Source organism: Peribacillus cavernae, from assembly GCF_003989135.1.
In the GTDB taxonomy this organism is placed as follows: Bacteria; Bacillota; Bacilli; order Bacillales; family DSM-1321; genus Peribacillus; species Peribacillus cavernae.
Genome location: NZ_RYZZ01000027.1, coordinates 1 through 55,587, shown reverse-complemented (window position 1 = coordinate 55,587; position 55,587 = coordinate 1). Strand labels below are relative to the sequence as shown.

General features: G+C 41.8%; 71 protein-coding genes, 1 pseudogene and 1 other annotated feature (1 of these 73 only partly in view). Of the genes and pseudogenes, 67 read left to right on the top strand and 5 right to left on the bottom strand.

All coding sequences use genetic code 11. The annotated features are described in order from the left end of the window. The 56 genes and pseudogenes from cysS to rpsI form a co-directional block, all read left to right on the top strand. Positions 1-1,291 carry the 3' portion of a cysteine--tRNA ligase gene (gene cysS, locus ELQ35_RS16185; RefSeq protein ID WP_126866015.1) on the top strand. Its footprint begins 107 nt before the window's first position, so only the last 1,291 of its 1,398 coding nucleotides appear in the window; its start codon lies beyond the left edge, outside the window; it ends in the stop codon at positions 1,289-1,291. Positions 1,292-1,294: 3 nt separating this feature from the next. Continuing rightward, a complete protein-coding gene (locus ELQ35_RS16180) occupies positions 1,295-1,708 on the top strand; it encodes a Mini-ribonuclease 3 (protein WP_126866013.1) in 414 nt (137 codons plus the stop codon). Between the two features lie 4 nt (positions 1,709-1,712). Continuing rightward, positions 1,713-2,456, top strand: a complete 744-nt coding sequence (gene rlmB / locus ELQ35_RS16175) for a 23S rRNA (guanosine(2251)-2'-O)-methyltransferase RlmB (protein WP_126866011.1) — start codon at positions 1,713-1,715, stop codon at positions 2,454-2,456. Positions 2,457-2,459: 3 nt separating this feature from the next. Further along, positions 2,460-2,969, top strand: a complete 510-nt coding sequence (locus ELQ35_RS16170; RefSeq protein ID WP_126866009.1) for an NYN domain-containing protein — start codon at positions 2,460-2,462, stop codon at positions 2,967-2,969. A 70-nt stretch (positions 2,970-3,039) separates the two neighbouring features. Then, entirely contained in the window at positions 3,040-3,690 is a 651-nt protein-coding gene (gene sigH / locus ELQ35_RS16165; RefSeq protein WP_126866007.1) for an RNA polymerase sporulation sigma factor SigH, read from the top strand. A 171-nt stretch (positions 3,691-3,861) separates the two neighbouring features. After that, positions 3,862-4,011 carry a 50S ribosomal protein L33 gene (rpmG, locus tag ELQ35_RS16160; RefSeq protein ID WP_126866005.1) on the top strand — a complete coding sequence of 50 codons (150 nt, stop codon included), beginning with the start codon at positions 3,862-3,864 and terminating at the stop codon, positions 4,009-4,011. A gap of 53 nt (positions 4,012-4,064) precedes the next feature. After that, positions 4,065-4,238, top strand: coding sequence for a preprotein translocase subunit SecE (secE, locus tag ELQ35_RS16155; RefSeq protein ID WP_126866003.1), 174 nt, complete (start codon positions 4,065-4,067; stop codon positions 4,236-4,238). A 219-nt stretch (positions 4,239-4,457) separates the two neighbouring features. Further along, on the top strand, positions 4,458-4,991 hold the full coding sequence (gene nusG / locus ELQ35_RS16150) for a transcription termination/antitermination protein NusG (RefSeq protein WP_126866001.1): 534 nt from the start codon (positions 4,458-4,460) through the stop codon (positions 4,989-4,991). A 173-nt stretch (positions 4,992-5,164) separates the two neighbouring features. After that, positions 5,165-5,590, top strand: a complete 426-nt coding sequence (rplK, locus tag ELQ35_RS16145) for a 50S ribosomal protein L11 (RefSeq protein WP_143253473.1) — start codon at positions 5,165-5,167, stop codon at positions 5,588-5,590. A 339-nt stretch (positions 5,591-5,929) separates the two neighbouring features. Further along, positions 5,930-6,619: a 50S ribosomal protein L1 gene (gene rplA, locus ELQ35_RS16140; RefSeq protein WP_126865999.1), complete on the top strand. Its 690-nt coding sequence runs from the start codon at positions 5,930-5,932 to the stop codon at positions 6,617-6,619. Positions 6,620-6,675: 56 nt separating this feature from the next. Next, positions 6,676-6,829 (top strand) — a sequence feature (ribosomal protein L10 leader region). 39 nt (positions 6,830-6,868) lie between these two features. Continuing rightward, positions 6,869-7,369: a 50S ribosomal protein L10 gene (rplJ, locus tag ELQ35_RS16135; protein ID WP_126865998.1), complete on the top strand. Its 501-nt coding sequence runs from the start codon at positions 6,869-6,871 to the stop codon at positions 7,367-7,369. Positions 7,370-7,433: 64 nt separating this feature from the next. Further along, positions 7,434-7,799 carry a 50S ribosomal protein L7/L12 gene (gene rplL, locus ELQ35_RS16130; RefSeq protein ID WP_126865997.1) on the top strand — a complete coding sequence of 122 codons (366 nt, stop codon included), beginning with the start codon at positions 7,434-7,436 and terminating at the stop codon, positions 7,797-7,799. A 205-nt stretch (positions 7,800-8,004) separates the two neighbouring features. Then, positions 8,005-8,610, top strand: a complete 606-nt coding sequence (locus tag ELQ35_RS16125; RefSeq protein ID WP_126865995.1) for a class I SAM-dependent methyltransferase — start codon at positions 8,005-8,007, stop codon at positions 8,608-8,610. Between the two features lie 238 nt (positions 8,611-8,848). Continuing rightward, positions 8,849-12,430 carry a DNA-directed RNA polymerase subunit beta gene (gene rpoB, locus ELQ35_RS16120; protein ID WP_126865993.1) on the top strand — a complete coding sequence of 1,194 codons (3,582 nt, stop codon included), beginning with the start codon at positions 8,849-8,851 and terminating at the stop codon, positions 12,428-12,430. Between the two features lie 98 nt (positions 12,431-12,528). After that, positions 12,529-16,128, top strand: coding sequence for a DNA-directed RNA polymerase subunit beta' (gene rpoC / locus ELQ35_RS16115; RefSeq protein ID WP_126865991.1), 3,600 nt, complete (start codon positions 12,529-12,531; stop codon positions 16,126-16,128). Between the two features lie 159 nt (positions 16,129-16,287). Further along, positions 16,288-16,536, top strand: coding sequence for a 50S ribosomal protein L7ae-like protein (locus ELQ35_RS16110; protein ID WP_126865989.1), 249 nt, complete (start codon positions 16,288-16,290; stop codon positions 16,534-16,536). 101 nt (positions 16,537-16,637) lie between these two features. After that, positions 16,638-17,060, top strand: a complete 423-nt coding sequence (gene rpsL / locus ELQ35_RS16105) for a 30S ribosomal protein S12 (RefSeq protein ID WP_126865987.1) — start codon at positions 16,638-16,640, stop codon at positions 17,058-17,060. Between the two features lie 41 nt (positions 17,061-17,101). Continuing rightward, entirely contained in the window at positions 17,102-17,572 is a 471-nt protein-coding gene (gene rpsG, locus ELQ35_RS16100) for a 30S ribosomal protein S7 (RefSeq protein WP_126865985.1), read from the top strand. Between the two features lie 54 nt (positions 17,573-17,626). Further along, entirely contained in the window at positions 17,627-19,705 is a 2,079-nt protein-coding gene (gene fusA / locus ELQ35_RS16095; RefSeq protein ID WP_126865983.1) for an elongation factor G, read from the top strand. Between the two features lie 119 nt (positions 19,706-19,824). Continuing rightward, complete coding sequence (gene tuf / locus ELQ35_RS16090) at positions 19,825-21,012, top strand: elongation factor Tu (protein WP_126865981.1); 1,188 nt, start codon at positions 19,825-19,827, stop codon at positions 21,010-21,012. Between the two features lie 448 nt (positions 21,013-21,460). Further along, on the top strand, positions 21,461-21,769 hold the full coding sequence (gene rpsJ / locus ELQ35_RS16085; protein WP_019244375.1) for a 30S ribosomal protein S10: 309 nt from the start codon (positions 21,461-21,463) through the stop codon (positions 21,767-21,769). A gap of 43 nt (positions 21,770-21,812) precedes the next feature. Next, positions 21,813-22,442 carry a 50S ribosomal protein L3 gene (gene rplC / locus ELQ35_RS16080; RefSeq protein WP_126865980.1) on the top strand — a complete coding sequence of 210 codons (630 nt, stop codon included), beginning with the start codon at positions 21,813-21,815 and terminating at the stop codon, positions 22,440-22,442. 25 nt (positions 22,443-22,467) lie between these two features. Further along, a complete protein-coding gene (gene rplD / locus ELQ35_RS16075) occupies positions 22,468-23,091 on the top strand; it encodes a 50S ribosomal protein L4 (RefSeq protein ID WP_126865979.1) in 624 nt (207 codons plus the stop codon). Beyond that, a complete protein-coding gene (rplW, locus tag ELQ35_RS16070; RefSeq protein ID WP_126865978.1) occupies positions 23,091-23,375 on the top strand; it encodes a 50S ribosomal protein L23 in 285 nt (94 codons plus the stop codon). The genes rplD and rplW overlap by 1 nt, the downstream gene beginning before the upstream one ends. A gap of 26 nt (positions 23,376-23,401) precedes the next feature. Further along, positions 23,402-24,232 (top strand): 50S ribosomal protein L2, encoded by an 831-nt coding sequence (rplB, locus tag ELQ35_RS16065; protein WP_126865977.1) that lies wholly within the window; start codon positions 23,402-23,404, stop codon positions 24,230-24,232. A gap of 60 nt (positions 24,233-24,292) precedes the next feature. Beyond that, complete coding sequence (gene rpsS, locus ELQ35_RS16060) at positions 24,293-24,571, top strand: 30S ribosomal protein S19 (RefSeq protein ID WP_126865976.1); 279 nt, start codon at positions 24,293-24,295, stop codon at positions 24,569-24,571. 17 nt (positions 24,572-24,588) lie between these two features. Next, positions 24,589-24,930 (top strand): 50S ribosomal protein L22, encoded by a 342-nt coding sequence (rplV, locus tag ELQ35_RS16055; protein WP_126865975.1) that lies wholly within the window; start codon positions 24,589-24,591, stop codon positions 24,928-24,930. A 3-nt stretch (positions 24,931-24,933) separates the two neighbouring features. Continuing rightward, positions 24,934-25,590 carry a 30S ribosomal protein S3 gene (gene rpsC, locus ELQ35_RS16050; RefSeq protein ID WP_126865974.1) on the top strand — a complete coding sequence of 219 codons (657 nt, stop codon included), beginning with the start codon at positions 24,934-24,936 and terminating at the stop codon, positions 25,588-25,590. A 1-nt stretch (position 25,591) separates the two neighbouring features. Then, the gene (gene rplP, locus ELQ35_RS16045) at positions 25,592-26,026 is read left to right on the top strand and encodes a 50S ribosomal protein L16 (protein ID WP_126865973.1); all 435 of its coding nucleotides are present in this window, start codon (positions 25,592-25,594) and stop codon (positions 26,024-26,026) included. Next, a complete protein-coding gene (rpmC, locus tag ELQ35_RS16040; RefSeq protein WP_117303864.1) occupies positions 26,016-26,219 on the top strand; it encodes a 50S ribosomal protein L29 in 204 nt (67 codons plus the stop codon). Before rplP ends, rpmC begins: the two co-directional genes overlap by 11 nt. Before the next feature lie 19 nt (positions 26,220-26,238). Continuing rightward, complete coding sequence (rpsQ, locus tag ELQ35_RS16035) at positions 26,239-26,502, top strand: 30S ribosomal protein S17 (protein ID WP_126865972.1); 264 nt, start codon at positions 26,239-26,241, stop codon at positions 26,500-26,502. A gap of 42 nt (positions 26,503-26,544) precedes the next feature. Continuing rightward, on the top strand, positions 26,545-26,913 hold the full coding sequence (gene rplN, locus ELQ35_RS16030) for a 50S ribosomal protein L14 (protein WP_126865971.1): 369 nt from the start codon (positions 26,545-26,547) through the stop codon (positions 26,911-26,913). A 42-nt stretch (positions 26,914-26,955) separates the two neighbouring features. Continuing rightward, positions 26,956-27,267: a 50S ribosomal protein L24 gene (gene rplX, locus ELQ35_RS16025; RefSeq protein ID WP_126866038.1), complete on the top strand. Its 312-nt coding sequence runs from the start codon at positions 26,956-26,958 to the stop codon at positions 27,265-27,267. A 26-nt stretch (positions 27,268-27,293) separates the two neighbouring features. Beyond that, on the top strand, positions 27,294-27,833 hold the full coding sequence (gene rplE, locus ELQ35_RS16020; protein WP_126865970.1) for a 50S ribosomal protein L5: 540 nt from the start codon (positions 27,294-27,296) through the stop codon (positions 27,831-27,833). 24 nt (positions 27,834-27,857) lie between these two features. Then, entirely contained in the window at positions 27,858-28,043 is a 186-nt protein-coding gene (locus ELQ35_RS16015; protein WP_126865969.1) for a type Z 30S ribosomal protein S14, read from the top strand. A gap of 29 nt (positions 28,044-28,072) precedes the next feature. Further along, positions 28,073-28,471: a 30S ribosomal protein S8 gene (rpsH, locus tag ELQ35_RS16010; protein WP_126865968.1), complete on the top strand. Its 399-nt coding sequence runs from the start codon at positions 28,073-28,075 to the stop codon at positions 28,469-28,471. A gap of 31 nt (positions 28,472-28,502) precedes the next feature. Further along, the gene (rplF, locus tag ELQ35_RS16005; protein ID WP_126865967.1) at positions 28,503-29,039 is read left to right on the top strand and encodes a 50S ribosomal protein L6; all 537 of its coding nucleotides are present in this window, start codon (positions 28,503-28,505) and stop codon (positions 29,037-29,039) included. 32 nt (positions 29,040-29,071) lie between these two features. After that, positions 29,072-29,434, top strand: a complete 363-nt coding sequence (gene rplR / locus ELQ35_RS16000) for a 50S ribosomal protein L18 (RefSeq protein WP_126865966.1) — start codon at positions 29,072-29,074, stop codon at positions 29,432-29,434. 23 nt (positions 29,435-29,457) lie between these two features. Next, positions 29,458-29,961: a 30S ribosomal protein S5 gene (gene rpsE / locus ELQ35_RS15995; RefSeq protein ID WP_126865964.1), complete on the top strand. Its 504-nt coding sequence runs from the start codon at positions 29,458-29,460 to the stop codon at positions 29,959-29,961. Positions 29,962-29,974: 13 nt separating this feature from the next. Beyond that, a complete protein-coding gene (gene rpmD / locus ELQ35_RS15990) occupies positions 29,975-30,157 on the top strand; it encodes a 50S ribosomal protein L30 (protein ID WP_126865962.1) in 183 nt (60 codons plus the stop codon). A 32-nt stretch (positions 30,158-30,189) separates the two neighbouring features. Next, complete coding sequence (gene rplO / locus ELQ35_RS15985; RefSeq protein ID WP_126865960.1) at positions 30,190-30,630, top strand: 50S ribosomal protein L15; 441 nt, start codon at positions 30,190-30,192, stop codon at positions 30,628-30,630. After that, positions 30,630-31,913, top strand: coding sequence for a preprotein translocase subunit SecY (secY, locus tag ELQ35_RS15980; protein WP_126865958.1), 1,284 nt, complete (start codon positions 30,630-30,632; stop codon positions 31,911-31,913). The genes rplO and secY overlap by 1 nt, the downstream gene beginning before the upstream one ends. Positions 31,914-31,973: 60 nt before the next feature. Beyond that, positions 31,974-32,624 (top strand): adenylate kinase, encoded by a 651-nt coding sequence (locus tag ELQ35_RS15975; RefSeq protein WP_126865956.1) that lies wholly within the window; start codon positions 31,974-31,976, stop codon positions 32,622-32,624. A gap of 24 nt (positions 32,625-32,648) precedes the next feature. Beyond that, positions 32,649-32,951: pseudogene (locus tag ELQ35_RS23170) on the top strand (M24 family metallopeptidase); the annotation flags it as partial. 31 nt (positions 32,952-32,982) lie between these two features. Further along, positions 32,983-33,201 carry a translation initiation factor IF-1 gene (gene infA, locus ELQ35_RS15965; protein ID WP_101631925.1) on the top strand — a complete coding sequence of 73 codons (219 nt, stop codon included), beginning with the start codon at positions 32,983-32,985 and terminating at the stop codon, positions 33,199-33,201. Positions 33,202-33,241: 40 nt separating this feature from the next. Then, on the top strand, positions 33,242-33,355 hold the full coding sequence (rpmJ, locus tag ELQ35_RS15960; RefSeq protein ID WP_003156543.1) for a 50S ribosomal protein L36: 114 nt from the start codon (positions 33,242-33,244) through the stop codon (positions 33,353-33,355). A 22-nt stretch (positions 33,356-33,377) separates the two neighbouring features. Next, the gene (rpsM, locus tag ELQ35_RS15955) at positions 33,378-33,743 is read left to right on the top strand and encodes a 30S ribosomal protein S13 (RefSeq protein ID WP_126865954.1); all 366 of its coding nucleotides are present in this window, start codon (positions 33,378-33,380) and stop codon (positions 33,741-33,743) included. 22 nt (positions 33,744-33,765) lie between these two features. Continuing rightward, on the top strand, positions 33,766-34,155 hold the full coding sequence (rpsK, locus tag ELQ35_RS15950) for a 30S ribosomal protein S11 (protein WP_028390438.1): 390 nt from the start codon (positions 33,766-33,768) through the stop codon (positions 34,153-34,155). A gap of 183 nt (positions 34,156-34,338) precedes the next feature. Then, positions 34,339-35,283 (top strand): DNA-directed RNA polymerase subunit alpha, encoded by a 945-nt coding sequence (locus ELQ35_RS15945; RefSeq protein WP_126865953.1) that lies wholly within the window; start codon positions 34,339-34,341, stop codon positions 35,281-35,283. Between the two features lie 87 nt (positions 35,284-35,370). Continuing rightward, positions 35,371-35,733 carry a 50S ribosomal protein L17 gene (gene rplQ / locus ELQ35_RS15940; RefSeq protein ID WP_126865951.1) on the top strand — a complete coding sequence of 121 codons (363 nt, stop codon included), beginning with the start codon at positions 35,371-35,373 and terminating at the stop codon, positions 35,731-35,733. A 428-nt stretch (positions 35,734-36,161) separates the two neighbouring features. Continuing rightward, positions 36,162-37,001, top strand: a complete 840-nt coding sequence (locus ELQ35_RS15935; protein ID WP_126865949.1) for an energy-coupling factor ABC transporter ATP-binding protein — start codon at positions 36,162-36,164, stop codon at positions 36,999-37,001. Further along, positions 36,977-37,843: an energy-coupling factor ABC transporter ATP-binding protein gene (locus tag ELQ35_RS15930; RefSeq protein WP_126865947.1), complete on the top strand. Its 867-nt coding sequence runs from the start codon at positions 36,977-36,979 to the stop codon at positions 37,841-37,843. The genes ELQ35_RS15935 and ELQ35_RS15930 overlap by 25 nt, the downstream gene beginning before the upstream one ends. Continuing rightward, positions 37,843-38,643, top strand: coding sequence for an energy-coupling factor transporter transmembrane component T family protein (locus ELQ35_RS15925; protein ID WP_126865945.1), 801 nt, complete (start codon positions 37,843-37,845; stop codon positions 38,641-38,643). Before ELQ35_RS15930 ends, ELQ35_RS15925 begins: the two co-directional genes overlap by 1 nt. Positions 38,644-38,652: 9 nt before the next feature. Further along, complete coding sequence (truA, locus tag ELQ35_RS15920; RefSeq protein ID WP_126865943.1) at positions 38,653-39,402, top strand: tRNA pseudouridine(38-40) synthase TruA; 750 nt, start codon at positions 38,653-38,655, stop codon at positions 39,400-39,402. A 165-nt stretch (positions 39,403-39,567) separates the two neighbouring features. Next, on the top strand, positions 39,568-40,005 hold the full coding sequence (rplM, locus tag ELQ35_RS15915; protein WP_126865941.1) for a 50S ribosomal protein L13: 438 nt from the start codon (positions 39,568-39,570) through the stop codon (positions 40,003-40,005). A 20-nt stretch (positions 40,006-40,025) separates the two neighbouring features. Then, positions 40,026-40,418 (top strand): 30S ribosomal protein S9, encoded by a 393-nt coding sequence (gene rpsI / locus ELQ35_RS15910; RefSeq protein WP_126865939.1) that lies wholly within the window; start codon positions 40,026-40,028, stop codon positions 40,416-40,418. A gap of 367 nt (positions 40,419-40,785) precedes the next feature. Here the strand turns inward: rpsI and ELQ35_RS15905 are convergent, their stop codons facing one another. Beyond that, complete coding sequence (locus tag ELQ35_RS15905; RefSeq protein WP_246026099.1) at positions 40,786-41,373, bottom strand: site-specific integrase; 588 nt, start codon at positions 41,371-41,373, stop codon at positions 40,786-40,788. Positions 41,374-41,442: 69 nt separating this feature from the next. On the opposite strand from ELQ35_RS15905, the gene ELQ35_RS15900 reads away from it, so the two are divergent. The 3 genes from ELQ35_RS15900 (at position 41,443) to ELQ35_RS15890 (ending at position 42,788) form a co-directional block, all read left to right on the top strand. Then, positions 41,443-41,835, top strand: coding sequence for a hypothetical protein (locus tag ELQ35_RS15900; protein WP_126865937.1), 393 nt, complete (start codon positions 41,443-41,445; stop codon positions 41,833-41,835). Between the two features lie 4 nt (positions 41,836-41,839). Continuing rightward, positions 41,840-42,205 (top strand): TIGR02328 family protein, encoded by a 366-nt coding sequence (locus ELQ35_RS15895; RefSeq protein WP_126865935.1) that lies wholly within the window; start codon positions 41,840-41,842, stop codon positions 42,203-42,205. Between the two features lie 97 nt (positions 42,206-42,302). After that, positions 42,303-42,788 carry an SRPBCC family protein gene (locus tag ELQ35_RS15890; protein WP_246026100.1) on the top strand — a complete coding sequence of 162 codons (486 nt, stop codon included), beginning with the start codon at positions 42,303-42,305 and terminating at the stop codon, positions 42,786-42,788. 82 nt (positions 42,789-42,870) lie between these two features. Here ELQ35_RS15890 and splB read toward each other — a convergent pair whose 3' ends face one another. The 3 genes from splB to ELQ35_RS15875 form a co-directional block, all read right to left on the bottom strand. After that, positions 42,871-43,899: a spore photoproduct lyase gene (splB, locus tag ELQ35_RS15885; protein WP_126865933.1), complete on the bottom strand. Its 1,029-nt coding sequence runs from the start codon at positions 43,897-43,899 to the stop codon at positions 42,871-42,873. Next, complete coding sequence (locus ELQ35_RS15880) at positions 43,892-44,149, bottom strand: transcriptional regulator SplA domain-containing protein (protein ID WP_126865931.1); 258 nt, start codon at positions 44,147-44,149, stop codon at positions 43,892-43,894. Before ELQ35_RS15880 ends, splB begins: the two co-directional genes overlap by 8 nt. Before the next feature lie 214 nt (positions 44,150-44,363). Beyond that, entirely contained in the window at positions 44,364-45,260 is an 897-nt protein-coding gene (locus ELQ35_RS15875) for a MerR family transcriptional regulator (protein WP_185861800.1), read from the bottom strand. 263 nt (positions 45,261-45,523) lie between these two features. Here ELQ35_RS15875 and ELQ35_RS15870 point away from each other — a divergent pair, with 263 nt between their 5' ends. The 7 genes from ELQ35_RS15870 (at position 45,524) to ELQ35_RS15840 (ending at position 54,170) form a co-directional block, all read left to right on the top strand. Continuing rightward, the gene (locus ELQ35_RS15870) at positions 45,524-47,044 is read left to right on the top strand and encodes a phytoene desaturase family protein (protein ID WP_126865927.1); all 1,521 of its coding nucleotides are present in this window, start codon (positions 45,524-45,526) and stop codon (positions 47,042-47,044) included. Positions 47,045-47,060: 16 nt separating this feature from the next. Then, positions 47,061-47,921, top strand: a complete 861-nt coding sequence (locus ELQ35_RS15865) for a phytoene/squalene synthase family protein (protein WP_126865925.1) — start codon at positions 47,061-47,063, stop codon at positions 47,919-47,921. A gap of 22 nt (positions 47,922-47,943) precedes the next feature. Next, positions 47,944-49,443: a phytoene desaturase family protein gene (locus ELQ35_RS15860; protein ID WP_126865923.1), complete on the top strand. Its 1,500-nt coding sequence runs from the start codon at positions 47,944-47,946 to the stop codon at positions 49,441-49,443. Further along, positions 49,436-50,833 carry an aldehyde dehydrogenase family protein gene (locus tag ELQ35_RS15855; protein WP_126865921.1) on the top strand — a complete coding sequence of 466 codons (1,398 nt, stop codon included), beginning with the start codon at positions 49,436-49,438 and terminating at the stop codon, positions 50,831-50,833. Before ELQ35_RS15860 ends, ELQ35_RS15855 begins: the two co-directional genes overlap by 8 nt. A gap of 46 nt (positions 50,834-50,879) precedes the next feature. Then, positions 50,880-51,362, top strand: coding sequence for a glycosyl-4,4'-diaponeurosporenoate acyltransferase CrtO family protein (locus tag ELQ35_RS15850; RefSeq protein ID WP_126865920.1), 483 nt, complete (start codon positions 50,880-50,882; stop codon positions 51,360-51,362). A 70-nt stretch (positions 51,363-51,432) separates the two neighbouring features. After that, complete coding sequence (locus ELQ35_RS15845) at positions 51,433-52,950, top strand: phytoene desaturase family protein (protein WP_126865918.1); 1,518 nt, start codon at positions 51,433-51,435, stop codon at positions 52,948-52,950. A gap of 98 nt (positions 52,951-53,048) precedes the next feature. Beyond that, entirely contained in the window at positions 53,049-54,170 is a 1,122-nt protein-coding gene (locus tag ELQ35_RS15840; protein ID WP_126865916.1) for a glycosyltransferase family 2 protein, read from the top strand. A 262-nt stretch (positions 54,171-54,432) separates the two neighbouring features. Here the strand turns inward: ELQ35_RS15840 and ELQ35_RS15835 are convergent, their stop codons facing one another. Further along, positions 54,433-54,852: a pyridoxamine 5'-phosphate oxidase family protein gene (locus ELQ35_RS15835; RefSeq protein WP_126865914.1), complete on the bottom strand. Its 420-nt coding sequence runs from the start codon at positions 54,850-54,852 to the stop codon at positions 54,433-54,435. A gap of 317 nt (positions 54,853-55,169) precedes the next feature. Between ELQ35_RS15835 and ELQ35_RS15830 the strand changes: the two genes are divergently transcribed. Next, positions 55,170-55,587 (top strand): transposase family protein (locus ELQ35_RS15830; RefSeq protein WP_185861799.1); only part of this gene is annotated, 418 nt, incomplete at its 3' end.

Genomic DNA, 55,587 nt, shown 5'->3' with positions numbered 1-55,587 from the left:
TATCCATATCGGGAATGCAAGACCGGCCATCGTATTTGATACCGTTCGCAGATACTTCGGCTACCGCGGCTACGATATTCAGTTTGTTTCCAACTTTACTGATGTCGACGACAAGCTAATCCGTGCAGCCAAAGAGATGGGTGAGGATGTGCCGACAATTTCCGATCGTTTTATTAATGCTTATTATGAAGACGTGTCTGCGCTTGGCTGCAAGAAAGCGGATGCCCATCCGCGTGTGATGGAAAACATGGGTATCATTATCGAGTTCATTGAAACGTTGATTGAAAAGGGCTATGCCTACGAATCAGAAGGAGACGTATATTACCGTACCCGCAAGTTCGATACGTACGGAAAGCTATCCCATCAATCAATCGATGAATTGCGGGTTGGCGCCCGGATTGAAGTCGGTGAAAAGAAACAGGACGCTCTTGATTTTGCCTTATGGAAAGCGGCAAAGATAGGCGAAATATCCTGGGACAGTCCATGGGGAAAAGGCCGTCCTGGCTGGCATATCGAATGCTCAGCGATGGTGAAGAAATATCTCGGTGATACCATCGACATTCACGCAGGCGGACAGGACTTGGCGTTCCCGCATCACGAAAATGAAATTGCCCAATCGGAGGCACTGACTGGCAAGCCGTTTGCAAACTATTGGATGCACAATGGGTATATCAATATTGATAATGAAAAGATGTCCAAATCATTGGGTAACTTCGTTCTGGTACATGATATCATTCAAAAGCATGACCCGCAGGTGCTGCGCTTTTTCATGTTATCCGTCCATTACCGTCACCCGATTAACTATAGTGAAGAGCTTCTGGTTAATATGAAAGCCTCGTTGGACCGTTTAAAAACATCTTATCAGAACCTGAAGCACCGCAAGAGCTCGAGCGACGGCTTAACGGAAAATAATCAGGAATGGCTTCAAAAAATCAATCGTATCCATGAAGAATTCATTCAAGAAATGGATGACGATTTTAATACAGCGAATGCAATCTCTGTGTTGTTCGAGCTTTCCAGGCAGGCAAACTATTATTTGATGGAAAAGAATACCGATAAAGAAGTCATTCAAGCTTTCATCGATGAATTCAAAGACTTGTTTCATGTACTCGGGCTGTCAATAGAAGAGGAAACACTTGTTGATGAAGAAATTGAAAAGCTGATTCAACAGCGGATCCAAGCTCGTAAGGACCGCAACTTCCAGCTTTCTGATGAAATTCGCGACCGTCTAAAGAGCATGAATATCATCCTCGAAGATACACCGCAGGGTACAAGATGGAAAAGAGGATGAGGCATGCTTCCTTATGAAGACAAAATTGATGAGAAAATTCTCAACAGCCTTGCGCTCGCATACATGGGCGATGCCGTATTTGAAACGTATATCCGGCATCACCTTATTCAAAAAGGAGCCGTCAAGCCGCACCTTTTGCATAGAGAAGCAACACATTTTGTGTCTGCGAAGGCCCAGAGCAGGATGGTTCACTTCCTCCTCGAAAGGGAAAAGCTAACAGAAGAGGAATTGGCGGTCGTACGAAGAGGAAGGAATGCAAAGTCCGGGACGGTCCCTAAGAACACGGATGTGCAAACATACCGGTATGGTACCGCTTTTGAGGCGCTAATCGGTTACCTTTATTTGGAAGAACGAAACGAGCGGCTCGAAGAAATCATTATTCAATCGATTCAATTCATTGAAGAGGAAAGGAGATGAACAAATGAGCGAAGAATTCATTATTGGAAGAAACCCGGTTTTGGAAGCGTTACGGTCTGAGCGGGAAATCAATAAAATCTGGATTGCTGAAGGTTCTCAAAAAGGGCAAATGCAGCAAATCATCGGCATTGCTAAGGAAAGACAGGTCCTGCTGCAATTCGTTCCAAAGAAAAAAGTCGACCAAATGTCTGACGGAAACCATCAAGGTGTCATTGCACAGGTGGCAGCTTACTCTTATGCTGAATTGGATGACCTGTTCGCACGGGCCGAGGAACGAAACGAAGCGCCCTTTTTCCTTTTACTGGATGAAATTGAAGATCCGCATAACCTGGGATCGATTATGAGAACAGCGGATGCCGTCGGGGCACATGGCATCATAATCCCGAAGCGGAGAGCTGTTGGTTTGACGGCAACGGTGGCGAAATTATCTACCGGGGCAATCGAGTACATTCCGGTTGTGCGTGTAACGAATATGGCAAGGGCAATAGATGAAATGAAGGAACGAGGTGTCTGGATCGTCGGTACGGATGCAAAAGGAAGCGATGATTACCGCAGCATGGATGGCAGCATGCCGATTGGCCTCGTTATTGGAAGTGAGGGCAAAGGCATGGGCAGGCTGATAAAAGATAAATGCGATTTTCTGATTCGCTTGCCAATGGCAGGAATGATAAGTTCATTGAATGCGTCCGTCGCCGCGGGATTATTGATGTATGAGGTTTATCGTAAAAGGCACCCTTTAGGGGAATAAACGATGAACATTCTGTTGGTGGACGGTTACAATATTATTGGGGCATGGCCGGAACTAAAAGAATTAAAGGAACGGGATTTTTCAGCTGCCAGAGATCGTTTAATTGAAAGGATGGCTGAATACCAGGCGTTTACCGGTTTTCGTGTCATCATTGTTTTTGATGCCCATTTTGTCCAGGGAACCCAGCGCAAATATGAAAATTATAAAATAGAGGTAATTTTCACAAAGGAAAATGAAACAGCGGATGAACGGATTGAAAAGCTGGCAAGCGACTTGAATAATATCAAAACACAAATTCACGTAGCCACCTCTGATTTTACGGAACAATGGGTGATTTTTGGACAAGGGGCATTGCGGAAATCTGCCCGCGAGCTTCTCAATGAGATGAATCATATAGATCGGGAAATCGAAAAAAGCGTCAAAAGAACGACGAAAAAAAAGCCAGCTTCCAAGATTGCCCTCAGTGATGAAGTGGCTGAAATTTTTGAAAAATGGCGCCGGGGACAGCTTTGAGTGATTGACGTCTAAAAATTCTCTACTGTATAATATTTCTATCTATTGTGTGCGTTCGGGGGGTTAAAACATGGATGTCAACTTCGGAAGGAAACTAAATGATAAATATTTGCAATTTGAAGATGATGGACTTGTGGAATTAGTGCACAAGGGTGACAGTGAAGCGCTCGATTATCTGATCCATAAATATCGCAATTTCGTAAGAGCGAAAGCCCGTACGTATTTCCTGATAGGCGCTGATAAGGAAGATATCGTTCAAGAGGGTATGATTGGCCTTTACAAAGCGATCCGCGATTTTAAGGGAGACAAGCTTACTTCCTTCAAAGCTTTTGCCGAGCTTTGCATTACCAGGCAATTTATTACGGCTATCAAAACGGCAACCAGACAAAAACATATCCCGCTTAATTCTTATGTTTCCCTGGACAAGCCCATCTATGATGAAGAATCGGACAGGACACTGATGGATGTCATTTCAGGGACAAAAATCCTCGATCCCGAAGCTTTGTTTATCAACAAGGAAGAATTCGATGATATTGAATTGAAGATGGCCGAGCTGTTGAGTGATCTGGAAAGAAAAGTCCTGGCCCTGTACCTTGATGGACAATCCTATCAGGAAATTTCCGGGGAATTGAACCGCCATGTGAAATCGATTGATAATGCCCTCCAGCGTGTAAAAAGAAAACTCGAACATTATTTGGAAGTGAGAGAGATCACCTTATAACAAAAGGAAAGCGATAGCTTTTCGAGGATGTGCTGACGTCGACGTTCGCCACAGGACGTGGCGGGTTTTAGTCGACGTTCCTTTTACAAAAGGTGCTTCCGCTTTTCGTGTTGACAATAAAAGTAAGCCGTGATAAGGTTTTTAAGGATGTATAGATAGGTGGCGTGCGATATGAGAAAGAAGGTAATCCTGGCTTGTACGGACTGCGATTCCAGAAACTACACTTCTGAAAGCAATAGGGAGTCTAGTCCAGAACGCCTTGAAATTAAGAAATTCTGCAGTACTTGCAACGCCCATACGATGCATAAAGAAACAAAGTAACAGTTTAAATAGAAGCGAAAGTGCTATCCATACAGTGGTTGGGGGTTACATTCATGAGCGACTTTTTCAGCGGCGTTGTTCGCGAGATGAAAAAAGTAAGCTGGCCAAAAAGAAAAGAGCTTAGCAGGTATACAGTAATTGTTGTTGCAACTGTTGCAATTATGTCCGTTTTCTTTGCTGTCGTCGATTTAGGTATTTCTGAATTAATTCGTTTAGTTCTTGAATAAGAGATTCGAAAATAAGGTATAATAGTGATAGAATAATAAGGAACACAACTGAAGGCCCGGAAACGGGTTTTTTAATTTGCTTTTTTTATCTATGCAAGGATGGGTGCACAATCTGTGCAACAATGGTGATTGAAACTCTATCAAGCCGTTTGGCATACAGCTGGTGAGGCCTCACAAAAGAAAAGGTGCGGGGAGGGAAGGACTCTAGAGTCCTAGTAAATGGAGAAAAATTGGTATGTCGTTCACACTTACTCCGGTTATGAAAATAAGGTGAAAGCAAATCTGGAAAAACGCGTGGAATCCATGGGGATGCAGGATAAAATTTTCCGGGCCGTGGTCCCGGAAGAAGAAGAAACTGAAATTAAAAATGGTAAGAAGAAGGTTACGAAAAAGAAAGTATTCCCTGGATATGTGCTTGTAGAAATCATCATGACCGATGACTCATGGTATGTTGTCCGCAACACACCAGGTGTAACTGGATTTGTCGGCTCAGCAGGCTCCGGCTCTAAGCCAACTCCGCTTCTTCCTGACGAAGTGGAAATGGTGCTGAAGCGCATGGGCATGGATAAGCAGAAAATCGAAGTTGACTTTATTATCGGGGATACGGTACAGGTCAGGGAAGGTCCATTCGCAAACTTCACTGGATCAATCGAAGAGCTGGATAAAGATAAGAGCAAAATTAAAGTCCTTGTGAATATGTTTGGCCGTGACACACCAGTTGAATTGGACTTTAGCCAGGTGGAAAAAATATAATCTGAAATAACTTGATATTAGATTCGAAAAATGATAATATTTCATAGGTCAGTATGTCTCGAGTGAGACCTGAACTAACTTGCAAAATTCTTTATTTTATATATAAAGAATCAGATGAGTGGGAGGGCTTTGCACCCTATTACCACATCACGGACGATAAGGAGGTGTGTTTCGTGGCTAAAAAAGTAATTAAAATGGTTAAACTTCAAATTCCCGCTGGTAAAGCTAATCCGGCACCGCCTGTTGGACCTGCTTTAGGTCAAGCTGGTGTTAACATTATGGGATTCTGTAAGGAGTTCAACGCTCGTACAGCAGACCAAGCTGGTCTTATCATTCCTGTTGAGATCACGGTTTTTGAAGACCGTTCATTTACATTTATTACAAAAACTCCACCTGCTGCCGTTTTGCTTAAAAAAGCAGCTGGTATTGAGTCTGGTTCTGGTGAACCTAACCGTAAAAAAGTTGCCACAGTCAAGCGTGATAAAGTGCGCGAGATTGCTGAAACTAAAATGCCTGACCTGAACGCAGCAAACGTAGAGTCTGCAATACGTATGGTCGAAGGTACTGCTCGCAGCATGGGTATCGTTATCGAAGACTGACGCTTGCGAAAGCTTGCGCGTTTCTTACGGGGTTGCGATTCATTCGCAACCTTTGTTCTGGTAACTATAGATTGATTTTTATGCAGATAACTTATCTAGGTTATCTGCATCCAGCTCCAGCGCCTAGCCCCTCGAGGTCATAAGTCAATCATCTGATGGGGAGAAAACTGCTCCCCATACAGATGCTTGTCTTATGCTTGTCGGAGGTCCACAGGATGTGGATTAGAACGGCGTTGCCACAGGACGTGGCGATCTTAGCCGTTCATCATTAGTAGGCGCTTGCGCTTTTGTTCGTGGGAGGTTATTCCGCTAAAACCACAATATGGGAGGACTTTAAACATGGCTAAAAAAGGTAAAAAGTATCTAGAAGCTGTTAAGCTTTTAGAACGCACTAAAGCTTACTCTGTAACTGAAGCTATTGATCTTGCTAAAAAAACAAACTCTGCTAAATTCGATGCAACTGTTGAAGCGGCTTTTCGATTGGGCGTAGACCCTAAGAAAGCTGACCAGCAAATCCGCGGGGCTGTCGTGCTTCCGAACGGAACTGGTAAAACGCAGCGCGTATTGGTTTTTGCTAAAGGCGAAAAAGCAAAAGAAGCAGAAGCTGCCGGCGCTGATCATGTAGGGGAAACTGACTATATCAACAAAATCCAAAAAGGGTGGTTTGAATTTGATGTAATCGTTGCTACTCCGGATATGATGGGTGAGGTTGGTAAACTCGGACGTGTATTGGGCCCTAAAGGTTTAATGCCAAATCCTAAGACTGGTACCGTTACATTTGATGTAACAAAAGCAGTTAATGAAATCAAAGCTGGTAAAGTTGAATACCGTGCAGATAAAGCTGGAAACATCCATGTTCCAATTGGAAAAGTTTCTTTCGAAGATAACAAGCTAACCGAAAACTTAGCAACAATCTTTGAAACTTTAATGAAAGTAAAACCAGCGGCTGCAAAAGGTACTTACATGAAAAATATTTCTGTAACGACTACAATGGGCCCGGGTGTGAAAGTCGACCCTTCTTCTTTTTAATATGAAATATGTTGACATTACAAAACGATTGTTGGTATAATCAGCTTTGTTGTTATAAATGAATATCATTTATACCGTAGACAGTAGGTGCTCAAACCCTTGAGCTTAATATCCTGCCGAGGTAATTCGATAAAAAGTAGTCAGCCGACTATGATTTTTGAAATTACTGCCTTCATGTCTGCCAGATATGAAGGCTTTTTGTTTGGGCGGTATGAATGTTTTTAAAGCAAATGTACAGGAGGTGTAAGGATGAACAGTGTTATCGAACAAAAGCAACAAATTGTTGATGAGATTTCTGATAAGTTTAAATCTGCACAAACAGCGGTCATTGTTGATTATCGTGGTTTAACGGTTGCTCAAGTAACGGAACTGCGCAAACAGCTTCGTGACTCAGGCATCGACTTTAAGGTATATAAAAATACTTTAACACGCCGCGCTGTCGAAGCAGCTGAACTTTCTGGCTTAACTGAATCTTTAACTGGGCCAAACGCAATTGCGTTCTCTACAGAAGATGTCGTAGCGCCAGCGAAAATCCTTAACGATTTCGCGAAGAAACATGATGCACTAGAAATTAAAGCTGGAGTTATCGAAGGCAATGTTGCATCAGCAGATGAAATCAAAGCTCTTGCAGAACTTCCATCACGCGAAGGCTTACTATCTATGCTGCTCAGCGTGCTGCAAGCACCTATCCGCAACCTTGCTCTTGCCGCGAAAGCCGTTGCAGACCAAAAAGAAGAACAAGGCGCGTAAGTTAAGATTCAGGATAAAGCTACTATAATTAAAAAAACCTAACCTTTTAAGGAGGAACCATACAATGACTAAAGAACAAATCATTGAAGAAGTTAAATCTATGACTGTTTTAGAACTGAATGACCTTGTAAAAGCAATCGAAGAAGAATTTGGCGTAACTGCTGCTGCTCCTGTAGCAATGGCTGGCGGGGCTGCTGCAGGTGGAGCTGTTGAAGAGCAAACTGAATTTGACGTTATTCTTACAGGCGCTGGCGACCAAAAAATCAAAGTTATCAAAGCAGTGCGTGAAATCACTGGTCTTGGACTTAAAGAAGCAAAGGATCTTGTTGACAACGCACCAAAGCCGCTTAAAGAAGGCGTTTCTAAGGATGAAGCTGAAGAAGTTAAAGCTAAACTTGAAGAAGTTGGCGCAGGCGTTGAAGTTAAATAACCCTGCTGCGTAATAGAGAAAGCTCGCTGTAACTGGCGGGCTTTTTTTCACTGCAAAAAAGCCTGCATCGCCTTTTTGCCAAAAAAGAGTGTATGTCAGTCCTGGTTGCAGGCAAGCTAATATAATTCGGGCGAAATTCCCGATTCTTCAACTATCTTCTCTTTTTAAAACTTCATTTTATCCTTTCTGATAGGAGGAGATGACTATGGCAGAACATTACTACTCTCAAAAACCTGATGTCACAAGCAACCCCATATACTGGGATTTCACACTACGGGGACGAGCATTTCGCTTTAAAAGTGATAATGGTGTATTCTCTAAAAACGAAGTCGATTTTGGATCCCGCCTTCTGATAGAAGCATTTCATATGAATACCGATATAAAAGCGAACTTACTGGATGTAGGCTGTGGATATGGTCCTATCGGCCTTTCGATTGCTGCGTCTTTCCCTGAAACAACAGTCGAAATGATTGATATAAACAGCAGGGCAGTTGAACTTGCAAAGGAAAACGCGAAGACCAATGGCATTTCGAATGTTGTCATTCACGAAAGTGATCGGTTTGAACAAGTTGATTCCTATCGATTTGCCGCTATAGTCACAAACCCTCCAATCCGGTCCGGTAAAAAAGTAGTTCAAGAAATTTTTGAACATAGTTTCAAAAGGTTGATGCCCGGAGGCATACTCTGGGTCGTCATCCAGAAAAAACAGGGAGCGCCTTCAGCGATCGAGAAATTAGATCAGTTGTTTGGGAATGTGGAAGTGGTACAAAAGAAAAAAGGCTATTACATTCTAGTGTCTAAAAAAGTTTGACTCTGTTTTTTTGCTATGTTATTATTAAATAATGCATATATATAATTTCCATTAGTAGGCAGTTTTTATGCAAGGGTTGTTTAGAAGTTGTATAACTTGGAAAAAATATATAAATAATAGGTGGATTTATGGAAATAGTGGTTTTTAAAGCAAAAACCATTTTATTTTTGTCTTTGGAAAACATTGTTTTCTATTGGCACTAGATCTTTTATAACGCTTGATTTGAGGGGTGAATCAGTTGACAGGTCAACTTGTTCAGTATGGACGACACCGCCAGCGCAGAAGTTATGCAAGAATTAGCGAGGTTTTAGAGTTACCGAATCTCATCGAAATCCAAACTGCTTCCTATCAATGGTTTCTTGATGAAGGGTTAAGAGAAATGTTCCAGGACATCTCTCCTATCGAGGATTTCACCGGCAATTTGTCGCTTGAATTTATTGACTACAGCCTTGGAGAACCAAAGTACTCTGTAGAGGAAACAAAAGAGCGTGATGTTACATACTCCGCTCCGCTTCGGGTAAAGGTACGTCTTGTTAATAAAGAAACAGGGGAAGTAAAAGACCAGGATGTTTTCATGGGTGATTTCCCTCTTATGTCTGAAACAGGTACATTTATCATCAACGGTGCAGAACGCGTTATTGTATCTCAGTTAGTACGCTCACCAAGTGTATACTATAATGCAAAGATGGATAAGAACGGAAAACGCGGCTACACAGCAACGGTTATTCCGAACCGTGGAGCGTGGCTCGAATACGAAACAGATGCCAAGGACGTCGTGTATGTAAGGATTGACCGCACGAGAAAACTTCCAGTAACCGTATTGCTTCGTGCGCTTGGATTCGGTTCTGACCAAGAAATTATCGACTTAATTGGCGATAATGAGTACATTCGCAACACGCTTGAAAAGGACAATACCGAAAGCGTAGACAAAGCATTGCTTGAGATTTATGAGCGTCTTCGTCCGGGGGAGCCTCCCACTGTAGAAAATGCCAAAAGTCTTTTAGTATCCCGCTTTTTCGATCCAAAACGTTATGATTTAGCTAACGTTGGACGCTATAAAATAAATAAAAAGCTTCATATTAAGAACCGTTTATTCGGCCAGAAGATTGCTGAAACGCTGGCAGACCCTGAAACAGGGGAAATCATCGTGGAAAAAGGCACCTTGCTGGACCGCCGTACGTTAGATAAAATTACTCCAAATCTTGAAGAAGGCGTTGGATTTAAAACGTATCATCCTGCAGGCGGGGTAGTAGAAGATGAAACACTTCTACAGCCAATTAAGATATATGCCCCTAGTGACGTGGAGGGAGAAAAGGTTATCAATGTAATCGGAAATGCTTATGTTTCAGATCAGGTAAAAAACATTACACCTGCTGATATCATTTCTTCGATCAGTTATTTCTTTAACCTTCTCCATTCTGTAGGCATCACTGATGATATCGACCATCTTGGCAACCGTCGCCTTCGTTCGGTCGGTGAATTGCTGCAAAACCAGTTTAGGATTGGTTTGTCCCGTATGGAACGTGTAGTACGTGAAAGAATGTCCATCCAGGATACAAACACGATTACACCTCAGCAATTAATTAATATCCGCCCGGTTATTGCTTCAATCAAGGAGTTCTTTGGAAGCTCTCAGCTCTCCCAGTTCATGGACCAAACGAACCCGCTCGCAGAACTGACGCATAAACGCCGTCTGTCTGCATTAGGCCCCGGCGGTTTAACCCGAGAGCGCGCAGGCTTCGAGGTACGGGATGTTCACTACTCCCACTATGGCCGGATGTGTCCAATTGAAACGCCTGAGGGACCAAACATTGGTTTGATAAATTCATTATCAAGTTATGCCAAGGTAAATCGTTTTGGATTCATCGAAACTCCATACCGCCGTGTCGATCCTGATACAGGCAAGATCACAAATCGCATCGATTACTTAACTGCCGATGAAGAAGATAACTATGTAGTAGCCCAGGCGAATGCCAGACTTTCAGATGATGGATCTTTCATTGATGAAGATATTGTTGCCCGTTTCCGGGGTGAAAATACAGTCGTTCCGAGAGACCGTGTCGATTACATGGACGTTTCTCCTAAACAGGTTGTATCAGCTGCAACTGCTTGTATCCCTTTCCTGGAGAACGATGACTCTAACCGTGCTCTGATGGGTGCAAACATGCAGCGTCAGGCTGTTCCGTTAATGCAGCCTGAAGCACCGCGTGTCGGTACTGGCATGGAATATGTGTCAGCCAAGGACTCCGGAGCTGCTGTCATCTGTAAACAGGAAGGAATCGTAGAGCATGTGGAAGCACGTGAAGTATGGGTGCGCCGTGTTGCGGAAGTCGATGGCCAGGAAGTCAAAGGCAATCTTGACAAATACCGTATGCAGAAATTTATTCGTTCCAACCAGGGAACTTGCTATAACCAGCGCCCGATTGTAGAAGTCGGGGACAGAGTTGTAAAAGGTGAAATCCTTGCTGATGGCCCATCTATGGAAAAAGGCGAATTAGCACTCGGCCGCAACGTGCTGGTAGCCTTCATGACATGGGATGGTTACAACTATGAAGATGCCATCATCATGAGCGAGCGTCTTGTGAAAGATGATGTGTATACTTCGATTCATATTGAAGAATATGAGTCAGAATCCCGTGATACAAAACTTGGACCTGAAGAAATTACGCGTGATATCCCTAACGTCGGGGAAGATGCACTACGCAACCTCGACGAACGCGGAATCATCCGTATTGGCGCTGAAGTAAAAGACGGTGATTTGCTCGTTGGCAAGGTAACTCCTAAAGGAGTAACTGAACTTACGGCCGAAGAACGCCTTTTACATGCGATTTTTGGAGAAAAAGCTCGTGAAGTCCGTGATACATCGCTTCGTGTTCCTCACGGAGGCGGCGGAATCGTTCACGATGTAAAAGTATTCAACCGCGAAGACGGCGATGAACTTCCACCGGGTGTTAATCAGCTCGTGCGCGTATATATCGTCCAGAAACGTAAAATCCATGAAGGGGATAAAATGGCAGGCCGCCATGGAAACAAGGGTGTTATTTCCCGCATTCTTCCAGAAGAAGATATGCCATACTTACCGGATGGTACACCGGTAGACATCATGTTGAATCCTCTAGGGGTTCCTTCACGGATGAACATCGGCCAGGTATTGGAGCTCCACCTAGGAATGGCTGCGCGTGCGCTGGGCATTCACGTCGCATCACCGGTATTTGACGGTGCGCGTGAAGAAGATGTCTGGTCTACGATTGAGGAAGCGGGAATGGCTCGGGATGCCAAAACGGTCCTTTATGACGGCCGTACAGGTGAACCATTTGACAACCGGGTATCAGTTGGTGTCATGTATATGATCAAGCTTGCCCATATGGTTGATGATAAGCTGCACGCCCGGTCAACTGGCCCTTACTCCCTTGTTACCCAGCAGCCCCTTGGCGGTAAAGCCCAGTTCGGCGGCCAGCGTTTCGGTGAGATGGAGGTTTGGGCACTGGAAGCATACGGTGCTGCTTACACTCTTCAGGAAATTCTTACCGTTAAGTCCGATGACGTCGTTGGACGTGTGAAAACATATGAAGCGATTGTTAAAGGAGAAAATGTTCCGGAACCTGGAGTACCAGAATCATTTAAGGTATTGATCAAGGAACTTCAAAGTCTTGGTATGGATGTTAAAATCCTTTCTGCGGACGATCGTGAGATTGAAATGCGTGACTTAGAAGACGAAGACGACGTAAATCAGCAGGATACATTGACAATTGATTCTGAAGAAAAAGACATGGTTACCTCTGAAGCAGGGGTCAACACAAACGCAATTACAACTGACTAAGGCTGGATCTAACTTTTTAATTGTGTTTTATAAATGATATTCTGTCCCCATATTAAGCAATAAGGGTAAAACCCGAGATTAAAAGGGAGGTAGGCCCCTTGCTAGACGTTAATAATTTTGAGTATATGAAAATTGGTCTTGCTTCGCCGGACAAGATACGTTCTTGGTCGCACGGTGAAGTGAAAAAACCAGAAACAATTAACTATCGTACCTTAAAGCCAGAAAAAGACGGTTTGTTCTGTGAAAGAATTTTCGGACCTCAAAAGGACTGGGAATGTCATTGCGGTAAGTATAAGCGTGTCCGTTATAAAGGTGTAGTCTGTGATCGGTGCGGCGTAGAAGTAACACGTGCTAAAGTACGCCGTGAACGCATGGGACATATCGAATTGGCGGCACCTGTATCACATATTTGGTATTTCAAAGGCATTCCTAGCCGTATGGGACTTGTCCTGGACATGTCACCGCGCGCTTTAGAAGAAGTAATTTACTTTGCATCCTATGTTGTAACGGAAAAAGGTGATACTTCTTTAGAGAAGAAACAACTTTTATCTGAAAAAGAGTATCGTGTATACCGCGAGAAGTACGGGAAGAAGTTCCAGGCTTCAATGGGTGCTGAAGCTATCAAAAAACTTCTTCAGGACATCAAAACGGAAAAAGAAGTAGATACGTTGAAAGAAGAGCTCAAAACAGCTCAAGGACAGCGCAGGACACGTGCTATTAAACGTCTGGAAGTTTTAGAAGCCTTCCGTAACTCTGGAAATGAACCATCCTGGATGATCCTGGATGTATTGCCGGTCATTCCGCCGGAGCTTCGCCCAATGGTACAGCTTGATGGCGGACGCTTTGCTACATCTGACTTGAACGACTTGTATCGTCGTGTAATCAACCGGAATAATCGTTTGAAAAGGCTATTGGATCTTGGCGCTCCAAGCATTATCGTGCAAAATGAAAAGCGGATGCTTCAGGAAGCAGTTGATGCATTAATCGATAATGGCCGTCGCGGCCGACCTGTCACAGGACCCGGTAATCGGCCATTGAAGTCTCTTTCTCATATGCTTAAAGGTAAACAAGGCCGTTTCCGTCAGAACCTTCTTGGTAAGCGTGTTGACTATTCTGGCCGTTCCGTTATAGTTGTAGGACCTAACTTGAAGATGTATCAGTGCGGATTGCCCAAGGAAATGGCTATCGAGCTGTTCAAGCCTTTCGTAATGAAAGAACTGGTCCAAAAAGGGTTAGCGCACAATATCAAATCAGCGAAACGCAAGATTGAAAAGTTACACCCTGAAGTTTGGGACGTTCTTGAATCCGTAATCAAGGAGCATCCAGTGCTGCTTAACCGCGCACCTACACTTCACAGACTGGGCATCCAGGCATTCGAACCTACATTGGTTGAAGGCCGTGCGATCCGTCTGCACCCGCTCGTATGTACTGCCTATAACGCAGATTTCGACGGCGACCAAATGGCTGTGCACGTTCCGTTATCTTCTGAGGCTCAGGCTGAAGCCCGTTTGCTTATGCTAGCGGCGCAAAACATCCTAAACCCGAAAGATGGCAAACCGGTTGTTACTCCATCTCAGGATATGGTATTGGGCAACTATTATCTGACGCTTGAAAGAGAAGAAGCGATCGGTGAGGGGATGTCTTTCAAGGACACAAATGAAGCATTGCTGGCATATCAAAATGGATATGTACACTTGCACACTCGGGTAGCCGTGAATGCTGCTTCGTTAAAAAACGAAACATTTACAGAAGAACAAAATAATCAGCTTCTACTTACAACTGTAGGGAAACTGATTTTTAATGAAATTTTGCCTAAATCGTTCCCATACATCAATGAACCTACAAAAACAAATCTTGAAGAGGAGACTCCCAAGAAGTATTTTGTAGAAAAAGGTGCGAACATTAAAGAACTTATACAGGCTCAGCCAATTATTGATCCATTCAAGAAAAAAATTCTTGGGAATATCATTGCGGAAGTATTCAAACGCTTCAAAATCACTGAAACGTCTAAAATGCTAGACCGCATGAAGGATCTTGGCTTTAAACACTCAACTAAGGCTGGTATCACAGTTGGTGTTGCCGACATCGTAGTATTAAGTGAGAAAAAGCAAATCATTGAAGAAGCACAAACGAAAGTAGATAACGTGTTAAAGCAATTCAGACGAGGGTTAATCACCGAAGATGAACGCTATGACCGGGTAATTTCCATCTGGAGTGCTGCGAAGGATACAATCCAGTCCAAGCTGATGAAGTCCTTGGACCGAAGTAATCCAATCTTCATGATGAGCGACTCCGGGGCCCGTGGTAACGCATCTAACTTTACACAGCTTGCCGGTATGCGTGGATTGATGGCCAACCCGGCCGGACGTATTATCGAACTGCCGATCCGATCAAGTTTCCGCGAAGGTTTAACCGTGTTAGAGTACTTTATCTCCACTCACGGTGCTCGTAAAGGCCTTGCTGATACAGCGCTTAAGACAGCCGACTCCGGTTACCTTACTCGCCGTCTCGTAGACGTTGCCCAGGATGTAATCATCCGTGATGACGATTGTGGAACAGACCGCGGATTGCTGGTTGCTGCACTTAAAGACGGAACTGAAATCATTGAGCATTTAGAAGAACGTTTAGTCGGCCGCTATGCAAGAAAACCGATCAAACATCCGGAAACGAATGAAGTGATTGTGGCCGAAAATGGGTTAATTACTGAAGATCTGGCTAAGTATATTGAGGACAGCGGTGTAGAACAGGTTTGGATCCGCTCAGCCTTTACATGTAACACCAGCCATGGTGTATGTAAGAAATGTTACGGCCGAAACCTTGCCACTGGCGAAGAAGTTGAAGTGGGTGAAGCAGTCGGCATCATAGCTGCACAATCCATCGGAGAACCTGGTACACAGTTAACAATGCGTACCTTCCATACTGGTGGAGTTGCTGGGGATGACATCACTCAAGGTTTGCCTCGTATTCAGGAAATTTTTGAAGCGAGAAACCCTAAAGGTCAAGCAGTTATTACTGAGATTGAAGGAACTGTCGTTGGCATCAATGAAATTAGGGATAAACAGCAGGAAATCGTGATTCAGGGTGCCGTAGAATCACGTACTTATACAGCTCCATACACAGCGCGTCTGAAAGTGGCTGTAGATTCATATGTACAACGCGGCCAGGAATTGACAGAGGGTTCAATTGACCCGAAGGAATTGCTGAAAGTAACAGACGTTGTGCATGTGCAAGAATACTTGCTTCGTGAAGTTCAAAAGGTATACCGTATGCAAGGGGTAGAAATTGGCGATAAACACATCGAGGTAATGGTAAGACAGATGCTTCGTAAAGTACGTGTAATCGATGCAGGGGAGACCAATGTGCTTCCGGGAACATTACTCGATATACACCAGTTTACTCTTGCTAATACCTCAGCTTTATTAGAAGGCAAATTGCCAGCAACAGGCCGTCCGATACTGCTGGGTATCACAAAAGCTTCTCTTGAAACGGATTCATTCTTGTCCGCCGCATCCTTCCAGGAGACTACAAGAGTACTTACAGATGCTGCAATCAAAGGTAAGCGCGATGAACTGCTTGGCCTTAAGGAAAATGTAATCATCGGTAAGCTTATTCCTGCCGGGACTGGCATGCCCCGATACAAAAAGGCGCAGCCTGTTTTTGCGAAAGACCTTAATGAAGAAACTGTAACTGTAGACTGATAACAACGGAGGCTGACTCTCATGAGCCAGCCTCCCCTTTATGATGTAATTTGTTGTTGAAATACTTTTTGAAAGACAGTTGACATTTCTATTCAAGGGATGATATTATAGCAAAGGTGCTCCTATGATACCCTGTAACAGCTTTGGAGGATATGACCGATGTCTTATGAAAAAGTACTACAGGCAAAGTCAGTGATTATAGGAACGAAACAAACAGTGAGAGCTCTTAAAAACGATTTAATTCAAGAGGTAATTATAGCCGAAGATGCAGATATATTTCTGACATCCAGGGTTGTTGAAACTGCCAAGGAATTAAACGTTCAAATCACATACGTTGATTCGACAAAATTGCTGGGAAAAGCATGCGGCATTGATGTCGGAGCAGCAACTGTTGCCATTAAAAAGTAAAACTGTTTTTGCGGCTCATTCCGCAAAAACTTTGTTTTTGCTCTTTTATGAACCACCTGGATGTGTGGGACTAGAACGAAAAAGTGAAAGGAGGAAAAGTAATGCCTACAATTAATCAATTAGTGCGTAAAGGACGCGAGTCTAAAGTAGAGAAATCAAAATCTCCAGCGCTAAACAAGGGCTACAACAGCTTTAAAAAATCACAAACCAATGTATCATCACCGCAAAAGCGTGGTGTTTGTACACGTGTTGGGACAATGACACCGAAGAAGCCAAACTCTGCATTGCGTAAATATGCGCGTGTTCGTTTGACAAACGGTATCGAGGTAACTGCCTATATCCCAGGTATCGGACACAATCTTCAAGAACACAGCGTGGTGCTTATCCGAGGCGGACGTGTAAAGGACTTGCCGGGGGTGCGTTATCACATCGTTCGTGGTGCGCTTGACACATCTGGTGTAAACAATCGTATGCAAGGTCGTTCCAAATACGGTACGAAGCGTCCGAAAGCTGCAAAAAAATAATCTGCTAGAAAATAAGAACTTAATCGAAAGGAGGAATATTTATGCCTCGTAAAGGCCCTGTTTCAAAAAGAGACGTATTACCAGATCCAATTTATAATTCCAAGCTTGTGACTCGTTTGATCAACAAAATGATGGTTGACGGACAAAGAGGTAAATCACAAAAAATTCTTTACTCAGCATTCAATATTATTTCAGAACGTTCTGGCAAAGAGGCGATCGAAGTATTCGATCAAGCTCTTAAAAATATTATGCCAGTATTAGAAGTTAAAGCACGCCGTGTAGGCGGTTCGAACTACCAAGTACCTATTGAGGTGCGCCCGGAACGCCGTACTACTCTTGGACTTCGCTGGTTAGTAAACTACTCTCGCCTTCGCGGTGAAAAAACGATGGAAGAGCGTTTAGCTAACGAAATCCTTGATGCTGCCAACAACACTGGTTCTTCTGTTAAGAAACGTGAAGATACTCATAAGATGGCTGAAGCAAACAAAGCTTTTGCCCACTATCGCTGGTAAAATTAATTCTTTCTATAAAATCATACTACTCATATACGGAAGGAGAAAGACCAAATGGCAAGAGAGTTCTCCTTAGAAAACACCCGTAATATCGGCATCATGGCTCACATCGATGCCGGTAAAACGACGACAACAGAACGTGTTCTTTATTATACCGGGCGTATTCACAAAATCGGTGAAACTCACGAAGGTGCATCTCAGATGGACTGGATGGAGCAAGAACAAGAACGTGGTATCACGATCACATCAGCGGCGACTACCGCACAATGGAAAGGCCACCGCGTAAACATCATCGATACACCGGGACACGTAGACTTTACAGTCGAAGTAGAGCGTTCCCTTCGTGTCCTTGATGGTGCAGTGGCTGTACTTGACGCACAATCAGGCGTTGAGCCTCAAACTGAAACAGTTTGGCGTCAGGCTACAACTTATGGTGTTCCCCGTGTAGTTTTCGTAAACAAAATGGACAAAATTGGTGCTGATTTCTTATATTCAGTAAAAACAATTCATGAACGTCTTCAGGCAAATGCACATCCAATTCAAATACCGATCGGTGCGGAAGATGAATTTGAAGCGATCATTGACCTTGTGGAAATGAAAGCTGTATTTTACGGAAATGACTTAGGAACTGATATTGAAGTTCGTGAAATACCTGATGAGCACAGAGCTCTAGCAGATGAATACCGTGAAAAGTTAATCGAAGCGGTAGCAGAATTAGATGAAGAGTTGATGGAAAAATACCTTGGCGGAGAAGATCTTACTAACGAAGAAATCAAAGCTGCGATTCGTAAAGGTACTGTTAACGTAGAATTCTATCCGGTAATCTGCGGGTCGGCTTTTAAAAACAAAGGTGTTCAATTAATGCTGGATGCTGTCATTGATTATCTTCCATCACCGCTTGATGTACCTGCAATTAAAGGGACTCTTGCGGATTCTGATGAAGAAATAACTCGTCTATCAAGTGACGATGAGCCATTTTCAGCTCTTGCATTTAAAGTTATGACTGACCCTTATGTTGGTAAACTGACATTCTTCCGTGTATACTCTGGTACTTTGAACTCTGGTTCTTATGTACAGAACTCTACTAAGGGAAAACGTGAACGTGTAGGACGCATCCTTCAAATGCACGCAAACTCCCGCGAAGAGATTTCTAAGGTATATGCCGGAGATATCGCAGCTGCGGTAGGTCTAAAAGATACTACAACTGGTGATACTCTGTGTGACGAGAAAAGTCTTGTCATCTTAGAATCAATGGAATTTCCAGAGCCGGTTATTTCCTTGTCTATTGAACCTAAATCAAAAGCTGACCAGGATAAAATGACTACAGCTCTTCAAAAGTTACAAGAAGAAGATCCAACCTTCCGTGCTCATACTGACCAAGAAACGGGTCAGATTATCATTGCTGGTATGGGGGAGCTTCATTTAGATATTCTTGTAGACCGTATGCGCCGTGAATTCAAAGTAGAAGCAAACGTTGGCGCTCCTCAGGTTGCTTATCGCGAAACTTTCCGTGGATCTGCTCAGGTAGAAGGTAAGTTCGTACGACAATCTGGTGGACGCGGACAATTCGGACATGTTTGGATTGAATTCTCTCCTAACGAAGAAGGAAAAGGATTCGAATTTGAAAATGGTATCGTGGGTGGTGTCGTTCCTCGTGAATACATTCCTGCCGTTCAAGCAGGTCTACAAGACTCGCTTGCAAATGGTGTACTCGCTGGATACCCGCTGGTTGACATTAAAGCTAGATTGTTTGATGGATCTTACCATGACGTTGACTCCAACGAAATGGCATTTAAAATAGCGGCATCTATGGCTCTTAAAAATGCTGCATCCAAATGTAAACCAGTTATCTTAGAACCTGTAATGAAAGTGGAAGTTGTTATTCCAGAAGAATACATGGGCGATATTATGGGAGATATCACATCTCGCCGTGGCCGTGTAGAAGGTATGGAAGCTCGCGGCAACACACAGATGGTTAAATCGATGGTTCCACTATCTGAAATGTTCGGTTATGCAACATCTCTACGTTCTAATACACAAGGCCGCGGAACATTCTCTATGCACTTCGATCACTATGAAGAAGTACCTAAGAGCATCTCCGAGGAAATTGTGAAAAAAAATAAAGGTGAATAATTGATTTTCATCTCTTATTAAAGTATAACTACTTATGTAAGCTGTGAAAGCGGAGAAATTCCGGCTTTCATAGCACCATATACTTAAATTAATTTATAATTTTAAGGAGGAAAATCCTAATGGGAAAAGCTAAATACGATCGCTCTAAGCCACATGTTAATATCGGAACAATTGGTCACGTTGACCATGGTAAAACTACTTTAACTGCTGCAATTACTTCTGTTCTTGCTAAAGTTGGTGGAGCTGAAGCTCGTGCGTACGATCAAATCGACGGTGCACCAGAAGAAAGAGAACGTGGTATCACAATCTCTACTGCACACGTAGAGTACGAAACTGAAACACGCCACTATGCACACGTTGACTGCCCGGGACATGCTGACTACGTTAAAAACATGATTACTGGAGCTGCTCAAATGGATGGCGGAATCCTAGTTGTATCTGCTGCTGACGGTCCAATGCCACAAACTCGTGAACACATTCTTCTTTCTCGTCAAGTTGGTGTTCCTTTCCTTGTTGTATTCATGAACAAATGCGACATGGTTGACGACGAAGAATTGCTTGAACTAGTTGAAATGGAAATCCGTGACCTTCTTTCTGAGTATGATTTTCCTGGCGACGATATTCCAGTAATCAAAGGTTCTGCTCTTAAAGCTCTTGAAGGTGACGCAGCTTGGGAAGAAAAAATCAACGAACTTATGACTGCAGTTGATGAGTATATCCCAACTCCAACACGTGACACTGACAAGCCATTCATGATGCCGGTTGAGGATGTATTCTCAATCACTGGCCGTGGAACAGTAGCTACTGGACGTGTAGAACGCGGAAAAGTTAAAGTTGGTGATGTAATTGAAATCATCGGTCTTGCTGAAGAACCAAAATCTACAACTGTTACAGGTGTAGAAATGTTCCGTAAGCTTCTTGACTATGCTGAGGCAGGAGACAACATTGGTGCTCTTCTTCGTGGGGTAGCTCGTGAAGATATCCAACGTGGCCAAGTTTTAGCTAAGCCTGGCACAATTAACCCGCACACAAAGTTTAAAGCTGAAGTTTACGTTCTTTCTAAAGAAGAAGGCGGCCGTCATACTCCGTTCTTTACCAACTATCGTCCACAGTTCTACTTCCGTACTACTGACGTAACTGGTATTTGTAATCTTCCTGAAGGCGTAGAAATGGTTATGCCTGGCGATAACATCGAAATGAGTGTTGAACTTATCGCTTCAGTTGCTATCGAAGAAGGCACAAAGTTCTCTATCCGCGAGGGTGGACGTACTGTTGGAGCTGGCGTTGTAGCTACAATCAGTGAATAACTGAAATTGCGCTTAAAGAAATATTTAAAAAAGCAGACGGGACGCCGTTTGCTTTTTTTGTTATTTCAAATTAAAAGTAATGCTTCCCCTCCCCGAAATACTTTCCTTTTTTAAGCTGAGAGATCACGAGGTAAGTCTTTCCTTGGCCATCTCGCTTGTGGGTAAGGAGTAAATATAGTAGACAAAAATAATTACAGCCAAATATGATTAAAGATTATCTTGAAATTGCATGGCTGACTATGTATAATAGTAAAAGTGTCTAACACATGGAAAAGTGCAGAATTACCTTGCATAGACAGTGTGTTTTATGTATAATAGACAATGTTGGTCTTTGACTGCGATGATATGGAAGGTTGCTGACACACCCGGCCGCTTTGCCATGGCACGTGTGTGGGAAATTTCCATTGAGAAGGTCTATTTAAAAAATAGGCGAAAGGGAGGGAAAATAATGGCAAAACAAAAAATTCGTATTCGTTTGAAAGCATATGATCACAGAATTCTTGATCAATCTGCTGAGAAAATCGTTGAAACTGCAAAGCGTTCTGGTGCGGCTGTATCCGGTCCAATTCCATTACCAACCGAAAGATCTGTATATACAATCTTGCGTGCGGTTCATAAATACAAAGATTCTCGTGAACAATTCGAGATGCGTACACACAAGCGTTTAATCGACATCGTGAACCCAACTCCACAAACAGTTGATTCACTTATGCGTTTAGACCTGCCATCAGGTGTGGATATTGAAATCAAACTGTAAACTGATATAAAAATTATAAAAGATAATCTAGGAGGTGTGACTAATGACCAAAGGAATCTTAGGAAGAAAGATCGGTATGACTCAAGTATTTGCTGAAAATGGTGAACTTACCCCCGTAACTGTAGTGGAAGCTGCCGGGAACGTGGTGCTTCAAAAGAAAACAGTTGAGGTAGACGGCTATGAAGCAGTTCAAATTGGTTTCGAAGATAAGCGCGAAAAACTTTCTAACAAACCAGCTAGAGGACATGTTTCAAAGGCAAACACTGCTCCTAAGCGCTTCATTCGCGAATTCCGCGATGCAAATCTCGGCGATTACGAGATGGGTCAGGAAGTCAGAGTTGATGTATTCACCGAAGGCGATATCGTAGATGTAACAGGAATTTCAAAAGGAAAAGGCTTCCAGGGCGCTATTAAACGCCATGGACAATCTCGCGGGCCAATGGCTCACGGTTCCCGTTATCACCGTCGCCCTGGTTCAATGGGCCCTGTTGCTCCGAACCGTGTATTCAAAGGGAAAGCATTGCCTGGACGCATGGGTGGAGAACAAATCACTGTTCAAAACTTATCGATTGTTAAAGTGGACGTGGAACGCAACTTACTTTTAATCAAAGGTAATGTACCCGGTGCAAGAAAAGCGCTATTAAAAGTGAAAAGTGCGGTTAAATCTAAGTAATTTCTGAGAAAGGAGGAGCATTAGAATGCCGAAAGTTACATTGTTCAACCAGGGTGGATCACAAGTTGGCGATATTGAGCTAAACGATTCAATCTTCGGTATTGAGCCCAATAATCATGTATTATTCGAAGCAATCATCATGCAAAGAGCTTCCTTGCGTCAAGGAACTCATAAAGTGAAAAATCGTTCTGAAGTTGCAGGCGGCGGACGCAAACCATGGCGTCAAAAAGGTACTGGGCGTGCTCGTCAAGGTTCTATCCGATCACCACAATGGCGAGGCGGTGGTACTGTATTCGGACCGACCCCTAGATCTTATAGCTATAAGTTACCCAAAAAGGTACGCCGTTTAGCGATAAAATCCGCACTATCTTCAAAAGCATTAGAAAAAAACATTTTAGTTCTTGAGAGCCTTTCATTCGAAACTCCAAAAACAAAAGAATTCGCAGCTGTTCTAAAAGGACTTTCCATCGATGCTAAAACGTTAGTTGTAACTGACGGTTTAGACGAGAAAGTTGCTTTGTCCGCCCGTAACATTCCTGGTGTTACTGTTGTGGAGGCTAATGGTCTAAATGTTCTTGATGTTGTATCACACAACAAATTGATCTTGACTAAATCAGCTGTTGAAAAAGTAGAGGAGGTGCTTGCATAATGGATGCACGCGATATCATTAAGCGCCCCGTAATCACTGAACGTTCTTCAGACTTAATGAATGAGAAGAAGTACACGTTTGAAGTGGATGTAAGAGCTAACAAGACTCAAGTTAAAGATGCTGTACAAGAAATCTTCGATGTACAAGTTGAAAAAGTTAACATTATGAACTATAAAGGCAAGTTCAGACGCATGAACAATCGCACAGGATATACGAACAAGCGCCGTAAAGCGATTATAAAGTTAACTGCTGATAGTAAAGAAATCGAATTATTCGAAGCTTAATTCATTAGAGAAGGAGGGAAATACACATGGCGATTAAAAAGTATAAACCTACCTCTAACGGCCGACGCGGCATGACGGTTTCTGATTTCGCTGAAATCACTACTGACAAACCGGAAAAATCATTGCTTGCTCCTGTAAAAAGAAAAGGCGGCCGTAACAATCAAGGTAAGTTAACAGTTCGTCATCAAGGTGGCGGCCATAAGCGTCAATACCGTATCATTGATTTCAAACGTGATAAAGATGGTATACCAGGGCGCGTTGCCACTATCGAATATGATCCAAATCGTTCTGCAAACATTGCATTAATTAACTATGTGGATGGAGAAAAACGTTACATCCTGGCTCCTAAAAACCTGCAAGTAGGTATGGAGGTTATGTCCGGCCCTGAGGCTGACATCAAAACCGGAAACGCTCTTCCACTAGCAAATATTCCTGTTGGTACTGTCATTCATAACATTGAACTTAAACCTGAAAAAGGCGGACAGCTAGTGCGTTCGGCCGGTACTTCAGCTCAGGTTCTTGGTAAAGAAGGACGTTATGTTCTCGTTCGTTTAAATTCAGGCGAGGTTCGTATGATTCTTGCAACTTGCCGTGCTTCTATAGGCCAGGTAGGCAACGAGCAGCACGAACTAATCAACATTGGTAAAGCTGGACGTTCACGCTGGTTAGGCAAGCGCCCAACTGTTCGTGGATCTGTAATGAACCCGAACGATCACCCGCATGGCGGCGGGGAAGGCCGTGCTCCTATCGGACGTAAGTCTCCAATGTCTCCTTGGGGTAAACCAACTCTTGGCGCCAAAACACGTAAGAAGAAAAACAAATCCGATAAATTCATCGTTCGTAATCGTAAAAAATAACGGGGTTGAACTACGGTTCATACAAGGAACCGTAGAACAATCACGAAGGGAGGTACTTACATGGGTCGCAGTTTGAAAAAAGGACCTTTTGTTGATGAGCATTTGATGGTTAAGGTAGAAAAGTTAAATGAAGGTGACAAGAAGCAAGTTGTGAAAACTTGGTCTCGCCGTTCAACAATCTTCCCACAATTCATCGGTCACACAATCGCTGTCTACGATGGTCGTAAACACGTACCGGTCTATGTTACTGAAGATATGGTAGGCCATAAGCTGGGCGAATTCGCTCCAACTCGTACTTACAAAGGTCACGCAAGTGACGACAAGAAAACAAGACGTTAATGAGAGGAGGGCATCTCATGCAAGCTAAAGCTGTTGCTAGAACAGTTCGTATTGCTCCTCGAAAAGTCCGTTTAGTCGCTGATTTAATTCGAGGTAAGCAAGTAGGTGAAGCGGTAGCGATTCTTCGCTTAACTCCAAAGGCTGCTTCTCCAATCGTAGAAAAGGTTCTGAAATCTGCTGTTGCGAATGCAGAACATAACTACGAAATGGATATCAATAACCTGGTTGTTTTAGAAGCATACGTGAATGAAGGACCAACGTTAAAACGTTTCCGTCCTCGTGCCATGGGCCGTGCGAGTGCTATTAACAAACGTACTAGTCATATTACTATCGTTTTATCAGAAAAAAAGGAGGGATAATCTGTGGGTCAAAAGGTAAATCCAGTCGGTTTGCGTATCGGGATCATCCGTGATTGGGAGTCCAAATGGTACGCTGGTAAAGATTATGCAACTCTTTTGCATGAAGACCTTAAAGTTCGTGAATATATCGCGAAGCGTTTAAGCGATGCTTCCGTATCAAAAGTAGAAATCGAACGTGCTGCTAACCGCATTAACATTTCTGTTCATACTGCGAAGCCAGGAATGGTTATCGGTAAAGGTGGTACTGAAGTTGAAGCACTTCGTAAAGCATTAAACCAATTAACAGCTAAACGCGTTCATATCAATATTATCGAAATCAAAAGAGCAGATCTTGATGCAAAATTAGTTGCTGAAAACATTGCTCGCCAATTAGAAAACCGTGTTTCTTTCCGACGTGCTCAAAAGCAGGCAATCCAACGTACGATGCGTGCTGGCGCTCAAGGAGTAAGAACACAAGTTTCTGGCCGTCTTGGCGGTGCAGATATTGCTCGTGCTGAACATTACAGCGAAGGAACAGTTCCACTTCACACACTTCGCGCTGATATCGACTATGCTGCTGCTGAAGCGGACACTACTTATGGTAAGCTTGGCGTGAAAGTATGGATCTACCGTGGAGAAGTTCTTCCTACTAAGAAGAAATCTGAGGAAGGAGGAAAATAATATGTTATTGCCTAAGCGCGTAAAATACCGTAGGGAACACCGAGGTAAGATGAGAGGAAATGCAAAAGGCGGCACTGAAGTACATTTCGGTGAGTTTGGTCTCCAGGCCTTAGAAGCTTCTTGGATCACAAACCGTCAAATTGAGGCTGCCCGTATCGCGATGACTCGTCATATGAAACGTGGCGGTAAAGTTTGGATTAAGATCTTCCCAAGCAAGCCTTACACTGCTAAACCTCTGGAAGTGCGTATGGGTTCCGGTAAAGGTGCTCCTGAAGGATGGGTTGCGGTTGTCAAGCCTGGCAAGATCATGTTTGAAATATCCGGTGTATCTGAAGAGGTGGCACGAGAAGCATTACGTCTTGCAGCACACAAACTTCCAATCAAATCTAAGTTTGTCAAACGAGAAGAAATTGGTGGTGAATCAAATGAAAGTTAATGAAATTAAAGACCTTACCACTGCCGAAATTGAACAAAAAGTAAAATCTCTTAAAGAAGAGCTATTTAATCTTCGTTTCCAGTTAGCCACTGGACAACTTGAAAATACAGCACGGATTCGTGAAGTGCGCAAATCGATCGCTCGTATGAAAACAGTAGTTCGTGAAAGAGAGATCGGTGTCAACAATCGATAAATGAGGGGAGGTTTGCAGAATGAGCGAACGTAACCAACGCAAAATCTACACTGGACGCGTAGTATCTGACAAAATGGATAAAACGGTAACTGTTCTTGTAGAAACCTATAAAAAACATTCTCTTTACGGGAAGCGCGTAAAGTACTCTAAAAAGCTTAAAGCTCATGATGAGTTAAATGAGGCGAAAGCTGGCGATACTGTGAGAATCATGGAGACTCGTCCACTTTCCGCAACTAAACGCTTCCGTCTAGTTGAAGTAGTAGAAAAAGCAGTAATTATCTAAGCAATATTCGGATTATGCTAATTCCGAAGGGAGGTTTCGTACATGATTCAACAAGAATCTCGTTTAAAAGTCGCTGACAACTCTGGTGCTCGTGAAGTTCTTACTATAAAAGTTCTTGGTGGTTCAGGCCGCAAGACTGCAAATATCGGTGATGTCATCGTGTGTACAGTAAAACAAGCAACACCAGGAGGCGTTGTCAAAAAGGGTGAAGTTGTTAAGGCAGTTATTGTTCGTACTAAACGCGGTGTACGTCGTCCTGACGGTACTTACATTCGTTTCGATGAGAATGCATGTGTAATTATCCGTGATGACAAGAGCCCACGCGGAACTCGTATTTTTGGGCCTGTTGCTCGTGAACTTCGTGACAACAGCTTCATGAAGATCGTTTCTCTTGCTCCAGAAGTACTATAATTGATAAATCTCGTAAAAGCCTTTCAAGGAGGTGCGAAGCTGATGCATGTTAAAAAAGGTGACAAAGTCGTAGTCATCTCTGGTAAGGACAAAGGCAAACAAGGAGTTATCCTTGAAGCATATCCTAAAAACAATCGTGTGCTTGTTGAAGGAGTAAACACCGTGAAAAAGCACTCTAAGCCATCTCAGGCGAACCCACAAGGGGGTATCCTTAGCCAGGAGGCTGCTATTCACGTGTCTAACGTAATGCCGCTTGATCCAAAGTCAGGAAAACCGACTCGTGTTGGTTACAAAGTGGAAGACGGCAAAAAAGTACGCGTAGCTGTTAAATCAGGTGAATCTTTAGATAAATAAGTCAATGAAGAAGGGAGGTACACTTAATGAACCGCCTAAAAGAAAAATTCCAAAAAGAAATGACTCCTGCTCTAGTGAGCAAGTTCAGCTATAAATCTGTAATGCAAGTACCAAAAGTTGAAAAAATTGTAGTGAACATGGGTGTGGGTGACGCTGTTGCTAACTCGAAGGCATTGGATAATGCTGTTGAAGAGTTGACTTTAATCACCGGACAAAAGCCTGTGGTAACAAGAGCGAAGAAATCTATTGCCGGCTTCCGTCTTCGTGAAGGCATGCCTATCGGTGCGAAGATTACATTACGCGGAGAGCGTATGTATGAATTCCTTGATAAACTAGTTTCTGTATCTTTGCCACGTGTACGTGACTTCCGTGGGGTTTCAAAGAAATCTTTTGACGGCCGCGGTAACTACACAATGGGTATTAAAGAACAACTGATCTTCCCTGAAATTGACTACGATAAAGTGAGCAAGGTTCGTGGTATGGACATCGTTATTGTAACGACTGCTAATACTGACGAAGAAGCTCGTGAACTACTTACTCAATTCGGAATGCCGTTCCAGAAGTAATCTCTAAATAGAGGAGGCGAAAACGTGGCTAAAAAATCTATGATCGTGAAGCAAAAACGCACGCATAAATACAAAGTACAGGAGTACACCCGCTGCGAACGTTGCGGACGTCCACATTCTGTGTATCGTAAATTTAAGCTCTGCCGTATTTGTTTCCGTGAACTTGCATATAAAGGACAAATCCCTGGCGTGAAAAAAGCTAGCTGGTAAACCCGATTTTGGGAAGGAGGTAAATAATAATGGTCATGACAGATCCGATTGCAGATATGCTTACTCGCATCCGTAATGCGAATATGGTTCGTCACGAAAAATTGGAGGTTCCGGCTTCCAAGATCAAAAAGGAAGTCGCTGAAATTTTAAAGCGTGAAGGCTTCGTACGTGATGTTGAACTAATCGAAGACAACAAACAAGGTATCATCCGTATCTTCCTTAAATACGGTGCAAACAACGAACGTGTAATTACTGGTTTAAAACGCATCAGCAAACCTGGTTTGCGTGTTTATGCAAAGACTGGGGAAGTTCCACGCGTTCTTAACGGTTTAGGTATCGCAATTGTTTCTACTTCTCAAGGGCTCCTAACTGACAAGGAAGCTCGTACTCAACAAGTTGGTGGAGAAGTACTCGCATACGTTTGGTAATATATTTCTTACACGAATGGAGGTGCACTAGATGTCACGCGTAGGTAAAAAACCTATTGAAATCCCTTCTGGCGTAACTGTAACGGTTGAACAAAACAACGTCACAGTAAAAGGCCCTAAAGGGGAATTAACAAGATCTTTTAATCCTGATATGACAATCAGCGTCGAGGAGAATGTCCTTACAGTAACTCGTCCATCTGATGAGAAAGAACATCGTGCATTACACGGTACCACTCGCGCTGTTATTTCAAACATGGTTCAGGGTGTATCCAAAGGCTTTGAAAAGTCCCTTGAACTTATCGGTGTCGGGTACCGTGCGCAAAAACAAGGCACTAAACTTATCCTTAACGTAGGTTACTCTCACCCAGTTGAGATCGAACCGGAACAAGGCGTGGAAGTTGAAGTTCCTTCTAATACAAAAGTTATCGTTAGAGGTGCGAACAAAGAACGTGTAGGCGCTCTTGCAGCAAATATCCGCGATGTTCGTCCCCCAGAACCTTACAAAGGCAAAGGTATCCGTTACGAAGGCGAATATGTACGCCGTAAAGAAGGTAAAACAGGTAAGTAATGCCGCATAGGTAAATGAAAGGAGTGACGTAAATGATTACGAAGGCTGATAAAAATTCTGTTCGCAGGAAAAGACATGCACGTGTACGTGCAAAGCTTTCCGGAACTGAAGTTCGTCCTCGTTTAAATGTGTTCCGTTCAAGCAAACACATTTACGCACAATTAATTGACGATGCAAACAGCGTAACGCTAGCAAGTGCTTCTACTCTTGACAAAGAGATCGGCTCAGAAGCTACTGGCAATGCTGATGCAGCCCGAAAAGTTGGCGAACTAATTGCGAAACGCGCTGTTGAGAAAGGTTACAAAACGGTGGTATTTGACCGCGGCGGTTACCTCTTCCATGGTCGTGTTAAAGCATTAGCTGACTCTGCTCGTGAAAACGGCTTAGAATTTTAATGGAAAAAGGAGGGACAAAACAGATGCGTCGTAGTATTGATCCTAATAAATTAGAACTTGAAGAGCGCGTAGTTACGATTAACCGCGTGGCGAAGGTTGTGAAAGGCGGACGTCGTTTCCGTTTCTCTGCACTTGTTGTTGTAGGTGACAAGAACGGCCACGTCGGTTTTGGAACTGGTAAAGCCCAAGAGGTACCAGATGCAATCCGTAAAGCAATCGAAGATGCAAAGAAAAACCTAATCACAATACCTATGGTTGGTACAACAATTCCACACCTTGTGAACGGCCACTTTGGCGCAGGCCATATTCTTTTAAAACCGGCTTCTGAAGGTACTGGTGTTATCGCTGGCGGTCCAGTTCGAGCAGTTCTCGAATTAGGCGGGGTAAGCGATATTCTATCAAAATCTTTAGGTTCAAACACACCGATCAACATGGTTCGCGCAACACTCGAAGGATTAACGCAACTAAAACGCGCTGAGGACGTAGCTAAGTTACGTGGTAAATCAGTAGAAGAACTGTTAGGATAAGGAGGGAAATCAAATGGCTAGTAAATTAGAAATTACCCTCACTCGCAGCTTGATTGGTCGTCCTGATGACCAACGCGTTACAGTTAACACACTGGGTTTACGCAAAATGCATCAAACAGTTGTTCATGATGATAACCCTGCGATTCGCGGTATGATTAACAAAGTTGCTCATCTTGTTACTATAAAAGAACAATAAAATAATTTTTCTCTTAACAAGGAGGTGCCAACATGAAACTTCATGAATTAAAAGCTGCAGAAGGTTCCCGTAAAGAAACTAAGCGCAAAGGTCGCGGTATCGGTTCTGGAAACGGTAAAACAGCCGGTAAAGGTCATAAAGGTCAAAACGCTCGATCCGGCGGCAGTGTCCGTCCTGGTTTTGAAGGAGGTCAAACTCCTTTATTCAGACGTTTGCCAAAACGCGGTTTTACAAACATCAACCGTAAAGACTATGCAATCGTTAACCTTGATGCTTTAAATCGCTTTGAAGACGGTACTGAAGTTACGCCTGCTCTATTGATCGAAACAGGTATCGTCAGTAAAGAAAAGGCAGGAATCAAGATTCTTGCGAAAGGTAACGTTGAGAAAAAGCTTACTGTTAAAGCTCACAAATTCTCTTCTACTGCAAAAGAAGCTATCGAAGCTATCGGCGGTAAAACTGAGGTGATTTAATGTTTCGTACGATCTCCAACTTTATGCGTGTGGGTGATATAAGAAACAAGATCATATTTACCCTGTTAATGTTAGTCGTCTATCGCATTGGTACATTTATCCCTGTACCGAGTGTGAACGCCGACTTGTTAGCAAATCAAGATCAGCTAAGCGTCTTTGGTGTTTTAAATACCTTTGGAGGCGGGGCCCTGCAAAACTTTTCAATCTTGGCTATGGGGATTATGCCGTATATCACTGCCTCCATCATCATTCAGCTGCTTCAAATGGACGTTGTCCCTAAATTCACTGAATGGTCGAAACAAGGGGAAGTTGGCCGTCGTAAATTAGCTCAGTTTACCCGCTATGCTACCATTATTCTTGGTTTTATCCAGGCATTGGGGATGTCTTACGGCTTTAATAACATGGCCGGTGGCATGCTTATTGAAAATCCCGGTATCGGAACGTACTTGCTTATTGCTACTGTATTAACGGCGGGAACAGCTTTTCTTTTGTGGTTAGGGGAGCTGATTACATCTAAGGGCATCGGCAATGGAATCTCTATCATTATCTTCGCTGGAATTGTCGCGGGTATCCCATCGACGGTTAACCAGATCTACGCCCAGCAATTTGAAAATGCAGGGGAACAGCTTTTTCTGCGAATTGTGACTATAGCCCTTATTTTAGTAGCCATCCTTGCAATTGTTGTAGCTGTTATCTTTATCCAACAAGCTTTACGTAAAATACCGATTCAATATGCCAAGCGTGCTCAACAGTCAGGTGGCCAGTCTACCCACCTGCCTCTAAAAGTAAATGCTGCAGGGGTTATTCCAGTAATATTCGCGATGGCATTCATTATTACTCCAAGGACGATCGCATCGTTTTTTGGCCCAAATGATATAACACGCTGGATTGATAAAACATTTGATTATACACATCCGATTGGAATGGTAGTCTATGTTGCTCTCATCATTGCTTTCGCTTATTTCTATGCCTTCATTCAAGTTAATCCTGAACAAATGGCAGATAATTTGAAGAAGCAAGGTGGTTATGTCCCGGGAATCAGACCTGGTAAAAACACACAGGAATACTTAACGCGTGTTTTATACCGGTTAACGTTCGTAGGTTCTATTTTCTTGGCAGTTATCGCTGTATTACCGGTCATTTTTATTAAACTCGCTAACTTGCCCCAGTCAGCCCAGATCGGCGGAACAAGCCTTCTGATTGTAGTAGGCGTTGCACTGGATACGATGAAGCAGCTTGAAGCACAATTAGTGAAACGTCATTATAAAGGTTTTATAAAGTAATGAGATTTGGGGACTTGCGACGTTCCCAAAACCCATTATAGAGTTTGAGGGGGAAATAAAGTGAATCTAGTGTTAATGGGCCTTCCTGGCGCGGGAAAAGGCACCCAGGCTGAAAGAATCGTAGAAAGATATGACATCCCTCATATCTCTACCGGAGATATGTTTCGAGCGGCGATCAAGGATAGTACGGAACTAGGTTTACAGGCGAAATCATTCATGGATAAAGGTGAACTTGTTCCTGATGAAGTGACAATCGGCATCGTTCGTGAAAGATTAAGCAAAGATGATTGCAAGAAGGGTTTTTTGCTGGACGGTTTTCCTCGTACCGCGGCACAGGCGGAAGCGCTTGAAAGCATTCTTGCCGATTTTGATCGCAATATCCATTATGTGATTAATATTGAGGTTGACAAAAACATCCTTATGGATCGTTTAACCGGCAGGCGTATTTGTAAAAACTGCGGTGCCACTTACCATTTAGTGTTTAATCCTCCAGCTGTTGAAGGGAAATGCGACCGCTGCGGCGGAGAGCTTTATCAGCGTGCGGACGATAATGAAGAAACGGTACAGAATCGTTTAGACGTGAACTTGAAGCAGACAAAGCCTCTTCTTGATTTCTATGAAGATAAAGGCTATGTTCGCAATATTGATGGACAGCAGGATATTGATAAGGTGTTTAGAGATGTTGTGGAACTGCTTGGGGAATTGCGTTAATGATCAAATGGAAAACTCCGTTTCAGATTACATGAGGGAGATATCATCAGCATTGATATCGGTGCTAAGCTTAACGGCTATCGGCTATCATGAAGACTAAAAGCTTGAAATCCAGTAGGCAGCATTGATGAACAAACGCAGCGGCTCTTGGATGTTACGAAGAGTCATTATATAGAGGATTGAAAGAGACTATGCCAGGCGTGCATCTTTCAAACATCTCCCATGCTATTCAAACCTATGCCCAAGGCTAATTATTTCTCTTTTGTCAGGGAGTATGTCAGCTGCGGAATCGGTCAAGACTTACATGAGGATCCTGATATTCCTCATATATTGCTTGAACAGAAGGGAGCATCATTTAATGGCGAAAGACGATGTAATTGAAGTTGAAGGTAAAGTCACCGAGACTTTGCCGAATGCAATGTTTAAGGTAGAATTAGAAAATGGTCATACTGTTTTAGCTCATGTATCCGGTAAAATTCGTATGCACTTTATTCGCATCTTGCCTGGAGATAAGGTTACGGTTGAGCTTTCCCCGTATGATCTAACTCGCGGCAGAATCACATACCGATTTAAATAATCTGGTTACGCTCCGATCTGTATAAGGAGGTTAGATAGCAATGAAAGTCAGACCATCAGTAAAACCTATCTGTGAAAAGTGTAAAGTTATCCGCAGAAAAGGCAAAGTAATGGTTATTTGCGAAAACCCTAAACATAAACAAAAACAAGGCTAATAAGAAGGAGGTGCACTCACCAATGGCACGTATTGCTGGTGTAGATATTCCACGTGACAAACGTATTGTCATTTCTTTAACATATATTTTTGGTATTGGTAAACAAACTGCTATTAAAGTTCTTGCAGAAGCTGGTGTTTCTGAAGACACTCGTGTTCGCGACCTTACTGAGGACGAACTGAATAAAATTCGTGACATCATCGATAAGTTAAAAGTAGAAGGCGACCTTCGCCGTGAAGTTTCTCTTAGTATTAAACGTTTAATGGAAATCGGCAGCTACCGCGGTCTTCGTCACCGTCGTGGTCTTCCTGTTCGTGGACAGAATACTAAAAACAATGCTCGTACGCGTAAAGGACCTCGTCGTACAGTAGCTAACAAGAAAAAATAATCAGTAAAGGAGGTTACTTTTCATGGCACGTAAAACAAATACACGTAAACGTCGTGTGAAAAAGAATATTGAAACAGGTATTGCACATATTCGTTCAACTTTCAACAACACTATTGTGACAATCACGGACTCCCATGGTAATGCTATTTCATGGTCAAGTGCTGGTGCTTTAGGTTTCCGCGGATCCCGTAAATCTACTCCATTCGCTGCTCAAATGGCTGCTGAAACGGCTGCTAAGACATCTATTGAACACGGTATGAAAACTCTAGAGGTTACTGTTAAAGGACCTGGTGCTGGACGTGAAGCTGCGATTCGCGCTCTACAAGCTGCCGGTCTGGAAGTAACTGCAATTAAAGATGTAACTCCAGTTCCACATAACGGATGCCGTCCGCCAAAACGCCGCCGTGTATAATTTTTCTGTATAGAATTTGCATTCCATGGCTATAATGGGATACAATTACAATTTCTGAATTCTTACAGGATAGTTCATTCAGTTGTTGCGCACAATCGGGAACGTATACATGGGGAATTTCGGTTACGTTTGAATATTGCATTCACTAGCCGAGGTTTCGACGTTTTGAAGGAGGGTTTATTGATGATCGAAATAGAAAAACCAAAAATCGAAACAGTTGAAATCAACGATGACGCCAAATTCGGCAAGTTCGTCGTCGAGCCACTAGAGCGTGGGTATGGTACAACTTTAGGTAACTCCTTACGTCGTATCCTATTATCTTCACTCCCAGGTGCCGCTGTCACTTCTATTCAAATCGATGGTGTACTGCACGAGTTCTCAACAATTGAAGGCGTCGTAGAAGATGTTACTTCTATTATTCTCAATGTAAAAAAGCTAGCTCTGAAAATTTACTCCGATGAAGAAAAGACGCTTGAAATTGACGTACAGAGTGAAGGGGCAGTAACCGCAGCGGATATTACACATGACAGTGACGTGGAAATCTTGAATCCGGATTTACACATTGCCACTCTGGGCAAAAATGGTCACATGCGTATAAGATTAACAGCCCGTCGCGGCCGCGGCTATACTCCTGCCGACCAAAACAAGAGAGAGGATCAGCCAATCGGCGTGATTCCGATCGACTCTATCTACACTCCTGTTGCGCGGGTATCCTACCAAGTAGAAAACACGCGTGTCGGGCAGATGACCAACTATGACAAGTTGACGCTTGATGTATGGACTGATGGAAGCAACGGTCCACAGGAAGCTGTTGCACTTGGAGCCAAGATTTTAACAGAGCATTTGAATATTTTCGTCGGGTTAACAGATGAAGCTCAAAATGCTGAAATTATGGTAGAGAAAGAAGAAGACCAAAAGGAAAAAGTTCTGGAAATGACCATTGAAGAACTTGACCTTTCTGTTCGTTCCTATAACTGCCTGAAACGTGCCGGTATTAATACAGTTCAAGAGCTTGCTCACAAAACTGAAGAAGATATGATGAAGGTTCGCAACTTAGGTCGCAAATCACTTGAAGAAGTGAAAGCAAAACTAGAAGAATTAGGCTTAGGATTACGTAAAGACGACTGATGACTAGTTAGCTTTCGTTAACTAGCCTTTTGTTGTGAGGCTGATTGACAGAATATATATAATTTCAACAAAGGAGGGAATCTCTAAATGGGTTACAGAAAGTTAGGACGCACAAGCGCACAACGTAAAGCATTACTTCGTGATTTAGCTACTGATCTTATTATCCATGAGCGGATTGAAACTACAGAAGCACGTGCAAAAGAATTACGTTCTGTTGTAGAAAAAATGATCACTCTTGGCAAACGCGGTGACTTGCACGCCCGTCGTCAAGCAGCAAGCTATATTCGCAACGAGGTGGCAAACGCTGAAGATGGTCAAGACGCCGTTCAAAAACTATTCAGTGATATCGCTGCACGTTATGAAGAACGCCAGGGTGGATATACCCGCATTATGAAAATGGGTCCACGCCGCGGCGATGGTGCACCAGTAGTGGTTATTGAGTTAGTTTAAGCATGAATAAAAAGGGCAGGACAGTTGAACATTTAACTTGTTCTTCGCCCTTTTTCTTTTCTTATAACATCTAGATTGTACTTACAAGAATACGCTATTTGAGTGTTACGATGGCTGGCGAATATCACCACATTTCCCCTTCGCGTCTAGCTCAAGTACCCCTTCCCGCTTTGTATAAGCGTTCATAAGATGATACCCATTGCGCAATGGGTTGAAAGGAAAAGCTGCTCTTAATTTACCGGAAACGGATCCGGTGGAAGGGGTGCAGCGTTTTTTTATATCCAAAAATGGTCTTCAAGAGTTACAATATTGTTTGTACTCTAATAGAAAATCAATATCGTTTTCTCATAAACCCGGATTAGCGCCATTTTTATTTGGAGAGATTAGCCAAACAACAGAGGATAGCTTGAGTAAAGAGGAGGTCCGGCATGGGGGAGAAACTTGTTTCCTTAAACGATGTAACATTTAAATATGAGGGGCAGGACCGAAATGCAGTAGACTGCGTGAGCTTTGATGTCTATAAAGGCGAATGGCTGGCGATCGTAGGCCATAATGGATCGGGAAAATCGACGTTGGCCAAGCTGTTAAACGGACTGCAATTTGCCGAATCAGGTTCCATTACTATCAATGATATAGAGCTTTCGGAAGCAACTGTATGGGACGCCCGGAAAAAAGTCGGCATGGTTTTTCAAAACCCGGATAATCAATTTGTCGGGACGACCGTCCAGGATGATGTGGCTTTTGGTTTAGAAAACCTGGGAGTACAGCACCAGATGATGGTTGAACGAGTCCAGAATGCACTAAATAAAGTACAGATGGATCAATTTCTTAATCAAGAGCCACACCATCTTTCCGGCGGCCAGAAGCAGCGCGTGGCAATAGCAGGGGTACTTGCCTTACAGCCGGATATCATTATCCTGGATGAAGCGACATCTATGCTAGATCCCAGAGGGCGGGAAGAAGTGCTTCATACCGTTCGTGAATTGAAGGACGAAAATATATTGACTGTCATCTCGATCACACATGACCTGGAAGAGGCAGCAAAAGCCGATCGAATCATCGTGATGAATCAGGGTCTTCTTTATCGCCAAGGTACACCCGATGAGATATTCCAGTTGGAAGGTGAGCTAGTCGAATTAGGTCTCGACATCCCCTTTTCCGTGAAATTAGGCAAGGCTTTACGTGAACAAGGACTTAATTTAGCTGACAGCCACTTAACAGAAGAAGAGTTGGTGAAGGATTTATGCGAATTGAACTCCAGGATGTAGAATACCGCTATCAGATGAATACGCCGTTTGAAAGTTTAGCAATCCATGATGTCAATATTGAAATCAATCCCGGTTCTTATGTAGCTATCATCGGGCATACCGGTTCTGGGAAATCGACACTGCTGCAGCATTTGAATGCCCTTATCAAGCCGACAAAGGGACGGGTCATCATCGGCGAGCGGACCATTGAATCCGGCCGGAAGGAAAAACAACTGCGTCCGATCCGGCAAAAAGTCGGCATTGTCTTTCAATTTCCGGAGCATCAATTATTTGAAGAAACAGTAGAAAAGGATATCTGCTTTGGTCCTGTCAATTTTGGTATACCTAAAGAAGAAGCAAAGATCCGGGCAAGAAAAGCGTTAAAACAGGTGGGCCTTGCTGAGGAGATACTGGAAAAGTCTCCATTTGACTTGTCAGGCGGCCAGATGAGGCGGGTAGCGATAGCCGGGATGCTTGCGATGCAACCGGAAGTGCTTGTACTTGATGAACCAACAGCTGGCTTGGATCCACGCGGACGCAAAGAAATAATGGACATGTTTTATCAACTGCATAAAGAACAGGGAATGACCACTGTCCTGGTGACACACAGTATGGAGGATGCTGCCAGATATGCGGATGAAATCGTGATCATGCATCAAGGAACTGTCTATCAAAAAGGAACACCCTTCGAGATATTTTCCCAACCGGAACAGCTGATGGAATTGGGATTGGATGTACCTGACACAGTCCGTGTCCAATTAAAGCTGCAAAAAGAGCTTGGAGTCCGCTTCGATCATCCATGCTTAAGCATTGAAGATTTAGCCCTCGAAGTTAAACGGGTTATGGAACGGGGGAGCCGCTGATGCTGGATAAAATGATTTTCGGGCGTTATGTTCCGCTCGATTCCCTGGTTCACCGAATGGACCCGCGCTCTAAATTATTGCTCGTTTTCTTTTTTGTTTGTATCGTGTTCCTGGCTAATAATCTGATAACCTATGGAATATTAGCTGTTTTTACTCTTGCACTGATAGCACTCTCGAAAATTCCGGCACGGTTTCTATTCAATGGCCTTAAACCGATCCTGTTCCTGATCTTATTTACGCTGTTGCTTCATATTTTGTTTACAAAAGAAGGCGATGTTATTTATGATTTCGGATTTATTGAGATATATGAAGGTGGCCTTCGTCAAGGGCTGTATATTTCGTTTCGTTTTACCCTATTGATTTTAGTAACATCGCTATTGACGCTGACCACTTCACCTATCTCGATCACCGATGGCTTGGAGCAGCTGCTCGGGCCGCTGAAAAAGTGGAAAATGCCCGTGCATGAACTTGCACTGATGATGTCGATTTCGCTTCGCTTCATTCCAACCTTGATGGAAGAGACCGAAAAAATCATGAAAGCACAGACAGCACGTGGCGTTGACTTTACATCCGGGCCCATTAAGGAGAGAGTGAAATCAATCGTTCCCCTTCTTGTACCTTTGTTTGTCAGTTCATTTAAGAGAGCCGAAGAGTTGGCAATAGCCATGGAAGCACGAGGATACCGGGGCGGCGAAGGACGGACGAAATACCGTCAGTTAAGCTGGCATGCCGTTGATACACTATTATTGTGTACGCTTGCCGTTTTAACGATCCTGCTGCTTTTATTTCGTTCATATTGAGGGTGAAATATGCAGAGATATAAATGTATTGTTTCCTATGACGGCACATTGTTTGCGGGATTTCAGGTTCAGCCTGATAAGCGGACCGTTCAGTCGGAAATGGAAAAAGCACTTCGTAAGATGCATAAAGGTGAAGCAATCAGGGTGAGTGCATCAGGACGGACAGATTCGAGAGTTCATGCAAAGGGGCAGGTCATCCATTTTGACTCTCCCTATTCTTTTCCGGCAGAAAATTGGGAGAAAGGGATGAATGCCCTGCTCCCTGAAGATATTGCAGTCATCAGTGTGCAAGAAGCAACTCCTGATTTTCATTCCCGGTTCGACGCGACTGGCAAGGAATACCGCTATCTGGTATCGCTATCGAAAAAAAGAGATCCGTTTCAGAGGAAATATGCCTATCATTTCCCATACGAACTGAATTATCAAGCTATGCAGGATGCGATCCCTTTCCTGCTGGGGACTCATGATTTTACAAGCTTTTGCTCGGCCAAAACAGAAGTAACCGATAAAGTGCGGACAATAAGGGAAATTGAACTGCTTGTAGAAGGCGGCATGCTCCAATTCCGCTTTATCGGAAACGGCTTTTTATATAATATGGTACGCATTCTGGTCGGAACCCTGCTTGAAATTGGCACCGGCAAAAAAGTGCCCGTTGACATCGTGGAAATACTTCAGAAAAAAGACCGAAGTTTTGCTGGAAAAACAGTACCAGGGCAGGGTTTGTACTTATGGAAGGTTTATTATGATGAGGAAGATTGAAAACCTTTCCAAGTATGACAACTAAACCTGGCGTAACATCCTCTTGACAATGCCCTGTGGAGCGTTTAATATAATATGGTATGTATTTTAATCCCACGATGAGCCCCGGAAGTCTTATTGTGATTGAAAATAAATATAATTATTGATCTTTTTAGGAGGGTAATCATGCGTACAACTTTTATGGCGAAAGCTAATGAAATTGAACGTAAATGGTACGTTGTAGACGCTGAAGGCAAAACTTTAGGCCGTCTTGCTACCGAAGTAGCATCCATTTTACGCGGTAAACATAAACCGACTTTCACACCACACGTTGACACTGGCGATCATGTAATTCTAATTAATGCTTCTAAGATCCATCTGACAGGCAAGAAATTGACTGACAAAATCTACTACCGCCACACCATGCATCCAGGCGGTCTAAAAACAAGAACTGCTCTTGAGATGCGCACAAACTACCCTGAGAGAATGCTTGAACTTGCTATCAAAGGTATGCTTCCAAAGAATTCTCTAGGTCGTCAAATCTATAAAAAGTTACACGTATACGCTGGCAGCGAGCATCAGCACCAAGCTCAACAGCCTGAAGTATACGAATTACGCGGATAATTACTAAGGAGGTTACTATCTTGGCACAGGTTCAATATTATGGTACTGGCCGCCGCAAGAGCTCAGTTGCTCGTGTACGTTTAGTACCAGGCGAAGGCCGCATTATTGTAAACAAACGTGAAATCGAAGAATATATCCCATTTGCTGCTTTACGTGAAATAGTGAAACAGCCGTTGGTTGCTACCGAAACACTTGGCAACTATGATGTACTAGTAAATGTAAGCGGCGGTGGATACACCGGCCAGGCTGGCGCAATCCGCCACGGTATTGCCCGTGCATTGCTTCAAGTTGAACCGGAATACCGTGGTTCATTGAAATCCGCTGGTCTGCTCACTCGTGACTCTCGCATGAAAGAACGAAAAAAATACGGTCTTAAAGGCGCTCGTCGTGCACCTCAGTTCTCAAAGCGTTAATATTCTTGGTATATCAATGTTTACCCTCTTTGCTCTTATGGAGTAAGGAGGGTTTTTTCATGTCCAAATTTGGAATTGAATACCCCTTGAATACCCCTAGCTAAAATTTCATGTACTTCTGGAACATCTCGGCTGTTTTCTCCTTCGCTTCGTCGGTCACATGAGTGTGAATATCCATCGTGGTTTGAATATCGGTATGGCCGAGGCGGACTTGTACATCTTTGATAGAAGCACCGGCTGCAAACAAAAACTGGCATGTGTATGCCGGAAGGCGTGAACATTTATTTGTGGCAGCTCCGGGTTCTTTAGATAAATCCGCTGCAGCTTTTCATTTAAGTAAGCCAGTCGACAATAATCCATTTCATGTTTATAACTGATTATAGACCGTAAAGATGGGTTGCTTATCATCAGATTGAAAAGGAGCGGCAAGTTCTAACGTCAAATAGCGCTGTATTTGCTTGCTACGCCATTTCTTCACGATCGCCAGAGTTTCATCGTCCAAGCTAACCACACGCCGAGAGGCCTTTGTTTTCGATGTCAGAAGCTGCTTTTTGCCGCTCGTGTGAATCAATGTCTTTTTCAAGCTGATCGACTTATGGTGGAAGTCCACGTCCGACCAATGCAGGGCATACAGTTCCCCCTTGCGCGCTCCTGTGAAGACGAGTAGCTGAAACATGGTATAAGCCATGTCATCGTCCTGAATCGACTCTAGAAAGCTCCTGAGCTCTTCTCGCGTGTAGTAATACTTTTTCTCTTCCAGTTCCGCATTATATTCCATCTCATGTTTTAATTTCGGCAATGTGACATAATCCATCGGATTGCGCTTAATAATATCCATTTTCATGGCAAATCGGAAGACCAGGTTTGCTTGTATCTTATAATCATTGAAGGTTTTAAGCTCCTGGGCCCAAGCGTTAATAGCTTTTTGACAATGCGAGCGGGATATGTCTTTCATTTTGTAAGGACGGTCTATTATTATTATGCAAGCAAAAGTGAATTATTTACCGAAATAATGATACAAATGATGACACGAATACGTAAAAAAATAAATGTGCTGCTTCAAACAAATCTTCCACTAAAGGAGCGCCTTCTGAACATAGCAAAGACTTATTTAAAAGCAACTGTTGATATTGACATGGATGGATTTATGAAGGGGATAAAAAATACACTTTCAGTTGAACAACAAAAAAAGATAAACCAGGCAGAAGTGGATATGTACCAGACAATAGAAAATGCGTTTATTGAGGCAATAAACCAAAAAGAAATACGTGAAATCAACCCTATGTTTGCGACTCATGCATATTTATCACTACTAAAAGTTGGCTATACTAATAATGGACAAGAACAAATTTATCAAACAGTAGAGGAAGTAGCTGAACAAATTATTGAGTTGTTTTGGCGTGGAATAGGAGGTTGAGAGAATGCGCTTATGGCATGAAAATTTAATAATAAAATTACCCCGACAACAGTTACTAGGTCAGCACCGAGAATGCTGTGCACTACGAGGCAATGGCTGGGGTAGGAAACACGCTACGGTTGACTATGTTTTTGGCTATTCACCATACAAGTTTTATCTTTACCATATGAAGGTTATGGAAGAAATGAAACGAAGGGGCTATCGAAATGATCCATTGTGGGAGGATCCTTATTACCGTGGTAATAACTGTCCTGCCCACAATGATGAAAGTCTGGGTGTGAAAAACGAAGACGAAGGATATCCCGAACATGATGGTAAGTATTTACAAGAATGTACTGAAAACCTTCATCGAAAAGGGATAATAATCTAATGAAAGCTTGCATTAGATTATTTGAGTAACAGCATGTAAAAATAATTTTTTGGAATGTTTACTTGAACCTCTAAAGGGAATTAATATATTGAACTTCATGGAAGTTAGAAAGGAAGAAGAGAGTGCATTGAAAATCTATACATTTGAGACAAAGCAACAAATTCCACTATCATTAAATGAAGCGTGGGATTTTTTTTCAGATCCTAATCAGTTATCAGAGATTACACCATCGTGGATGGGTTTTGAAGTTAAGGATGTGCCACCTCAGAATATGTATCCTGGCATGATTATATCCTACCAACTAAAGCCTCTTTACGGAATCAAACTTAATTGGGTTACGGAGATTACGCACGTTTCTGCCCCTCATTATTTTGTGGACGAACAACGATTCGGGCCATATAAATTTTGGCATCATCAACATCATTTTAAAGAAACAAATAATGGTACAGAGATGAATGATATTGTTCATTATGCATTGCCCTTTGCTATTGTTGGTAGAATCGTTCATCGGTTGAACGTTGAAAAAAAGTTAAATGCAATATTTCAGTATCGAAAGAATAAGCTGAATAAGTTGTTTGGATAATTAGGAGATGAAATGCAAATATAAGCAAATCGTCTCCCATATTACAAAACTGTTAAACACTACTGTCCATCAAGTATCTATATCAAGTGAAATATTCAATTTTCGCTTCAGGGAAGTAATGCTTAATATGATTACCAAGTGTGTCTTTAATATCTTCTTGTTCCTCGTTCGTATAAACATATTTTCCAATGCCGTACCTTCCCCATTTCCATTTTCGCTTCGATTCGTCAAGTTCTAGTTTTGTCATGGGATAGTTTTCTTGAATAACACGCTTAGCTGGTTTTGTGAAGCGATGTTGAATCATTTCAAACGTTAAGTCTTTCCTAGCAAAAGCTGGTAAAGCAGCCTCAAGTTTTTCAAACATTTCCTTATAACCGCTTTTCCATCCTTCGTGTAAGTAAATGGGGGCAACGATAAACCCTAGTGGATATCCAGCTTCCGCAACTTTGACTGCAGCTTCAATCCGTTCATGTAATCGCGAGGTTCCTGGTTCAAAGTACTTAATAACATAGTCATCATTTATACTAAAACGAAAGCGCGTACGTCCATTATGTTTTGCATCTAGAAGATGATCGACATGGGCAAACTTCGTAACAAAACGAAGACGACCATGCTCCGATTTACCGAAAAACTCAATAGCCTTTTTTAACGTATGTGTTAGGTGGTCAACACCAACAATATCCGATGTACAAGAGGCTTCAAATCGTGTTGGCTCTGGGGCACGTTCTTCCATATACTCTTCAGCAGCGTCAAATATTTCATCAATATTTACATAGGTTCGAATGTATGGCTTGCTACCCATTGTCGTTTGCAGATAACAATAATGACAATGCCCCATGCAACCTGTTGCAAACGGAATAGCGTACTCTGCAGATGGCTTCGACGTATCGAACTTTAACGTTTTTCTTATCCCAACTACCAGAGTGGATTTGGCTGTTCGATACTTCTGGAAATGATTATCACCAGGTAAATTCCGAATTTGATTATGTGATGTTGTTTCTCTTATATCAATTCCCATATTATCAAATTTTGAAATTAGCTCTTTACCTAGTGGATACTCTAAAGCACGAGGTTCAACATAAACGAGTTGTGGAACAAATGGTTTAACCATAAAAATCACCTGCATCAGGCGTACCAAAAGCTTCCTGATAGGCTTGTTCCGCCTCTTCTTCAGTTTTAAATACGGCAAACTCATCTGAAAATGGAAAGTAATTCTCGTGTGCAAAGAGAGCTAATTCAAAAGGGTTCCTTGGATCTTGCACAACAGCTGCTTGTTGAACATTGGCAACATCCTGTGCATGTGGATTACGAATAATGATATAGACGACTTCGCCTGGCTGGTAGTTCTGATTAATCTCCATAGTCTCACCTAATTTCTCTGGATTTACTTTAGTAATTCCTTAAATGGATAAATTTATTTATGATAATTAAATTAATTGGGCAAACTAATTCCTATGAATAGGGGATATGAGACCGATTTGTTTCAAGAGGACACTCTATCCCTGTTAACTTAGAAAAGTAAAATATTTACACTGTGGTGGCAAGGAATTCATGTAAGAGCTGACTTGTAATAAGTTATTCTGTCGATGTGGTGATGTCTTCAACAGAAAATGATACATGCATGTATGTTGGCTTCACAACTTTTGTATAGTCCCATATACCTTCTCCACCAATATGAAATAAAATATGCGCATATTTTTTTGCTAGTTGATCAAGTTTTTCCAACAGGTATTCATTCTGTTGAAAAGGAATCACAGTTGATGCTGAAAACAATACCTTTTGTGGTTGCATGTATTTAATAAGTCTCTCAATCGTTGAAAATTTAGGGGATGCTCCAATTCTTGTAGTTCTCCATCCCTTCATCTTCATTTGCAGTAATAGGATTTGCAGCGGGATTTCGTGAAGTTCATCAGGGAGGCAAAAACCAAGGGCATGTGGAGCTTTCAAATTAAAATTGAAGTTTCTGCTTACCTGCGTTAAAAAATCTTTTACAACCAAACTGGACACTGTTTCTTGACTTTCATCCCACTCACCCTTTTCCCATAGATCACCTACTTCTTCTAAAAAGGGCCGAACAGTGTTTTGCAAAAATAAATCGAGACCATATTGATAATGGGATTGTCGCAGCAAAAACATGAGTCCATCTTCATCATAAACTGTTCCTTTCTCCACCATTTTTTCAACATTGGGACTTTTTTCCACCTGGTTCAATTTATCTATCAAACCAGTTGTACCCTGTTTAGCGACTGTAGCTTGGATAGCTAGTTTCATTGATTTCCCTTGGTCTCTAAACTTCTTTAATTCTTTTAATGTCAAAAGATCATCAAATGTATAGACGCGATAGCCATTGTCTAACCTTTCCGGTTGTACAATGTGATATCTATTTTCCCATTTACGGATAAGCTGCTCGGAAAGACCTGTCAAATCGGCAATTTCTTTAATGTAAAAACGCTTCTCTTGTAATTCTTCCAAATTGTACACCCCTTTAAACATAGTTGAACTATAACACAACCTTGTACAAAATTCATATTTATAGAGCATGAAATAAGTAACTAAAGCCTTGAAAGTTACAATAAATTGTACAAATTTAGGTAATATTGTATAATGTTTAAAGATTTCATAGCGTCACTGTGAATTCTATCTCTCACATAAAATGTTAGTTGAATAATGAAGCTAACTTTTGTTTACCTTCAGTTAATATGGGCAAAATAGATGTGATGTTGAGGAGTTGTAATATGACTAAAAAAGTTATGGTGATCGGTGCAGGTGTAGCCGGTTTAGCTAGCGCAATACGCTTACAACACGCTGGTTATACAGTAGAAATAGTGGAAAAAGAAGCACTACCTGGCGGAAAAATGAACCGAATTGAAAAAGATGGCTATCAATTTGATTTAGGGCCTACCATCGTTATGATGCCGGAGTTATACAAGGAAATCTTTGAATTATGTGGTCGCGATCCAGATGATTATATTCCAATGGAAAAGCTCGATCCAATGTATAGAGTATATTTCGGGGATAAGGTTGATCAGCCTTATGATATTTCGTCAGACCTAACAACATTAATGCAAACAATAGAAGGGATCAGTGAAGAAGACGCAGAGGGTTTTCTTGATTATTTGAAAGAGATTTACAAACGTTTTACCATAGCTAAAAAATATTTTATACAACGGCCTTTTCGCAAACAAACAGATTTTTTCAATCCATTTATGCTAAAACAAGCGATGAAATTAAAAACGTTAGACAATGCCGATCACTTTTTAGATAAATATATTAAAAATGAACACTTGAAACAAATGATTAGTTTTCAAACATTGTACATAGGAGTTTCCCCTTATAACGGTCCTTCTCTCTATACGATGATTCCCATGATTGAGTTTCTATATGGAATCTGGTTTATCAAGGGTGGCATGCATACAATGGCAACTGCCATGGAACGGTTATTCCTAGAGCTTGGTGGTTCTATACAGTACAACACAACTGTAGAAGAAATAGCGATCGAGAATGGTGTAGCAAAGGGCATTTATCTAGATGGACATAAGCGAGAGGCGGATTTTGTTGTTTGTAATGCCGATTTCCCTTTTGCCATGAAAAACCTGGTGAAAAATACAGAAGCAAAAGGTAAATACACGGATAAAAAAATTGATAGTATGAAATACTCTTGTTCTTGCTTTTTGATGTATCTGGGGATGGATCGAAAATATGAAGAAGTGGAACACGTTCATAATTTCGTTTTCAATGAAAACTTAGATCAAAATTTACATGATATATTCGCAGGAAACAAGCTGGAAGATGCATCATTTTATATACACATCGCTTCGAAAATGGATCCTTCTCTTGCACCTGAAGGAAAAGACGGATTGTACATATTAATGCCTGTTTCCGACTTATCGACGGCAAATTATGAGTGGAATGATGAAACCATTCAATACTACCGCAACTCTATCTTACAAGCGATGAAACGTATTAAGGGATTTGAAACAATCGATCAGGAAATTGTGTCAGAAACGTATATGACACCAAAAGATTTTGCAGCAAAATTTAACGCCTATAATGGTGCATGTTTTGGATTACAGCCAACACTATCACAGAGCAATCACATGCGGCCACAAAGCAAAGCTACACATTGTGACAATCTGTATTTCACTGGAAGTAGCACACATCCAGGTGCAGGTGTTCCAATTGTATTGCTTTCGGCCAAAATTGCCGTCCAGGAATTACTGCATGATGATAAAGAAATCCTATTTGATTATTACTAATAAAGGATGTGATTTTATGGACAAAAAGCAAATGCAGGCAGACTTTTATTATTGTGAAACGATAATAAAAAAACATTCCAAAAGCTTTTATTTTGCTTTTTCAAAACTACCTTCTGAAAAGGCAAAGGCCGTTTATGCGATCTATGCTTTTTGCAGGATCGCGGATGATTGTGCTGATGGAAATCATACACCCATGGAAAAAATTCTGGCATTGAAACAATTAACTAAAGAGCTGGATCTATTCAGGGATTATGAAGAAAAAGATAAACCACTATGGCGTGCACTCAGGCAAGTATTCAATACATATGAAATGGATATCCAGCCGTTTTATGACCAGCTGACAGGTCAATCCATGGATATAAATTTTGCTATCCCAGAAACACTACAAGTTCTAGAAAAGTATAGTTATTATGTAGCTGGATCTGTTGGTTTGATGCTGTTGCCTGTCATCGCTTCGAAATCTCCTGCAGATTTGCGCTCTGCAGCGATTGACCTTGGCACTGCCATGCAAATAACCAATATTCTACGTGACGTTGGCGAAGATTTTCATGAGAAAAACCGAATTTATTTGCCTAAAGATGAATTAAGTCATTTTCAATATACACAGGATGATTTACGAAATGGTCTTATCACTATGAATTTTATCAACCTATGGGAGAAATTGGCTGTACGTGCTGAATCGTTATATAACAACTTTATGCTGAGTATTGATCAGTTTGACGCTGATAGCCGAAAGCCTGTCTATTTATCTGCTAAGGTTTATAGAGGAATACTGGATGTTGTGCGAAGCAATGATTACAAGTGTTTATCGAAACGAAACTATATGACAAAAGAAAAAATGAAGCAAATCAACGCTGCTTTTAGTAATTACTCTTGATTATGGAAAGGTGCTGTTTTAATTGGCAAAAAATAAAAGCGCACTGATTATCGGTGGCGGACTCGGGGGGCTATCCGCTGCAATTTCACTTGCACAAAGCGGTTATGAAGTCTCCTTATATGAAAAGAACAGTCACTTAGGTGGAAAATTGAATAGGCTTGAGCAAGATGGTTTTGGCTTTGATCTAGGGCCATCCATCCTGACTATGCCGAGAAGCTTTGAAAGATTGTTTACTGCTAGCGGGAAAAACATGAAGGAATATGTCCCAACTGTAAAGCTGAATCATCAGTGGCGTTCTTTTTTCCCTGATGGTAACATCATTGATTTATATGAAGATTTACAAGACATGCAAGCAAAGAATACAACATTGAAAAAAAGAGATATGTGTCAATATAGAAAGCTGCTTAAGTATTCAAAGAAGCTTTATGATATGACGGAGAAAAGTTACTTCAAGCATGGTGCTGATGATACGAAAGATATTATGCAATATAATGGCATGTTCAGCGCGTTAAAAAACTTTGATCTATTTTCAACTGTGCACCAAGCAATTGATAAACGAATCAGTAATAAGCAGTTCCAGGACATGCTTTCCTATTTTATCAAATATGTTGGTTCCTCCCCTTATGATGCACCAGCAGTATTAAATATGATGATTTACATGCAGCATGACCAAGGTGTATGGTATGTACCTGGTGGGATGCACCATCTTGCCAACGGTCTCGTGAAGCTGGCTAAGGAAATTGGTGTTACGTTTCATACAGAAACTCAAATTACCCAACTTACAAAAAAGAAAGGCAAAATTACTGGAGCTCTGTTAGAAGATGGAACAGAATTAACCGCAGATTATTATATTTCGAATATGGAAGTAATTCCAGCTTATGAACAGTTGCTCAAGGAAGAGGAACAATATGTAAAAAAGTTGAAAAAGAAATTCGAACCATCAAGTTCTGGTCTTGTTATGCATTTGGGCGTGAAAAAAAGCTATCCACAGCTTGGCCATCATAATTTCTTCTTTGCAAAAAATATGGAGAAGCAAATGGATAAGATATTCCATCGTCACGAACTACCAGATGACCCAGTTATTTATTTGGTAAACGTCAATAAGACGGATCCTGCACAAGCGCCGGAGGGATTTGAAAACTTAAAAGTATTGCCACATATCCCGCATATTCAGGACCGTAAACCTTTCACGCAGCAAGACTATGATCTATTCGCGGAACGGGTACTGATTAAATTAGAAAACATGGGTCTGGATCATCTACGCGAAAACATTGTGACAAAGGATATATGGACACCAGAAGATATTAAACATGTCTATGGATCTGACCGTGGTGCAATATATGGCACGCTATCAGACCGCAAGAAAAATAAAGGGTTCAAACACCCAAAACAAAGCGAACGCTACGACAATTTATATTTTGTCGGGGGAACGGTGAATCCGGGCGGCGGAATGCCAATGGTCACGCTGAGCGGCCAGCAGGTTCGTGATAAAATTGTAAAAAGGGACACACAAAATGGCTGACCATGACCATTTTTATCCGAAGTCATTACTTGAAAGACAGCGCGAGGATTTCCTTACTAGCTCCATTCCATCTATAGATGCGCGGAAGAAAACACTTCTGCGTATGAAAAAGATGCTTTTAGAACAGGAAGCAGATTTCATGCAATCGCTTCTTTTAGATATGGGAAGGCCAGCATTCGAAGCTTTTTCTTTTGAAATAGCAGTATTATTGAATGAAATCGATTATGTAGTAAAGCATTTAGAGAAATGGATAAAGTCGACCCGATCCCGCCACCTGAAATTTGGCTATGTGGAAACGATCGACAAAATAAGGAACCCGTACGGCTGTGTGTTAATCATTAGTCCTTGGAATTATCCGCTACAACTCGCACTAATGCCTGCGATCAGCGCATTAGCAAGCGGCAATCGCTGTGTGATTAAACCATCAGAACATGCACCAGCAACAAGTGAACTACTAAAAAAGCTTATCAGTCAAACATTTCCCCCGGAACAGCTAGCGGTTGTAACAGGGGATGTACAGACTGCCAAGATATTGACTTCACTACCTTTTGATCTGATTTTTTTCACAGGCAGTGAGCAGGTGGGAAAAAACGTTGCACAGCAGGCCGCCAAACAACTCACTCCGATGATACTAGAACTCGGAGGGAAAAATCCTTGTATCATAGACGAGACAGGCTTTTCTAAAGCAGCAATCCAGGAAGTTGTTTGGGGTAAATTTCTTAACGCAGGACAAACTTGTATCGCGCCAGACACGCTCTATGTACACCAGTCAATTTATGAAAAAACTCTATCCGAAATTTCTACGACTCTTTCATCATTCTATGGAGACCAACCGGAAAACAGTGATGACTATGGAAGAATATGCCATGTGAAGAATTTTGAAAAAATAATCAATTTTATGGGACAAGGTGATGTTTGGCACGGTGGTACGCATGACGCGGAAAATTTATTCATCGCACCGACAGTGGTTACAGATATTAAACCAGGTAGTGCTATCCTACAGGAAGAAATTTTTGGTCCGGTATTACCCGTTATACCATATGCGGACCTAGAAACATTATTATCTAAGCATGTGATTCAGCGTGATGCGTTGACCGCTTATCTTTTTAGTGAAAACAAGAAGCATATCCGATTATTCAAGCACCACATGCTATCAACAACTGTCAGTGTCAATCAGGTAATCCATCATGCCGCAAACCCCCATGTTCCTTTTGGTGGCATTGGGCGAAGTGGGCACGGCAGCTATCATGGTAAAGCGGGTTTTCAATCCTGTAGCTATGAAAAGACAGCATATCAAGCACATCATTATAAAAATGTTCAAGATAAATTCCCACCCTATACGGATAAAGACATGGATGTCGTAAAGAAGTTTCGAAAATGGCTGTTGTAAAGTACGCTATTAAATGTAATGAACGCAAAATTTTAGGAGGATAGCCATGCCGATCATTTCACTTCCCGTCATTTGGATTATTTTAATTGATATTATCGCATGGACTTTTTTTCATCTATTAATTTCTGTCATTTGTTTAAAACTGTCTTCCACTTTTTTTCTGCGAGAAAGTTACTGGTTTAAAATATTCTGGTGGGAAAAGTCAGGAAAACTATGGCAGAAATTGTTTCGCGTGAAAAGATGGAAGGGATTAATTTTAGACGGGACCATTTTTCTTAAAAAAGGATACGATAAAAAAGGATTGCATGGCACCAAAATAAGTGACTTGAAAACCTTTGCTGCAGAAACAAAACGCGCAGAGCTAACGCATTGGCTGTCGATTCTGCCTGCTCCATTGTTTTTTTTATGGAACCCATTATGGGCAGGCTGGGCTATGATTCTCTATGCCCTGTTGTTCAACCTGCCAATTATCGTGGTCCAGCGTTATAACCGTGGTCGCATCACGACAATCACATCACCGAATAAATGAAATGATTAAAGATTAGAAGACATCTAGTCAAGTGCGAAATAACGCGATCTAATGAAATGAGGGAATGTACATGAAAAAGAAGGTCATTGTTGTTGGTGCAGGTGTTGCAGGGCTCGCCAGCGCAATACGACTACAGCATGCTGGATACCAGGTAGAAGTATACGAAAAAGAATCCACGCCTGGGGGAAAGATGAATCGAATTGAAATGGATGGCTACAAGTTTGATCTAGGTCCAAGTATCGTCATGATGCCGGAATTGTATCGGGAAGTGTTTGAGCTTTGCAACCGCAATCCAGATGATTATATTCCAATGGAAAGGCTAGACCCAATGTACCGGGTTTACTTCAGTGATATTCCGGACAATCCGATCGATATCACCTCTGACCTTACAGAATTGACAAAAACGATTGAATCAATCAGCGAAGAGGATGCGGAAGGCTTCTTTAACTATTTGTATGAGATATATAAACGGTTTAAGGTTGGCAAAAATGACATAATCCAAAGGCCATTTCGCAAACATAGTGACTTTTATAACCTGCCGATGCTAAGAAAGGCTTTGAAAATGAGAGCATTCGATACTGCGGATAACTTTATCGGAAACTATATTAAAAATGAACGATTAAAACAAATCATTAGCTTTCAAACATTGTACATAGGTATTTCCCCATTAAACAGTCCATCTTTTTATACCATGCTGCCCATGATTCAATTTTTATACGGTGTATGGTTCATCAAAGGTGGTATGTATACGATGGCATTGGCTATGGAAAAACTCTTTAAAGAACTTGGCGGGACCATTTTCTATAATAAAAATGTGCAGGAAATATGCATTCATAATCATAAAGCAACTGGAATTATGGTAGATGATCAGAAAGTATCTGCCGATTTTGTGGTCTGCAATGCAGATTTCCCATATGCCATGAAAAATCTAATAAGTGACAAAAGCGCCAAAGGGAAATATACCGACAAAAAGATTGATAACATGAAATACTCCTGTTCTTGTTTTCTATTATATCTTGGCATGAATAGAAAATATGAAGAAGTTGAGCATGTTCATAACTTTATTTTCAATGAAAAAATGGAGAAAAACCTCCATGACATTTTTTCTGGAGATAAACTGGCGAATGCGTCTTTTTATGTGTACATAGCATCGAAAATGGATGCTTCCCTGGCACCCGAGGGTAAAGATGGATTGTATATTTTGATGCCTGTCTCCAATGCAGAAGTAGCAGATTATCAATGGAACAAGGAAACGATTGATTATTACCGCAGTTACATTTTAGATACACTAAAAAAAATACAGGGTTTTGAAAACATGGATAACGAAATTGTCAGCGAGACCTGTATAACACCACTAGACTTTGAGTCGAAATTCAATGCATATAATGGTGCTGCTTTTGGATTACAGCCAACCCTAACCCAGAGCAACAATCTGCGCCCGCAAGCGAAAGCAAAAAATTGTTCTAATCTATATTTTACAGGGAGTAGTACACATCCAGGTGCTGGAGTACCAATTGTGCTATTATCTGCCAGAATCGCTGCACAGGAACTAATGCATGACGATAAAGGCATTCTATTTGATTACTAAGCGGAGTGAACAGACTATTAGGAACGATTCTTCATGCAATGAGATATTTCTAACGAAGGTGTAAAACTATCCTATTTAATTTAAGGAGGGGTACCTGTATGCACATTATGTTATTTCTGGCGATTATTCTGACATTGGTTGGTTTAGTAAGTGGTACCTTAATGTTTTGGTCATTGTCACGTCCCAAGGCGAATGAGGAATCTACGGATATACCATATGTATCCATTATTATTCCGGCTAGAAACGAAGCAAACCGTCTACCTCACTTATTAAAGTCATTGAACAGCCAAACATGGCAAACGTTTGAAATACTTGTTGTAGACGATGCATCGGAGGACCATACTGCAGCGGTAGCCACCGAATATGGTGCAACGGTATTAAATAATAAGGAAGCTGTAGGTGGTACCACTTCAGGTAAGTCTCTCGCTTGTGCCTACGGTGCAAAACATGCTACTGGAGAATGGTTGCTTTTCCTGGATGCAGATGTGAAATTTGTACACAAAAGCAGCTTGAAAAAGTTACTTTCTGCCTACCAGGAACAGCATGCAAAAGGTATTTTATCTGTTCAGCCTTTTCATCAAATGGAAAAAGCGTATGAGCAACTATCAGCAGTTTTCAATATTATCGTCCTTACAGGTATCAATGTATTTACTATATGGAAACAGAAATTCAAAACAGCGGGTTCATTTGGACCATGTATTCTTTGTGACAAAGAAAGCTATCTATTTAGTGGTGGTCATGAGTTAGCCAAAAATTCGATTATGGATGATTTTGCACTTAGTGAGAATTTTACCGCTAATAAATTGCCAGTTCGCAATTTTGCTGGGAAAGGCATGATCACTTTTCGCATGTATCCAGAAGGTATGGGGCAACTCATCGAAGGGTGGACGAAGACACTAGCAACAGCATCTCAATCAACACATTGGTTTGTAATGTTATTAATTAATGTATGGATAGCAGGAGCACTCTCTGTAGCGTCTCTTCCAGTTGCTTCTATCCGAAGGGACAATACAGTACTGATAGGAATAAGTATTGTACTTTATTTGTTATATGGACTGCATTTCTTGTTTTTAACTAGAAGAGTAGGTAACTTCAGTTGTTGGGTGGTTATCTTCTTTCCATTATTGTTTATATTCTTTATTGCTCTGTTTATGTATTCATTATATCGAACGCACATTTCACGCTCTGTCATGTGGAAAGGCAGAAAGATAAAGATGTAATAGACGGACACTACTTAAACAAAATAAAAATTACCAATTTGCTAATAAAGATAAACAGACGAATCCATACATGGAGACGGATTCGTCTGGTGGAAAATTGGTTGTGTTTCCTTTGTAATGCTGTTTTCATTTTCAGTACCCTGCATAAATCCTAGTTACCCCACTTGAGAATCAGATGGTTCTTGTCCACCAAAAAGCAACTTACAAAGTACACATTCAGGAAATCCATATTGCATTGGGCAACTGGTCTTCATTTCTCTTACTATAATTCAAGCGTTGCTGGAGTTTTTCCTCTTTTGTTCATTAGGCGTATTTCAACAGGGGTAATTTCAAGAACGATGAAATTCGGATCCTCAGGACCGTTAAACCAATGTTCCATGTGTTCATTCCATAAATCTTTTTTAAGACTTTCATCATTCTTGATCGTAACTTTCCCTAAATACTCCACATAAGAATCGCCGAATCCCTCACCATCATAGCCTAGAAGTATATGCGTGTATGGATTTTGGTCTATTTCCTCGGTTTTATCCGTTTCTTTGCTTGTAGCGGTATAAAGTTTCAGGTTGTCATTAAAAAATGTCATATAGCGGGAATGAGGCTTATTTGTCTTAACTGTTGCCATAGTGCCTGTACTGTTGTTCAATATGTTTTCAACGGATTTTTTAACTTCTTGTTGTTCCATAATATAGTATTCCTCCTTTTATTTTCGTCGTAGTTATATATTCCCTATCGAGAATCAAATTTAAACACTTAGATGGGTTCTTTAGTGCTTTAGATTAACTCAAGTCCCTAAACTTTAAAGAGGTAACTTAATTATGCAGAATGAAATCCAGTTCAAAGGAAAAGATAAGGTGAACCTTATAAAAAAGCAAAGCAGGAGGGATACCTTTAGAGCCTCCGTCATCATCACTTTTTGTGATTTAGCACAAAAAAAAGGAAAACATTTTTGAATTCCTGGCAATAATGTTAGTTAGCCAACAAACATTAGGAGGTTTTCACGTGTTTTCCGTGTTACTAGAATTGCCAGAATTTGAAGTTGTTAATCAAGAAATTTTCCCTACTCATTATTTTGTTCATGTGGAGAAAAAAGCTGAAGAGGAACGCTGTACCTATTGTGGTTTTCACTCTTTGGTTGTCCATGACAAAAGGACACGAAAAGTAAGGGATTTACCTATACTTAATAAACCTTTATATGTAAATCTTTATGTGAACAGATATCGATGCCAGAATTGCCATGAAGTATTTTCAGCTTCCTTTGAATCCGTTGCTTCCCATCAGCATTATACACAGCGTTTCCGCCTGTTTATCTATGAACAGGTCCTAGGAACGACCATTCAAGATAGTAGCCGAAAATACCAAATTGCTTACTCCACTGTTGAGCGTATTTTTTATTCAGTCGCTGACGAAAAGGCCAGGG

Bases quoted from the DNA above. Each gene is read 5' to 3' on its own strand.
- ELQ35_RS16180 (WP_126866013.1), top strand. From the start codon at position 1,295: ATGCTTCCTTATGAAGACAAAATTGATGAGAAAATTCTCAACAGCCTT.
- rlmB (WP_126866011.1), top strand. From the start codon at position 1,713: ATGAGCGAAGAATTCATTATTGGAAGAAACCCGGTTTTGGAAGCGTTA.
- ELQ35_RS16170 (WP_126866009.1), top strand. From the start codon at position 2,460: ATGAACATTCTGTTGGTGGACGGTTACAATATTATTGGGGCATGGCCG.
- sigH (WP_126866007.1), top strand. From the start codon at position 3,040: ATGGATGTCAACTTCGGAAGGAAACTAAATGATAAATATTTGCAATTT.
- rpmG (WP_126866005.1), top strand. From the start codon at position 3,862: ATGAGAAAGAAGGTAATCCTGGCTTGTACGGACTGCGATTCCAGAAAC.
- secE (WP_126866003.1), top strand. From the start codon at position 4,065: ATGAGCGACTTTTTCAGCGGCGTTGTTCGCGAGATGAAAAAAGTAAGC.
- nusG (WP_126866001.1), top strand. From the start codon at position 4,458: ATGGAGAAAAATTGGTATGTCGTTCACACTTACTCCGGTTATGAAAAT.
- rplA (WP_126865999.1), top strand. From the start codon at position 5,930: ATGGCTAAAAAAGGTAAAAAGTATCTAGAAGCTGTTAAGCTTTTAGAA.
- rplJ (WP_126865998.1), top strand. From the start codon at position 6,869: ATGAACAGTGTTATCGAACAAAAGCAACAAATTGTTGATGAGATTTCT.
- rplL (WP_126865997.1), top strand. From the start codon at position 7,434: ATGACTAAAGAACAAATCATTGAAGAAGTTAAATCTATGACTGTTTTA.
- ELQ35_RS16125 (WP_126865995.1), top strand. From the start codon at position 8,005: ATGGCAGAACATTACTACTCTCAAAAACCTGATGTCACAAGCAACCCC.
- ELQ35_RS16110 (WP_126865989.1), top strand. From the start codon at position 16,288: ATGTCTTATGAAAAAGTACTACAGGCAAAGTCAGTGATTATAGGAACG.
- rpsL (WP_126865987.1), top strand. From the start codon at position 16,638: ATGCCTACAATTAATCAATTAGTGCGTAAAGGACGCGAGTCTAAAGTA.
- rpsG (WP_126865985.1), top strand. From the start codon at position 17,102: ATGCCTCGTAAAGGCCCTGTTTCAAAAAGAGACGTATTACCAGATCCA.
- fusA (WP_126865983.1), top strand. From the start codon at position 17,627: ATGGCAAGAGAGTTCTCCTTAGAAAACACCCGTAATATCGGCATCATG.
- tuf (WP_126865981.1), top strand. From the start codon at position 19,825: ATGGGAAAAGCTAAATACGATCGCTCTAAGCCACATGTTAATATCGGA.
- rpsJ (WP_019244375.1), top strand. From the start codon at position 21,461: ATGGCAAAACAAAAAATTCGTATTCGTTTGAAAGCATATGATCACAGA.
- rplC (WP_126865980.1), top strand. From the start codon at position 21,813: ATGACCAAAGGAATCTTAGGAAGAAAGATCGGTATGACTCAAGTATTT.
- rplD (WP_126865979.1), top strand. From the start codon at position 22,468: ATGCCGAAAGTTACATTGTTCAACCAGGGTGGATCACAAGTTGGCGAT.
- rplW (WP_126865978.1), top strand. From the start codon at position 23,091: ATGGATGCACGCGATATCATTAAGCGCCCCGTAATCACTGAACGTTCT.
- rplB (WP_126865977.1), top strand. From the start codon at position 23,402: ATGGCGATTAAAAAGTATAAACCTACCTCTAACGGCCGACGCGGCATG.
- rpsS (WP_126865976.1), top strand. From the start codon at position 24,293: ATGGGTCGCAGTTTGAAAAAAGGACCTTTTGTTGATGAGCATTTGATG.
- rplV (WP_126865975.1), top strand. From the start codon at position 24,589: ATGCAAGCTAAAGCTGTTGCTAGAACAGTTCGTATTGCTCCTCGAAAA.
- rplP (WP_126865973.1), top strand. From the start codon at position 25,592: ATGTTATTGCCTAAGCGCGTAAAATACCGTAGGGAACACCGAGGTAAG.
- rpmC (WP_117303864.1), top strand. From the start codon at position 26,016: ATGAAAGTTAATGAAATTAAAGACCTTACCACTGCCGAAATTGAACAA.
- rpsQ (WP_126865972.1), top strand. From the start codon at position 26,239: ATGAGCGAACGTAACCAACGCAAAATCTACACTGGACGCGTAGTATCT.
- rplN (WP_126865971.1), top strand. From the start codon at position 26,545: ATGATTCAACAAGAATCTCGTTTAAAAGTCGCTGACAACTCTGGTGCT.
- rplX (WP_126866038.1), top strand. From the start codon at position 26,956: ATGCATGTTAAAAAAGGTGACAAAGTCGTAGTCATCTCTGGTAAGGAC.
- rplE (WP_126865970.1), top strand. From the start codon at position 27,294: ATGAACCGCCTAAAAGAAAAATTCCAAAAAGAAATGACTCCTGCTCTA.
- rpsH (WP_126865968.1), top strand. From the start codon at position 28,073: ATGGTCATGACAGATCCGATTGCAGATATGCTTACTCGCATCCGTAAT.
- rplF (WP_126865967.1), top strand. From the start codon at position 28,503: ATGTCACGCGTAGGTAAAAAACCTATTGAAATCCCTTCTGGCGTAACT.
- rplR (WP_126865966.1), top strand. From the start codon at position 29,072: ATGATTACGAAGGCTGATAAAAATTCTGTTCGCAGGAAAAGACATGCA.
- rpsE (WP_126865964.1), top strand. From the start codon at position 29,458: ATGCGTCGTAGTATTGATCCTAATAAATTAGAACTTGAAGAGCGCGTA.
- rpmD (WP_126865962.1), top strand. From the start codon at position 29,975: ATGGCTAGTAAATTAGAAATTACCCTCACTCGCAGCTTGATTGGTCGT.
- rplO (WP_126865960.1), top strand. From the start codon at position 30,190: ATGAAACTTCATGAATTAAAAGCTGCAGAAGGTTCCCGTAAAGAAACT.
- secY (WP_126865958.1), top strand. From the start codon at position 30,630: ATGTTTCGTACGATCTCCAACTTTATGCGTGTGGGTGATATAAGAAAC.
- infA (WP_101631925.1), top strand. From the start codon at position 32,983: ATGGCGAAAGACGATGTAATTGAAGTTGAAGGTAAAGTCACCGAGACT.
- rpmJ (WP_003156543.1), top strand. From the start codon at position 33,242: ATGAAAGTCAGACCATCAGTAAAACCTATCTGTGAAAAGTGTAAAGTT.
- rpsM (WP_126865954.1), top strand. From the start codon at position 33,378: ATGGCACGTATTGCTGGTGTAGATATTCCACGTGACAAACGTATTGTC.
- rpsK (WP_028390438.1), top strand. From the start codon at position 33,766: ATGGCACGTAAAACAAATACACGTAAACGTCGTGTGAAAAAGAATATT.
- ELQ35_RS15945 (WP_126865953.1), top strand. From the start codon at position 34,339: ATGATCGAAATAGAAAAACCAAAAATCGAAACAGTTGAAATCAACGAT.
- rplQ (WP_126865951.1), top strand. From the start codon at position 35,371: ATGGGTTACAGAAAGTTAGGACGCACAAGCGCACAACGTAAAGCATTA.
- ELQ35_RS15935 (WP_126865949.1), top strand. From the start codon at position 36,162: ATGGGGGAGAAACTTGTTTCCTTAAACGATGTAACATTTAAATATGAG.
- ELQ35_RS15930 (WP_126865947.1), top strand. From the start codon at position 36,977: ATGCGAATTGAACTCCAGGATGTAGAATACCGCTATCAGATGAATACG.
- ELQ35_RS15925 (WP_126865945.1), top strand. From the start codon at position 37,843: ATGCTGGATAAAATGATTTTCGGGCGTTATGTTCCGCTCGATTCCCTG.
- truA (WP_126865943.1), top strand. From the start codon at position 38,653: ATGCAGAGATATAAATGTATTGTTTCCTATGACGGCACATTGTTTGCG.
- rplM (WP_126865941.1), top strand. From the start codon at position 39,568: ATGCGTACAACTTTTATGGCGAAAGCTAATGAAATTGAACGTAAATGG.
- ELQ35_RS15905 (WP_246026099.1), bottom strand. From the start codon at position 41,373: ATGAAAGACATATCCCGCTCGCATTGTCAAAAAGCTATTAACGCTTGG.
- ELQ35_RS15900 (WP_126865937.1), top strand. From the start codon at position 41,443: ATGACACGAATACGTAAAAAAATAAATGTGCTGCTTCAAACAAATCTT.
- ELQ35_RS15895 (WP_126865935.1), top strand. From the start codon at position 41,840: ATGCGCTTATGGCATGAAAATTTAATAATAAAATTACCCCGACAACAG.
- ELQ35_RS15890 (WP_246026100.1), top strand. From the start codon at position 42,303: ATGGAAGTTAGAAAGGAAGAAGAGAGTGCATTGAAAATCTATACATTT.
- splB (WP_126865933.1), bottom strand. From the start codon at position 43,899: ATGGTTAAACCATTTGTTCCACAACTCGTTTATGTTGAACCTCGTGCT.
- ELQ35_RS15880 (WP_126865931.1), bottom strand. From the start codon at position 44,149: ATGGAGATTAATCAGAACTACCAGCCAGGCGAAGTCGTCTATATCATT.
- ELQ35_RS15870 (WP_126865927.1), top strand. From the start codon at position 45,524: ATGACTAAAAAAGTTATGGTGATCGGTGCAGGTGTAGCCGGTTTAGCT.
- ELQ35_RS15865 (WP_126865925.1), top strand. From the start codon at position 47,061: ATGGACAAAAAGCAAATGCAGGCAGACTTTTATTATTGTGAAACGATA.
- ELQ35_RS15855 (WP_126865921.1), top strand. From the start codon at position 49,436: ATGGCTGACCATGACCATTTTTATCCGAAGTCATTACTTGAAAGACAG.
- ELQ35_RS15850 (WP_126865920.1), top strand. From the start codon at position 50,880: ATGCCGATCATTTCACTTCCCGTCATTTGGATTATTTTAATTGATATT.
- ELQ35_RS15845 (WP_126865918.1), top strand. From the start codon at position 51,433: ATGAAAAAGAAGGTCATTGTTGTTGGTGCAGGTGTTGCAGGGCTCGCC.
- ELQ35_RS15840 (WP_126865916.1), top strand. From the start codon at position 53,049: ATGCACATTATGTTATTTCTGGCGATTATTCTGACATTGGTTGGTTTA.
- ELQ35_RS15835 (WP_126865914.1), bottom strand. From the start codon at position 54,852: ATGGAACAACAAGAAGTTAAAAAATCCGTTGAAAACATATTGAACAAC.